Source organism: Brevibacterium sp. VCM10 (assembly GCF_000583215.1).
Lineage (GTDB): Bacteria > Actinomycetota > Actinomycetes > Actinomycetales > Brevibacteriaceae > Brevibacterium > Brevibacterium linens.
On sequence record NZ_JAJB01000042.1, the window covers coordinates 1 to 57,671 of the forward strand.

Annotated in this window: 48 protein-coding genes (1 of these 48 running past the window's edge); 16 read left to right on the forward strand and 32 right to left on the reverse strand. The window is 66.9% G+C overall.

The genetic code is table 11. The annotated features are described in order from the left end of the window. Positions 1 to 38: 38 nt before the first annotated feature. The 7 genes from deoC to AD89_RS0112765 form a co-directional block, all read right to left on the reverse strand. A complete protein-coding gene (gene deoC / locus AD89_RS0112735; RefSeq protein ID WP_025779458.1) occupies positions 39 to 686 on the reverse strand; it encodes a deoxyribose-phosphate aldolase in 648 nt (215 codons plus the stop codon). Between the two features lie 121 nt (positions 687 to 807). After that, complete coding sequence (locus tag AD89_RS0112740; RefSeq protein WP_025779461.1) at positions 808 to 2,097, reverse strand: thymidine phosphorylase; 1,290 nt, start codon at positions 2,095 to 2,097, stop codon at positions 808 to 810. A gap of 143 nt (positions 2,098 to 2,240) precedes the next feature. Then, positions 2,241 to 2,732: a cytidine deaminase gene (locus AD89_RS0112745; RefSeq protein ID WP_025779463.1), complete on the reverse strand. Its 492-nt coding sequence runs from the start codon at positions 2,730 to 2,732 to the stop codon at positions 2,241 to 2,243. A 99-nt stretch (positions 2,733 to 2,831) separates the two neighbouring features. Beyond that, on the reverse strand, positions 2,832 to 4,115 hold the full coding sequence (locus AD89_RS0112750) for an ABC transporter permease (protein ID WP_025779465.1): 1,284 nt from the start codon (positions 4,113 to 4,115) through the stop codon (positions 2,832 to 2,834). Position 4,116: 1 nt separating this feature from the next. Beyond that, positions 4,117 to 5,349, reverse strand: coding sequence for an ABC transporter permease (locus tag AD89_RS0112755; protein WP_025779468.1), 1,233 nt, complete (start codon positions 5,347 to 5,349; stop codon positions 4,117 to 4,119). After that, positions 5,346 to 7,001, reverse strand: coding sequence for an ABC transporter ATP-binding protein (locus AD89_RS0112760; RefSeq protein ID WP_025779470.1), 1,656 nt, complete (start codon positions 6,999 to 7,001; stop codon positions 5,346 to 5,348). The genes AD89_RS0112755 and AD89_RS0112760 overlap by 4 nt, the downstream gene beginning before the upstream one ends. A 74-nt stretch (positions 7,002 to 7,075) precedes the next feature. Then, a complete protein-coding gene (locus tag AD89_RS0112765) occupies positions 7,076 to 8,143 on the reverse strand; it encodes a BMP family lipoprotein (protein ID WP_025779472.1) in 1,068 nt (355 codons plus the stop codon). A 361-nt stretch (positions 8,144 to 8,504) separates the two neighbouring features. Between AD89_RS0112765 and AD89_RS0112770 the strand changes: the two genes are divergently transcribed. From AD89_RS0112770 to AD89_RS0112785, 4 genes are all read left to right on the forward strand, one after another. Further along, entirely contained in the window at positions 8,505 to 10,361 is a 1,857-nt protein-coding gene (locus AD89_RS0112770; RefSeq protein ID WP_025779474.1) for an ABC-F family ATP-binding cassette domain-containing protein, read from the forward strand. 95 nt (positions 10,362 to 10,456) lie between these two features. After that, complete coding sequence (locus AD89_RS0112775; RefSeq protein WP_025779475.1) at positions 10,457 to 10,807, forward strand: TraR/DksA family transcriptional regulator; 351 nt, start codon at positions 10,457 to 10,459, stop codon at positions 10,805 to 10,807. A 113-nt stretch (positions 10,808 to 10,920) separates the two neighbouring features. After that, complete coding sequence (locus AD89_RS18640; protein ID WP_025779476.1) at positions 10,921 to 12,300, forward strand: acyltransferase family protein; 1,380 nt, start codon at positions 10,921 to 10,923, stop codon at positions 12,298 to 12,300. A 223-nt stretch (positions 12,301 to 12,523) separates the two neighbouring features. Continuing rightward, positions 12,524 to 13,573: a homocysteine S-methyltransferase family protein gene (locus tag AD89_RS0112785; RefSeq protein ID WP_025779478.1), complete on the forward strand. Its 1,050-nt coding sequence runs from the start codon at positions 12,524 to 12,526 to the stop codon at positions 13,571 to 13,573. Positions 13,574 to 13,968: 395 nt separating this feature from the next. On the opposite strand, the gene AD89_RS0112790 is transcribed toward AD89_RS0112785, so the two are convergent. Together AD89_RS0112790 and gndA are read right to left on the reverse strand one after the other, a co-directional pair. Beyond that, positions 13,969 to 15,111 carry an aminotransferase class V-fold PLP-dependent enzyme gene (locus AD89_RS0112790; protein ID WP_025779480.1) on the reverse strand — a complete coding sequence of 381 codons (1,143 nt, stop codon included), beginning with the start codon at positions 15,109 to 15,111 and terminating at the stop codon, positions 13,969 to 13,971. A 169-nt stretch (positions 15,112 to 15,280) separates the two neighbouring features. Further along, positions 15,281 to 16,723, reverse strand: coding sequence for an NADP-dependent phosphogluconate dehydrogenase (gene gndA / locus AD89_RS0112795; RefSeq protein ID WP_025779482.1), 1,443 nt, complete (start codon positions 16,721 to 16,723; stop codon positions 15,281 to 15,283). A 124-nt stretch (positions 16,724 to 16,847) separates the two neighbouring features. Here gndA and AD89_RS0112800 point away from each other — a divergent pair, with 124 nt between their 5' ends. Together AD89_RS0112800 and AD89_RS0112805 are read left to right on the forward strand one after the other, a co-directional pair. Beyond that, positions 16,848 to 17,360, forward strand: coding sequence for a gluconokinase (locus AD89_RS0112800; protein ID WP_025779484.1), 513 nt, complete (start codon positions 16,848 to 16,850; stop codon positions 17,358 to 17,360). Between the two features lie 50 nt (positions 17,361 to 17,410). Further along, entirely contained in the window at positions 17,411 to 18,814 is a 1,404-nt protein-coding gene (locus AD89_RS0112805; protein ID WP_025779486.1) for a GntP family permease, read from the forward strand. 106 nt (positions 18,815 to 18,920) lie between these two features. On the opposite strand, the gene AD89_RS0112810 is transcribed toward AD89_RS0112805, so the two are convergent. From AD89_RS0112810 to rsmA, 3 genes are read right to left on the reverse strand one after another with little or no spacing between them, the layout of a single operon-like run. Then, complete coding sequence (locus tag AD89_RS0112810) at positions 18,921 to 19,694, reverse strand: FadR/GntR family transcriptional regulator (protein WP_025779487.1); 774 nt, start codon at positions 19,692 to 19,694, stop codon at positions 18,921 to 18,923. A gap of 2 nt (positions 19,695 to 19,696) precedes the next feature. Then, positions 19,697 to 20,644 carry a 4-(cytidine 5'-diphospho)-2-C-methyl-D-erythritol kinase gene (locus tag AD89_RS0112815; RefSeq protein ID WP_025779489.1) on the reverse strand — a complete coding sequence of 316 codons (948 nt, stop codon included), beginning with the start codon at positions 20,642 to 20,644 and terminating at the stop codon, positions 19,697 to 19,699. Then, positions 20,641 to 21,573, reverse strand: coding sequence for a 16S rRNA (adenine(1518)-N(6)/adenine(1519)-N(6))-dimethyltransferase RsmA (gene rsmA / locus AD89_RS0112820; RefSeq protein WP_025779491.1), 933 nt, complete (start codon positions 21,571 to 21,573; stop codon positions 20,641 to 20,643). Before rsmA ends, AD89_RS0112815 begins: the two co-directional genes overlap by 4 nt. Positions 21,574 to 21,688: 115 nt before the next feature. Between rsmA and AD89_RS0112825 the strand changes: the two genes are divergently transcribed. The 3 genes from AD89_RS0112825 (at position 21,689) to AD89_RS0112835 (ending at position 25,058) form a co-directional block, all read left to right on the forward strand. Beyond that, complete coding sequence (locus AD89_RS0112825) at positions 21,689 to 22,906, forward strand: class I SAM-dependent methyltransferase (protein ID WP_025779493.1); 1,218 nt, start codon at positions 21,689 to 21,691, stop codon at positions 22,904 to 22,906. 76 nt (positions 22,907 to 22,982) lie between these two features. Next, entirely contained in the window at positions 22,983 to 23,816 is an 834-nt protein-coding gene (locus tag AD89_RS0112830; protein WP_025779495.1) for a sulfurtransferase, read from the forward strand. Between the two features lie 330 nt (positions 23,817 to 24,146). After that, on the forward strand, positions 24,147 to 25,058 hold the full coding sequence (locus AD89_RS0112835; protein WP_025779497.1) for a C40 family peptidase: 912 nt from the start codon (positions 24,147 to 24,149) through the stop codon (positions 25,056 to 25,058). 269 nt (positions 25,059 to 25,327) lie between these two features. Here AD89_RS0112835 and AD89_RS0112840 read toward each other — a convergent pair whose 3' ends face one another. The 5 genes from AD89_RS0112840 to AD89_RS0112860 form a co-directional block, all read right to left on the reverse strand. Then, positions 25,328 to 26,965, reverse strand: a complete 1,638-nt coding sequence (locus tag AD89_RS0112840; protein ID WP_025779499.1) for a glycoside hydrolase family 3 N-terminal domain-containing protein — start codon at positions 26,963 to 26,965, stop codon at positions 25,328 to 25,330. 39 nt (positions 26,966 to 27,004) lie between these two features. Next, positions 27,005 to 28,549 carry a mannitol dehydrogenase family protein gene (locus AD89_RS0112845; protein ID WP_081770473.1) on the reverse strand — a complete coding sequence of 515 codons (1,545 nt, stop codon included), beginning with the start codon at positions 28,547 to 28,549 and terminating at the stop codon, positions 27,005 to 27,007. Further along, positions 28,546 to 29,505: a carbohydrate ABC transporter permease gene (locus tag AD89_RS0112850; RefSeq protein WP_025779503.1), complete on the reverse strand. Its 960-nt coding sequence runs from the start codon at positions 29,503 to 29,505 to the stop codon at positions 28,546 to 28,548. Before AD89_RS0112850 ends, AD89_RS0112845 begins: the two co-directional genes overlap by 4 nt. Next, positions 29,502 to 30,443 (reverse strand): carbohydrate ABC transporter permease, encoded by a 942-nt coding sequence (locus tag AD89_RS0112855; protein ID WP_051505252.1) that lies wholly within the window; start codon positions 30,441 to 30,443, stop codon positions 29,502 to 29,504. Before AD89_RS0112855 ends, AD89_RS0112850 begins: the two co-directional genes overlap by 4 nt. 105 nt (positions 30,444 to 30,548) lie before the next feature. Then, positions 30,549 to 31,907, reverse strand: a complete 1,359-nt coding sequence (locus AD89_RS0112860) for an ABC transporter substrate-binding protein (RefSeq protein ID WP_025779507.1) — start codon at positions 31,905 to 31,907, stop codon at positions 30,549 to 30,551. A gap of 130 nt (positions 31,908 to 32,037) precedes the next feature. Here AD89_RS0112860 and AD89_RS0112865 point away from each other — a divergent pair, with 130 nt between their 5' ends. The 4 genes from AD89_RS0112865 (at position 32,038) to AD89_RS0112880 (ending at position 37,160) form a co-directional block, all read left to right on the forward strand. Then, the gene (locus tag AD89_RS0112865; protein WP_025779509.1) at positions 32,038 to 33,108 is read left to right on the forward strand and encodes a sugar-binding domain-containing protein; all 1,071 of its coding nucleotides are present in this window, start codon (positions 32,038 to 32,040) and stop codon (positions 33,106 to 33,108) included. Beyond that, a complete protein-coding gene (locus AD89_RS0112870) occupies positions 33,105 to 34,757 on the forward strand; it encodes a xylulokinase (protein WP_025779511.1) in 1,653 nt (550 codons plus the stop codon). Before AD89_RS0112865 ends, AD89_RS0112870 begins: the two co-directional genes overlap by 4 nt. Positions 34,758 to 34,762: 5 nt before the next feature. After that, positions 34,763 to 35,860 carry an ABC transporter ATP-binding protein gene (locus AD89_RS0112875; RefSeq protein ID WP_025779514.1) on the forward strand — a complete coding sequence of 366 codons (1,098 nt, stop codon included), beginning with the start codon at positions 34,763 to 34,765 and terminating at the stop codon, positions 35,858 to 35,860. 172 nt (positions 35,861 to 36,032) lie between these two features. Next, on the forward strand, positions 36,033 to 37,160 hold the full coding sequence (locus AD89_RS0112880) for a glutamate--cysteine ligase (protein ID WP_025779516.1): 1,128 nt from the start codon (positions 36,033 to 36,035) through the stop codon (positions 37,158 to 37,160). A gap of 129 nt (positions 37,161 to 37,289) precedes the next feature. Here AD89_RS0112880 and AD89_RS18645 read toward each other — a convergent pair whose 3' ends face one another. The 12 genes from AD89_RS18645 to glmS form a co-directional block, all read right to left on the reverse strand. Beyond that, a complete protein-coding gene (locus tag AD89_RS18645; protein WP_081770477.1) occupies positions 37,290 to 37,892 on the reverse strand; it encodes an NUDIX domain-containing protein in 603 nt (200 codons plus the stop codon). Further along, positions 37,879 to 38,958: a tRNA (adenosine(37)-N6)-threonylcarbamoyltransferase complex transferase subunit TsaD gene (tsaD, locus tag AD89_RS0112890; RefSeq protein ID WP_025779520.1), complete on the reverse strand. Its 1,080-nt coding sequence runs from the start codon at positions 38,956 to 38,958 to the stop codon at positions 37,879 to 37,881. The genes AD89_RS18645 and tsaD overlap by 14 nt, the downstream gene beginning before the upstream one ends. Further along, positions 38,955 to 39,530, reverse strand: a complete 576-nt coding sequence (locus AD89_RS0112895) for a hypothetical protein (RefSeq protein WP_025779521.1) — start codon at positions 39,528 to 39,530, stop codon at positions 38,955 to 38,957. The genes tsaD and AD89_RS0112895 overlap by 4 nt, the downstream gene beginning before the upstream one ends. Beyond that, the gene (locus AD89_RS0112900; RefSeq protein WP_025779523.1) at positions 39,527 to 40,474 is read right to left on the reverse strand and encodes an aldo/keto reductase; all 948 of its coding nucleotides are present in this window, start codon (positions 40,472 to 40,474) and stop codon (positions 39,527 to 39,529) included. The genes AD89_RS0112895 and AD89_RS0112900 overlap by 4 nt, the downstream gene beginning before the upstream one ends. A 156-nt stretch (positions 40,475 to 40,630) precedes the next feature. Next, a complete protein-coding gene (locus tag AD89_RS0112905) occupies positions 40,631 to 41,137 on the reverse strand; it encodes a GNAT family N-acetyltransferase (RefSeq protein ID WP_025779525.1) in 507 nt (168 codons plus the stop codon). Continuing rightward, the gene (gene tsaB / locus AD89_RS0112910; protein ID WP_025779527.1) at positions 41,134 to 41,868 is read right to left on the reverse strand and encodes a tRNA (adenosine(37)-N6)-threonylcarbamoyltransferase complex dimerization subunit type 1 TsaB; all 735 of its coding nucleotides are present in this window, start codon (positions 41,866 to 41,868) and stop codon (positions 41,134 to 41,136) included. The genes AD89_RS0112905 and tsaB overlap by 4 nt, the downstream gene beginning before the upstream one ends. Continuing rightward, positions 41,865 to 42,494 (reverse strand): tRNA (adenosine(37)-N6)-threonylcarbamoyltransferase complex ATPase subunit type 1 TsaE, encoded by a 630-nt coding sequence (tsaE, locus tag AD89_RS19350; RefSeq protein ID WP_025779529.1) that lies wholly within the window; start codon positions 42,492 to 42,494, stop codon positions 41,865 to 41,867. The genes tsaB and tsaE overlap by 4 nt, the downstream gene beginning before the upstream one ends. Then, complete coding sequence (gene alr, locus AD89_RS0112920) at positions 42,494 to 43,705, reverse strand: alanine racemase (RefSeq protein WP_025779531.1); 1,212 nt, start codon at positions 43,703 to 43,705, stop codon at positions 42,494 to 42,496. The genes tsaE and alr overlap by 1 nt, the downstream gene beginning before the upstream one ends. A 29-nt stretch (positions 43,706 to 43,734) precedes the next feature. Next, positions 43,735 to 45,306, reverse strand: coding sequence for a bifunctional ADP-dependent NAD(P)H-hydrate dehydratase/NAD(P)H-hydrate epimerase (locus tag AD89_RS0112925; protein ID WP_025779533.1), 1,572 nt, complete (start codon positions 45,304 to 45,306; stop codon positions 43,735 to 43,737). Positions 45,307 to 45,411: 105 nt separating this feature from the next. After that, positions 45,412 to 46,665, reverse strand: a complete 1,254-nt coding sequence (locus AD89_RS0112930; RefSeq protein WP_081770474.1) for a M20 metallopeptidase family protein — start codon at positions 46,663 to 46,665, stop codon at positions 45,412 to 45,414. A 76-nt stretch (positions 46,666 to 46,741) separates the two neighbouring features. Beyond that, positions 46,742 to 47,212, reverse strand: coding sequence for a holo-ACP synthase (locus AD89_RS18655; protein ID WP_025779535.1), 471 nt, complete (start codon positions 47,210 to 47,212; stop codon positions 46,742 to 46,744). A gap of 73 nt (positions 47,213 to 47,285) precedes the next feature. Continuing rightward, the gene (glmS, locus tag AD89_RS0112940; RefSeq protein ID WP_025779537.1) at positions 47,286 to 49,160 is read right to left on the reverse strand and encodes a glutamine--fructose-6-phosphate transaminase (isomerizing); all 1,875 of its coding nucleotides are present in this window, start codon (positions 49,158 to 49,160) and stop codon (positions 47,286 to 47,288) included. Positions 49,161 to 49,396: 236 nt separating this feature from the next. On the opposite strand from glmS, the gene coaA reads away from it, so the two are divergent. Further along, positions 49,397 to 50,434, forward strand: coding sequence for a type I pantothenate kinase (gene coaA, locus AD89_RS0112945; protein WP_025779539.1), 1,038 nt, complete (start codon positions 49,397 to 49,399; stop codon positions 50,432 to 50,434). A gap of 238 nt (positions 50,435 to 50,672) precedes the next feature. Continuing rightward, on the forward strand, positions 50,673 to 52,535 hold the full coding sequence (locus tag AD89_RS0112950; RefSeq protein WP_025779541.1) for an ABC transporter ATP-binding protein: 1,863 nt from the start codon (positions 50,673 to 50,675) through the stop codon (positions 52,533 to 52,535). A gap of 43 nt (positions 52,536 to 52,578) precedes the next feature. Here AD89_RS0112950 and glmM read toward each other — a convergent pair whose 3' ends face one another. From glmM to rplM, 3 genes are all read right to left on the reverse strand, one after another. Then, positions 52,579 to 53,931 carry a phosphoglucosamine mutase gene (gene glmM / locus AD89_RS0112955; RefSeq protein ID WP_025779543.1) on the reverse strand — a complete coding sequence of 451 codons (1,353 nt, stop codon included), beginning with the start codon at positions 53,929 to 53,931 and terminating at the stop codon, positions 52,579 to 52,581. A gap of 249 nt (positions 53,932 to 54,180) precedes the next feature. Then, the gene (rpsI, locus tag AD89_RS0112965) at positions 54,181 to 54,690 is read right to left on the reverse strand and encodes a 30S ribosomal protein S9 (RefSeq protein WP_025779545.1); all 510 of its coding nucleotides are present in this window, start codon (positions 54,688 to 54,690) and stop codon (positions 54,181 to 54,183) included. 32 nt (positions 54,691 to 54,722) lie between these two features. Then, on the reverse strand, positions 54,723 to 55,166 hold the full coding sequence (gene rplM, locus AD89_RS0112970) for a 50S ribosomal protein L13 (protein ID WP_025779547.1): 444 nt from the start codon (positions 55,164 to 55,166) through the stop codon (positions 54,723 to 54,725). A 269-nt stretch (positions 55,167 to 55,435) separates the two neighbouring features. Here rplM and AD89_RS0112975 point away from each other — a divergent pair, with 269 nt between their 5' ends. Beyond that, positions 55,436 to 57,671, forward strand: the 5' portion of a protein-coding gene (locus AD89_RS0112975; RefSeq protein WP_155807442.1) for a hypothetical protein. It continues 233 nt past the right edge of the window; the window shows 2,236 of its 2,469 coding nt (coding positions 1-2,236); its start codon is at positions 55,436 to 55,438; its stop codon lies off the right edge, out of view.

The window sequence follows — 57,671 nt, forward strand, 5'->3', positions numbered from 1 at the left end:
ACCTCGCGCGAGGTTGCTGGGCCGCCGTCAGGTAGTAATTAGAGGGAGTTGAGGATGGTACGGCTGCCGGAGAGACCCAGGCGGGACGCGCCGGCGGCGATCATCTCTTCGGCCGCCTCGGCTGTGCGGATTCCGCCGGAGGCCTTCACTCCCAGGCGGTCGCCCACGGTCTCGCGCATCAGCGACACAGCGTGAGCGCTGGCTCCGCCTGCCGGGTGGAAACCGGTCGAGGTCTTGACGAATCCGGCACCGGCGGCCTCGGCGCGACGGCAGGCCTCGACGATCTGCTCATCGTTCAGCGCCGCCGACTCGATGATGACCTTGACGAGGGCATCCCCGCTGGCCTCGACGACACCCCGGATATCGGCCTCGAGCCCGTCGAAGTCCCCGGCGACGGCTTGTCCGATGTTGATGACCATGTCGACTTCGGCGGCACCGTCGGCGACGGCCTGAGCCGCCTCGGCGGCCTTGATCTTCGGCTTCACCTGGCCGGAGGGGAACCCGACGACGGTGGCCACGACGAGCTCACCCGGATCGGTGATCGGCAGCATGGACGGCGACACGCAGATCGCGAGCACGCCCAATTCCTTCGCCTCCGCCACGAGGGCATCGACGTCGGCGGGAGTCGCTTCGGGCTTGAGCAGGGTGTGGTCGATGATCGCGGCGACATCGGTGCGACTGGTCATGGGTTCCTCCAAGGTCAGTGGTGCAGTCAGTGGTGCAGTCAGTGGTGCAGTTTCTCAGGCTGTGGTTCCAGAGTAGTCAGGCCGGCGGCCGCGCAGTAGGCCCGCCGATGTGTGATCGAGCTCAGGTGATCGTGTCGAAGACGATCGATTCCGGCACCGAGGCGGCGTCCCCGCCGATCTCGACCGCGGACTCCAACGCCTCGATCGCCCGGTCGAACCGTTCCGGGGTGGCCGTGTGCAGTGTCATGAGCGGCTGTCCTGCCGTGACCGTGTCCCCGGGTTTGGCGTGGAGTTCGATTCCGGCCACATCCTGGACCGGGTCCTCCTTCCGCGCCCGTCCGGCACCCAACCTCCACGAGGCGACTCCCACCGAGAGCGCATCGAGCGAGGTGAGCACCCCGGAATCGGTCGCGGTGACGACCTCGGTGTGCTCGGCCACGGGCAGAGCGGCGTCCGGGTCGCCGTGCTGGGCGCGGATCATCTGCTTCCACTTGTCCATGGCCCGCCCGTCGGCCAAGGCGGCGCGGACGTCGATATCGGTCCTGCCCGCCAGGCGCAGCATCTCCTCGGCCAGGGCGACAGTGAGGTCGACGACGTCGGCGGGTCCGCCGCCGGCCAGGACCTCGACGGATTCGCGGACCTCGAGAGCATTGCCGACGGTCAGACCCAAGGGTGTGGACATATCGGTCAGCAGCGCCGAGGTGTTCACTCCGGCGGCCTTGCCGAGTTCGACCATCGTCTCGGCGAGCGTGCGGGCCTTCGTCAGGTCCTTCATGAACGCCCCGGAGCCGACCTTGACGTCGAGGACGAGCCCGGAGGTGCCCTCGGCGATCTTCTTCGACATGATCGAGGAGGCGATGAGCGGGATGCAGTCGACGGTCGAGGTGATGTCGCGCAGGGCGTAGAGCTTCTTGTCCGCCGGAGCCAGACCGGATCCGGCGGCGCAGATGACGGCGCCGACGTCCTCGAGCTGGTCGACGATCGCCTCATTGCTCAGTCCCGCCTGCCAGCCGGGAATCGATTCGAGTTTGTCCAAGGTGCCGCCGGTGTGGCCGAGACCGCGGCCGGAGAGCTGCGGGACGGCCACGTCGAAGACGGCGACGAGCGGGGCCAGGGGCAGGGTGATCTTGTCGCCGACTCCCCCGGTCGAATGCTTGTCCGACGTCGGTCGGGTCAGCGACGAGAAGTCCATCCGCTCACCGGAGTCGATCATCGCCTGCGTCCAGTGGGCGATCTCGTCGGGTGCCATATCGTTGATGAAGATCGCCATGGCCAGGGCCGCCATCTGCTCGTCGGCAACGGCGCCGCGGGTGTAGGCGTCGATGACCCAGTCGATCTGCTCCTTGCTCAGGGCTCGGCCATCGCGTTTGGCGGCGATGACGTCGACGGTGTCGAATGCTTCTACGCTCACGGTCTCAATCCTTCGTTGTCGTCGAAATCTTCGTTGTCGGCTCAGTCGTCGCCCTCAAGGCCCTGGTCCTCAACAGACTCTGTCCTCAGGGGCCCCAGCCGTCTCGTTCCGGCCACGTCCGCCTCGGCGCGGGAGTCGATCGGTCAGTGCTTGGCCGTATGGTCGCGGCGTGCGGCGGCCAGGTGATCGGGTCCGAATGCCTCGGGCAGGACCACGGACATCGGCTCACGTCCGCTGGGCATGTTGATGACGAGGTCGTTTCCGCCGTGTTCGAACAGCAGCTGCCGGCACCGTCCGCAGGGAACGAGGGTGTTGCCTTCCCCGTCCACACAGTCGAAGGCGACGAGGCGGCCGCCGCCGGTCATGAACATCTCGGAGACGAGCGAGCACTCCGCGCACAGAGTCACCCCGAACGAGGCGTTCTCGATATTGCAGCCGCCGACGATGCGCCCGTCGTCGACGAGACCGGCCGCCCCGACCGGATAGTTCGAATAGGGCACATAGGCCCGCGCCATTGCCCGCTTCGCTTCGGCCCGCAGCAGCTCCCACGTGCCCTCGCTGAGGTCCTCGGGGGCGACCGGGGTGGGTTCCTCGCTCCAAGCCGGGTCGGTCGGGTGAGGTTCGGGGACAGTCATGGGGAGACCTCTTCCTTCGGGTGGTGACTGTGGGGTGCTCGAGGGGTCGTGCCGGTTCGTCGGGGACGGTGGCTGACCGATCCGTCGCCGAGGCGGGACTCACTTCACGTAGGGCACACCTTCCGCGGCCGGCGGGCGGACCCTGCCGACGAATCCGGCGACAGCGAAGACGGTGACGATGTAGGGCAGCATGAGCAGCAGCTCGTTGGCCACCGGGGTGCCGATGGACTGCAGGGTGTTGCCGAGGCTCTTGGAGAAGCCGAACAGCAGAGCCGCCAGCAGCGCACCCTTCGGGTTCCATTTGCCCAGGATCATCGCGGCCAGGGCGATATAGCCCTGCCCGGCCGACATCTCCTTGCCGAAGGCCAGTCCGGAGCCGACGGTGAAGAAGGCACCGCCGAGACCGGCGATGGCACCGGCGAGCAGAGTGTTGCGCACGCGGGTGAAGTTGACCTTGATGCCCACGGTGTCCGCGGCCTTCGGGTGCTCACCGACGGCGCGCATCCGCAGTCCCCACTTCGATCGGAAGACGAAGATCTGCAGGGCGATGACGACGACGTACATGATGTAGACGAGGATGTTCTGGTCGAACAGCACCCGCCCGAGCACCGGAATGTCCGAGAGCAGCGGGATCGGCAGATTCGGCAGCTTCTGCCGGGAGTTCCACAGTCCTGGGTCCTGGGTGAGCACCGTCGAGTACAGGAAGCTCGTGATGCCGACGACGAGGACGTTGAGGACGACGCCGATGATGATCTGGTTGACCCAGTACTTCACCGCGAAGAAGGTGAGCACCACGGCGACCAGAGCACCGGCGATGGGGGCTGCGAGCAGACCCGCGTACGGGTTGTTCACCACCGAGGCGACGACCGCGGCGAGGAAGGCGCCGGCCAGCAGCTGGCCCTCGATGGCGATGTTGATGATGCCCGACCGTTCTCCCACGAGACCGCACATGGCGCCGAAGATCAGCGGCACGGACAGTGCCAGGGCACCGGCGAGCAGCGTGGTCAGCGGGATCACACCGCCGGATCCGCCGCCTGCCCAGGCGAGGAACGACAGGACGAAGATGACGCCGAAGAGCATCGGGAACCAGGAGCCGAAGTCGATGCGCTTGATCGCCGCATAGATCGACACGGCGGCCATGATGACGAGCAGGATGCCCAGCGTCAGCCCCGCCGCCGTCGAGGACACGGCGAAGTCGGGGATGGCGAAGAAGTCTCCGCCGCTGGCCACGCGGAAGGTCGTCTCTCCGTCACGGCCGATGAGGCCGAAGCAGATGAGCGAGATCAGCGCCAGGATCGTATAGACGATCGGGAATTTCCAGGCGATCGGCGAAAGCGCCTTGACCTGGGTCGAAGGTGTCTTGTCCACGGTCTGAGCGGTCATCTCAGTCCTCCTTCCGCTTGAGCACCGGCGTGGGCAACCGGAAGATCGACCTCACCAGTGGCGGGGCCGCGATGAGCAGCACGATGACGGACTGGACGACGAGGACGATGTCGATCGGCGTACCGGTCTGGGACTGCATGAGATAGCCGCCGGCTTTGAACGCGCCGAAGAGCAGCCCGGCGAGGAACGTCCCCAACGGCTTCGACCGTCCCAGCAGGGCGACGGTGATCGCGTCGAAGCCGATCGATCCGCTGATGCCGCCGGTGAGTTTGAATTCGGTGCCGAGCACCTGGGCGGCACCGCCGAGTCCGGCCAGGGCACCGGCGACGATCATGACCGTCACAGTCACCTTGGACACCGAGATGCCGGCGGTCCGAGCCGCATGCGGGTTCGCACCGACGGCCTTGAACTCGAAGCCGATCGTCGACCGCTCGAGCAGCCACCACACGAAGATCGTGGCGAGGATGGCGATGATGAAACCGAAGTGGAGGCGGAACGGCGCGGGCAGCAGCAGGAACATGTGCGCGGAGTCGTCGATGACGCGTGACTGCGGGTTGGCCGAACTCGTGTGCGTGAACCAGTTCTCCTTGAGCAGGTAGCCCAGTGCATAGCCGGCGATCGAGTTGAGCATGATCGTCACGATGACTTCGTTGGCGCCGGTGCGCGCCTTGAGCACACCGGCGATGCCGGCCCAGATCGCACCGCCGATGATGCCGCCGACGACGGCGACGAGCATGTGGACGACGGGAGGCAGCGGCAGCGCATAGCCGAGGAAACCGGCGATGGTCGCGCCTAGGATGACCTGGCCCTGACCGCCGATGTTGAACAGACCGCAGCGGAAGGCCAGGGCGATGCCGAGACCGGTGAGGATGAGCGGGGTGCCCGAGACCATCGACTCGGTCAGGGGCCGGATGGCGCGTTCTGTGGTGCGTGCTTCCCAGTCGAAGACCGCCCCGCGGAACAGCGCCGAATAGGCGTTGCCCACGGTCTGGAAGAGCGTGGCGAAGAATTCGCCGGGCGCGGCGAAGAAGTTCTCGGCCGCCGCGACGACCTCAGCGTTCGACACGGCGATGAGGACGCCGCCGAACAGGAGGGCGAGCACGATCGCCAGCAGCGAGACGAGCCAGGATCCCGACAGGATCTGCTGCAGCAGACTCTGTTCCCTGCCGTCGGCGGTCTCGGGCTTCGGCGGCGGTGCCGGCGAAGGAGCCGTCGGTGCGATATCAGTCGTCATTTGGTCTCCTCCGCCGAGGTGGTGGCTGAGTCGTCGTCCGCCGGGGTGGCGGTGGATGCGGAATCCGCCGAGGTGGCGGCCGGTTCCGCATCGTCTGCCGGGTTCGCGGCACCATCGGTGCTCGCGCTGCCGGCCGTGGCTTCGAGGGCTTCGTCGGCGGGAACGCCGGCCATCATCAGGCCCAGTGCCTCGCGGGAGGTCTCGGGTCCCACGATGCCGACGATGCGTCCGGCGTACATCACGGCGATGCGGTCGGCGAGTCCGTAGACCTCGTCGAGTTCGGTCGAGACGATGATGCAGGGAGTGCCGGCATCGCGTTCGGCGATGACGCGCTTGTGCACGAATTCGATCGATCCGACGTCGAGGCCGCGGGTGGGCTGGCTGGCGATGAACAGCCGCAGGTCACGACCGAGCTCGCGGGAGAGCACCACCTTCTGCTGGTTGCCTCCCGACAGGGTCGCGATCGGGTCGACCACGCTGCCGAGGCGGATGTCGAACTCGTCGACTTTCTTCTTCGCCTCCTCCGTGATGACCTTCGGTTTGAGGTTGAGGCCCTTGGCATAGGGTTCACGATCGTAGACGTCGAGGATCATGTTCTCGCGGATGGCGAACTCCGCGATGATGCCGTCGGTCGACCGATCCTCGGGAACGAATCCGATGCCGGCACCGAGGCGGCCCTTCACCGACTTCCCGATGAGGTCCCTGCCGTCGAGCGTGACCGAGCCCAGGCGGGGTTCGGTCAGGCCGATGATCGTCTCGGCCAGTTCGGTCTGCCCGTTGCCCTGGACACCGGCGACGGCGAGGATCTCGCCGCGACGGACGTCGAAGGACACATCGTCGACGACGACGTTCTCGGCTTTGTCGACGACGGTGAGCCCGCGGACCTGGAAGGTGGCATCGCCCGGATCGGCGGCGTCCTTCTCGGTCGTGAGGGACACAGCACGGCCGACCATCTGGCTGGCCAGTTCGGTCTCGGTCGAATCCGGGGAGGCCTCGCCGACGATCTTGCCGCGGCGGATGACGGTGATGGCGTCGGCGATCGCGCGGACTTCGCGGAGTTTGTGGGTGATGAACACGATCGAGGTGCCCTGCTCTTTGAGCTGGCGCATGATCGAGATGAGTTCGTCGGTCTCCTGCGGAGTCAGCACGGCCGTGGGCTCGTCGAGGATGAGGATCTCGGCGTCCCGGGACAGGGCCTTGATGATCTCCACGCGCTGCTGGGCGCCGACCGGCAGGTCCTCGATGAGGGCGTCGGGGTCGATATTGAAGTTGAAGCGCGACGAGATCTCTTTGACCTTCTTCCGCGCCTCGTTGATGTCGAGGAGTCCGAGGCTCTTCGTCGGTTCGTAGCCCAGCGCCACGGATTCGGCCACGGTGAACACGGGCACGAGCATGAAGTGCTGGTGGACCATGCCGATTCCCGCGGCCACGGCATCGCCCGGGCCGGAGAACTTCACCGGCTCGTCGTCGATGAGGATCTCTCCTCCATCGGCGTCGTAGAGTCCGTAGAGGACGTTCATCATGGTGGATTTGCCGGCGCCGTTCTCACCCAGCAGGGCGTGGATCTCGCCCGGCTGGATGGTGAGATCGATGTGGTCGTTGGCCACGAACGATCCGAACACCTTGGTCATCCCGCGAAGCTCGAGTTTCACTGCTTCCGGTTCTCCTCACAAACTTGAAAACTGCAGGGCCGAAAGAACTCGGCCCTGCAGTTTATCCGACGAGCTTACTTCGGTGTGCTCTCCGACTCGACGACGAGGCTACCGTCGATGATCTGCTTCTTCAGCTCTTCGACGTCCTTCTTCACGTCTTCGGGAACCTTGTCCTCGAAGTCGTGGTACGGAGCGATGCCCACACCTTCGTTCTCGAGCGTGCCGACGTAGGGCTCATTGGTGAAGTTGTCCTCGGTGCCTTCCTTGATGGTGTCTTCGACGGCCTGCGAGATCTGCTTGACCACCGAGGTGAGGATGATGTCGCCGTATTCGGTCGACTCGTAGCCATCGGAGTCGACCCACACGAGGTCGACGTCGCCGGCTTCCTTCGCCGCCGCTGCGGCACCGAGGCCGACGGGTCCGGCCACGGGCATGATGACGTCCGCGCCCTGCGAGATGAGCTGCTTGGTCAGTTCCTGGCCCTGTCCCTGGTTCTCGAAGTCACCGGAGAACGATCCGTCCTGCTTCTCCTTGTTCCAGCCGAGCAGCTTGACGTCCTTGTTGTTGTCCTCGTTGAATTTGTCCACGCCATCGGCGAAGCCGTCCATGAAGATCGTCACCGACGGAATCTGGATGCCGCCGAAGGTGCCGACCTTGCCCGACTCCGAGGTCGCGGCCGCAACATAGCCGGCCAGATACGCGGCCTCGGCGGTGTTGAAGACGACTGCCTTGGCGTTGTCGAGCGTCACCGGCTTGCCGTCGGCGTCGGAGAACGTGGAGTCGATGAGCGCGAAGTTGAGGTCCGGGTTCGCTTCGGCGGCTTCCTGGATCGTGTCCTCGAGGAGGAATCCGACGCCGAAGGTGAGGTTGCAGCCCTGCTGCACCATGTTGTCGACGTTCGGCCCGAAGTCCGCGTCGCCCTGCGATTCGGCGAGCTTCTCTTCGATTCCCAGGTTCTTCTTCGCGCTCTCCATACCTTCCCGACCGGACTGGTTGAAGGACTGGTCGTCCCAACCGCCGGAGTCGGAGACCATGCAGGCGAGGTAGTCGGAGCCGGATTCGCCTCCTTCACCTGAACCACAGGCCGAGAGGACGAGGGCGGATGCGGCGATCATCGACACCGCTGAAGCGAGCTTCTTCACGTTTTCTCTTTTCTGATACAGACAGTGCACACGGATGAGGGCGCTGTCTGCCCCTACCGAAGATGTGAAACCACTGGACGAACTGTCATATTTTGATGAGTTTCGGTCAGTCTAATGCACCGAAGTCGTTTCGGCGGCTCCGCTAGCACCTCAATCACGGACACCGATATGAAAAAGAAATATTCCGTCACGCACGGCCGTTCGCGGTCCGCAATGCGAACGCACAGACCCCCATCTTTGAGACAGTCGACCGTGGCGCGGAGACCGCCTGCCGACACAGAGCAGACACTCCGCTGGGGCACAGAGCAGAGCCCCAGCAGTGGCCGGGACCCGGTCATCGTGAACTAGGCTAGGGAGCGCTATGGCACATCTCCTCGGGGCAGAAGCCCTCCACCTCGAATATCCCACGCGCGTCGTCTTCGACTCCGTCACCCTCGGCGTCGAGTCCGGCGACATGATCGGCATCGTCGGCCGCAACGGCGACGGCAAGTCGAGTCTGCTCGGCATGCTCGCCGGCACCATCGAACCCGATTCCGGACGCGTGACCTATCGCGGCGGTCTGCGTCTGGGCATGCTCGGCCAAAGCGATGACCTCGATGACGAAGCGACCGTGGGCTTCTCCGTCGTCGGCGATGCCGCCGATCACGAATGGGCGGCCGATCCGCGGGCCCGTGACATCATCTCCGGACTCATCGCCGATCTCGATTGGGATGCGCAGATCTCCTCGCTCTCCGGCGGTCAGCGCCGCCGGGTGGCCCTGGCGGCGCTGCTCATCGGCGATTGGGACATGCTCATCCTCGACGAGCCGACGAACCATCTCGACGTCGACGGCATCGCATGGTTGGCCAAGCATGTGCGCGGCCGGTGGCCGAAGAACGCCGGAGCCCTGCTGCTGGTCACCCACGACCGGTGGTTCCTCGACGAGGTGTGCACGAAGACCTGGGAGGTCCACGACCGCATCGTCGAGCCCTTCGAAGGCGGTTATGCCGCCTACGTCCTCCAGCGCGTCGAACGCGACCGGATCGCTGCCGCCACCGAGGCGAAGCGACAGAATCTCATGCGCAAGGAACTCGCATGGCTGCGGCGCGGCGCACCCGCTCGGACGTCGAAGCCGAAGTTCCGCATCGAGGCGGCCAACCAGCTCATCGCCGACGTGCCCGAGGTCCGCAATCCGATCGAGTTGAAGAAGATGGCCACGGCCCGCCTGGGCAAGGACGTCGTCGATCTGCTCGACGTGTCCAAGCACTTCGGTGAGACTGCGATCCTCGACGATGTCACCTGGCGTATCGGTCCCGGCGAACGCACCGGAATCCTCGGCCCCAACGGCGCCGGGAAGTCGACCCTGCTGGGTCTGATCTCGGGAGAGATCGACCCCGATGCCGGACGGGTCAAGCGCGGCAAGACCGTGCAGATCGGCGTGCTCGATCAGCAGTTCAAGGATCTGGCCCGGATCGCCGACTCCCGTGTGCGCGAAGTCCTCGCCGAGTCGAAGACTTCGTTCACCATCGAAGGCAAGGACTTCACCCCGGCTCAGCTGCTCGAACGGCTCGGCTTCGCGAAGGAACATCTGTCCGCACGGGTCAAGGAGCTCTCCGGCGGACAGAAGCGCCGCCTCCAGCTTCTGCTGCTGCTCATGGCCGAACCCAATGTCATCATCCTCGATGAGCCGACCAACGACGTCGATTCGGACATGCTTGCGGCCATGGAGGATCTTCTCGATTCCTGGCCGGGCACCCTCATCGTCGTCTCCCACGACCGGTACCTGCTGGAGCGCGTGACCGATCAGCAGTACGCGATCCTCGATCACGGACTGCGCCATGTTCCCGGCGGCGTCGAAGAGTACCTGCGACTGCGAGCCGAACAGGAACGCCGGGGTGCCGCCGGTTCGAACAAGGCGTCCGGCAGTTCTAACGGGGCCGCGACGGGAACCGGCGGGGACGGTTCCGGTGGGGCCGCCTCGGCGAGCGAGGGAGCCACGTCGGCTCCGAAACTGTCCGGTGCGCAAGCCCGGGCGGCGAAGAAGGAAGTGTCCGCGATCGAACGGCGGATGGACAAGCTGGGCGCGCAGATCGCGCAGAAGCACGAGGAGATGGCCGCCCACGACCAGACCGACTTCGAAGGACTGGCCGAGCTCACGGCAGCGATCCGTGAGTCTCAGGACGAACTCGACGAGCTCGAGATGCGCTGGCTCGACGCCTCCGAGGCCCTGGAAGCCTGAACGTTCGACGCCGGAGTTTCGAGGCGACGAACGACGACAATGCCGAACGACGATAATGCCGGACGACGAAGCCGGACCACGCCGAGGAGACGACGATGATCGACGAAGCGCAGATGCGGGAGCGGCTCGAGGATGAGCGGGCGGAGACGCAGGCGCTCATCAACCGTCTGACCCAAGGTATCGACGAGGTCTCGGCCGCCCGCGACGGTGACAACAGCGACGACGAGCACGACCCGGAAGGCGCGACGCTGGCCTTCGAACGGTCGCAGGCCGCGACCCTGCTCGAACAGTCCGAAAATCGCCTCGATGAGATCGCCGAGGCGGTCGACCGCCTCGCCGCGGGCACGTTCGGGATCTGCATCGAATGCGGCAGACCCATTGCCGAGGCGCGGCTGGAGGCCCGCCCCTATGCGGCCAAATGCGTCAATTGCGCCGCCCGCGACTAGTCGTTTCCATCGCTGGTCGCACACGCGAGGCCAGCGTCCCACATGACCGGGCGACCACCTCGGCGATGGTGTGATCTTTCCCCAAAGCCTGCCGGGTGCGGTAGTGTATCGGCGTGTCAACACGGGACTATCGCATCGACCGCGCCAAGGGAATACTGATCTTCCTGGTGGTTTTGGGCCACCTTCTCGCTCGAACCTCTCCGTGGGAGTCGCCGATCCTGGGCGCACCGATGTACTTCATCTACATGTTCCACATGCCGGCGTTCGTCTTCCTCGCCGGAATCACGGCGAAGTCGAACAAGCTGGCCGAACGGGTGCTGACCTACTTCGTTCTCCTCGCCACGGTGCTGCCGCTCATGTGGGGGTGGATGTGGATCTTCGGGCTCAATCCCGACTACGACTTCCTCAGACCGTTCTGGTACACGTGGTTCCTGCTGTCGATGGCGTGGTGGATGATCACGGTCCCCTTCATCGAGCGCTTCCCCCGCACGATGCTCGTCGCCTCGCTCGTCGTCGGGCTCTTCGGCGGACTCCTGCCGATCCTCGACACCGAACTCTCCGCGGCTCGGACGATGGCGTTCTGGCCGTTCTTCGTCATCGGCAAGCTCTACGGCAAGCAGATCATCGGCTGGGCGGGCAGCCTTGCGATCTGGCAGAAACTCGGCCTCAGCGTCGCCGCACTCGCAGCAGTCGGATACTTCTACCTCGACCAGGTCGATCACAACTGGCTCTACGGCAGCCTCAACTTCGCCCACTTCGGCGTCAGCGTTCCCGAAGGCGTAGGCCTGCGCCTCATCGTCGACCTCGGAGCGGTGCTGCTGACATTGGCGCTCCTGACCTGGCTGTCGAACACGAAAGACACGCTCGCCACGATCGGCAAGCACAGCCTGGCGGTCTACATCCTCCACGGCTTCGTCGTCCGCGGCCTGCAGCCGGTCCTCGACGACAGCCGCACCGTACTCCACGACGCCGTCGTCCTCCTCATCTGCGCGGCCCTGGCCGTGGTGTGGACGGGCGTGCTGTCCTGGGGGCCCTTCGAACGCGCTCTGCGCTGGTGGTCGTCGACCGTCACGGGCCTGCTGCTCAAACCGTTCCCGTTCCTGCGACCGGAGGATTCCGACCGGCGCGGCGGACGTGGCGGCGGCAGCCGACGTAGCCGCCGTGGAGATGCCTACTACTCCGGCGACGCTCATCACCCCGGCAACGCCTACAGCGAGGGCGACGGACCGGACCGGCAGGGACTCGGCCTGCAGCCGCTGCCCGGAGTCGGCTACCAGCACTCCCCCGGCTTCGAACAGCAGCCGGGCCAGCAGCAGTCCTTCGCCTCGCCGGCACCGGTCGCGGGCGAGGCGTACCCGCTGCCGGGTTCGCACGAGGTTCCGCAGAACAACGCCACGTACGAAACCACGCAGGAGGTTCCCGCCGGAGCCGCCCAGCGGGCAATGCGCTACCGTCGCCTGCCGGTCTACCTCAGCGGCGACGAGGACAGCTGACCCTCGGTCCGCAACCGCCGGTGCCTGCCCCCGACCGGGCCACACCGGAGCCCAGCTGTGAGCGCTCTTCGGCGGGCCGCCTCGGCGAATGTCGTGTCCTTTCATGGCGATCGGCGACGATTTGTGTCGATGTGACGGACGTCGCTGCGGCGATCGATGGTGTGATACCCAGGTTCGGGCCGCTCGCCCGGGCTCGACCACATCATCGAATCGGAGAGCAACCATGACCGCGACCAACGCACTGACCCAACGCCTCGATGCCGGCCCCGTGATCTGCGCGGAAGGCTTCCTGTTCGAGCTCGAGAAACGCGGATACCTGTCGGCCGGCGAATTCGTCCCCGAGGTGGCCCTCGAATTCCCCGATGCCCTGCGGTCGCTGCACGTCGACTTTCAGCGGGCCGGCTCCGACATCGTCGAGGCCTTCACCTACAACGGACACCGCGAGAAGATGCGCGTGATCGGCAAGGAGGACCTGCTCGAGCCTCTCAACCGCGCCGCCCTGCAGATCGCCCGGTCCGTCGCCGATGCCGAGCCCGGGAACTTCATGGCCGGCAACATCTCGAACTCCAACATCTGGGACCCGGCCGATGAGTCCAAGCAGGCCGAGGTGCGGGCCATGTTCGCCGAGATGGTCGGCTGGGCGGTCGAGGAAGGTGCCGACCTCATCATCGGCGAGACCTTCTACTTCGCCGGTGAGGCCATCGCCGCCGCCGAGATCGCCAAGGCCAGCGGGCTGCCCGTCGTGCTCACACTGGCACCGATGGCCTTCCAGGAGATGGCCGACGGGGTCGGGATCGTCGAGACCGCGCAGCGCCTCGAGCAGCTCGGCGTCGATGTCGTCGGCCTCAACTGCTTCCGCGGGCCGATGACGATGCTGCCGTGGCTCAAGGAGATCCGGGCGGCCGTGTCCTGTCACGTCGGCGCCCTGCCGATCCCCTACCGCACCACGGAGGATGAGCCGACGTTCTTCAACCTCTCCGACCCCCGCGCCGAGGTGGCCTCTCCGCACGGGCGCACGTTCCCCACCGCTCTCGATCCCCTGCAGACCAACCGCTACGAGATCGGTGCGTTCGCGAAGGAGGCCTACGACCTGGGCGTCAACTACATCGGCGTTTGCTGCGGCGCCACCCCGATGCACATCCGCGAGGTCGCCGAGGCGGTCGGGCTGACCACAGAAGCCAGCCGGTTCTCCGAGAACATGGCCAACCACTTCATGTACGGCAGCAACGAACGGCTCGCCGACAACGTCGTCGCCCTCGGAGACACCGCCTGAGGCCGAGCGCAGAGCCGGACCCGCCCGGCGGCGGAGCGTGCCCGGCGGCGCAGCGTGCCCGGGACCGGAACGTGCCCGCGCAGGATTCTCCGGTAGGTAATTGTTGATTTCCCACGAAGATTTCTGCAATTACCTCCCGGAGAATCGGGCGGTCGCGTCGAGCGCTGCTGAACTCGGCTGCGCGTGGCTCAACCCATTGCGGCCGCGCGAGCCTCTCCGAGCATCCCTCACCGTTGATGGTGGCCTGCACCGTTAGCGTCACAACATACAGTCAGCGCCATAGCCTCTCGTTGCAGCGGGAGGTTATGGCGCTGACTGTGTAAGTTGCGACTGCCTGTGTAAGTTGCGACTGCCGGTGGGCGCGGGCGCTGCCGGTGCAGGTTCGTGCGCGCCGCTCAGGCTTCGGCGGTCACGCCGATCGAGTCGAGAGCGGCCTCGAGGCGAGCGATCGTGCCGTCGATGTCGCCGAGCTTGTCGAGACCGAACAGGCCGATGCGGAAACTCGAGAAATCCTCGGGCTCATCGCACTGCAGCGGCACGCCAGCGGCGATCTGCACGCCGACCTCCTTGAAGCCGGCGCCGGTGGCGAGCTGCGGGTTGTCGGTGTGGACGACGACCACGCTCGGCGAGGCGAACTCGTCCGACGCCACCGAGGGCAGTCCGCGTTCGGCGAAGACCGCGCGCACGCGCTGCCCGAGCTCGGCCTGCGCCGCGGCGAGCTTGTCGAAGCCGCGCTCCTCGCTCTCGGCCATGAGCTTGGCGTTGTGCGCCAGAGCGTCGGTGGGCATCGTCGCATGGTACGGCGCACGACCGGCTTCGTATTCGTCGGCGATGAACAGCCACTTCTTCAGATCCATCGCGAAGCTCGTCGACGTCGTCGCCTCCACGGCGGCGCGGCCGGCCTTGCTGAGCATGACGTATCCGGCGCACGGCGATCCGCTCCAGCCCTTCTGCGGGGCGGAGACGAGCACATCGACACCGAGGTCGGTCATCGATGCCCACACCGCACCCGAGGCGATGCAGTCGAGAACGAAGATTCCGCCGACCGAATGCACGGCCTCGGAAACCTGGCGGACGTAGTCATCGGGCAGGACCATTCCCGAGGCGGTTTCGACGTGGGGAGCGAACACGACAGCGGGCTTCTCGCGCTCGATGGCGGCGACCACCTCGGCGATGGGGGCCGGCGACCACGGCGACTGGTGCTCGGCGGACTCCGGGGAGGCCTTGAGCACGGTCGTCTCCGAGGCGATGGCTCCGGCGTCGAGGATCTGCGACCAGCGGAAGGAGAACAGACCGTTGCGCACGATCAGCGCCTTCTTGCCGGTGGCCACTTGGCGGGCCACGGATTCCATGGCGTAGCTGCCGCCGCCGGGGACGATGGCTGCGGAATCGGCATCGTAGGCCGAGCGCAGGATCCGGTTGATCTCCTGCATCACGGACACGAATCGCTGCGACATGTGGTTGAGCGATCGGTCGGTGAAGACCACCGAGTATTCGAGCAGGCCGTCTGGGTCAACATCTTCGTGTGGCAAAGTCATGGCTCTAACATATCGACAGTCCGACATCCGGGCCACCACAGTCGATGGGTGAGATCAGTTCGACCGTCACCGAGGCGCGGCCGACCGTCAGTTTCGCACCGCACCGAGGCGGCCCCGTCGTTCCGGTCGACTGTCACCGAGGCGGCCGACCGTTCGGAGCTCGATCGGCTCAGAGCTCGACTTCGCTGCGATCCCCCGACCACAGGGTGTGGAAGGTCCCGGGACGGTCGGTGCGCGCATAGGTGTGCGAACCGAAGCGGTCGCGCTGGGCCTGGATGAGAGCGGCGCTGCCCGCCTCGGTGCGCAGTCCGTCGAAGTAGGACAACGTCGAGGCCAGCGCGGGGACGGCGATGCCGCCACCGATAGCCTGGACGACACTCGAACGCAGGGATTCCTGGCAGCCCTCGGCAACCTCGCGGACGAACTCGGCAGCCAGCAGGTTCTCTGGAGGGGCCGGGGAATCGAAGGCCCCGACGATGCGATCGAGCAGTCGGGCCCGGATGATGCATCCGGCCCGCCAGATCCCAGCGAGGCGCCCGAGGTCGATGTCCCAGCCGTGTTCGGCGGCCCCGGCAGAGATCTCGTGGAAGCCCTGCACGTAGGCCATGACCTTGCCGAGCAGCAGCGCCCGACCGATTTCGTCGATGCGAGCCGTCCGCTCGTGGCCGGGCAGCGACGACGGTTCGGCGCCGGGACGGGGACCGGCCAGCCGGAGCCCCTGAGCGCGCAGATCGAGCGCGGATGACAGCGACCGGGAGAAGACCGCCTCGGCGATGGTGGGCACCGGAACCCCGAGATCCAGCCCGACCTGCGCTGTCCACGCACCCGTGCCCTTGGCCTTCGCCGCATCGGCGACGATATCGACGAACGGCCGGCCCGTCGCCTCGTCGACGTGGGCGAGGACGTCGGCGGTGATCTCGATGAGGTAGGACTCGAGCTCTCCGGTGTTCCAGTCGGCGAAGACCTCGGCGATCTCGGCCGGCGTCATCCCCAGGCCGTCGCGCAGGAGGGCGAAGGCCTCGCTGATGAGCTGCATATCGGCGTATTCGATGCCGTTGTGGACCATCTTGACGAAATGCCCGGCCCCGTCGGTGCCGATGTGGTCCACGCAGGCCTCATCTCCGGCCTGTGCTGCGATGGGTTCGAGCAGGGGGCGCAGACGCTGCCATGCGGTCTCCGATCCGCCGACCATGAGGGAAGGTCCGAGCAGAGCGCCGACCTCTCCCCCGGAGATGCCGACCCCGGCGAACTCGATGCCGGTGCCCTCGAGTCGGACCCCACGGTCGATCGTGTCCCGGAAGTGGGAATTGCCGCCGTCGACGATGATGTCACCTGGTGCGAACGCCTCGGCGAGGTCGCCGATCGCCGAATCCGTGGCTCTTCCGGCGTTGACCATGAGGATCGCCACCCGCGGTTCGGCGAGCTTCGCGGCCAGGTCGGTCGGGTCGGAGGCGACGATGAAATCGGCCTCGGGGAAGTCCTGAGCCAGGCTCTGGGCGCGTTCGACGTCCCTGTCGTAGACGGCCACACGGTGGTCGGACTGCCGGGCGAGATTGCGGGCGAGATTCGATCCCATCACACCGGTTCCGATCACTGCGACATCGGCCTTCATGAGCATTCCTCTTCCCTGGATCGGCAGTATTGACAGTCGCTTCCTGCCAGCACTACGGTGCAATAAATCTGTTTTAATAACTGATTGTAGATATTTCTTCATATTTTATCGAGAGGTTTCGGTTATGGGTCACAGCCCTTTCCTTCCACCGCTCGTCATCATGGGCGTCTCGGGAACCGGCAAAACCGTCCTCGGCGCACAGGTGGCGCACGCCCTCGACCGTCGATTCGTCGACGCCGACGATCTGCACTCCGCGGCGAACAAAGCGAAGATGGGCTCCGGGGTGCCGCTCACGGATGAGGATCGGGCCCCCTGGCTCGACAGTGTCGCACTCGAAGCCGCTCGCACCCCGGCTCCCGTCATCGCCTGCTCCGCACTCAAGCGCACCTACCGTGACCTGCTGCGCAGGTCCGCACCCGAGCTCGTCTTCATCCATCTCGACGGTCCTCGAGAGGTCATCGCCGACCATCTGGCCCGCCGCGACCATGAGTTCATGTCCCCCGACCTGCTCGACTCGCAGCTGGCCACCCTCGAACCGCTCGCTGCCGAGGAAGCTCACGCCACCGTCGACGTCGACCAGTCGATCCCCGATGTCCTGGGTGCGATCCTCGCATCCGTGAAGCGGATGAGCGCATGATCACCCCGTCCACCGTCCGTCCATCCACCTGACCTCAAGGAAGAGGAACAATGACCGAACTCGAACTGGCCTGGACTCTGTCGACCCCGGCTCTGCTGGGCATCGCAGCCGCGGCCATCGCCGTGCTGCTCCTGCTCATCATCAAGGCACGCGTACATGCCTTCATCGCCCTCGTCATCGTCTCAGTGATCACGGCGCTGGCCGCCGGAATCATGCCCGGCGACCTCATCGACGTCCTCTACGACGGTTTCGGGTCGACCCTGGCCAGCGTGGCCCTGCTCGTGGGCCTCGGTGCGATGCTCGGGCGGATGCTCGAACTCTCCGGCGGCGCCGAGGTGCTCACCGATGCCCTCATCCGCCTCTTCGGTGAGAAGCGGGCACCGTTCGCCCTCGGTGTGACTTCGCTGCTCTTCGGCTTCCCGATCTTCTTCGACGCCGGCCTCGTCGTCATGCTGCCGATCATCTTCACGATCGCGCGCCGCCTCGGCGGATCTCTGCTGCTCTACGCGATGCCCGCGGCCATGGCGTTCTCCGCCATGCACATCTTCGTGCCCCCGCACCCCGGCCCGGTCGCGGCCTCCGGACTGCTCGGCGCGAACGTCGGTCTCGTCCTCATCTGCGGACTCGTCGTCGCCATCCCGGCCTGGTACCTCACCGGGTACCTGTTCGGGCTCATCATCGGCCGACGCATCGACGTCGCGGTCCCGTCGGTCCTCTCGGCCGGGAAGGACGACACCTATGCCGACTTCGCCTCGCGCCCGAAGCTCGGCCACGTCATCTTCCTCCTCGTCCTGCCGCTCGTGCTCATCTTCCTCAACACCGGGCTGAACTTCGCCGGTGAAGCCGGGTGGGTCGATGTCGAATCGGTGTTCATCAGCTCCCTGCGACTGCTCGGAGAGACCCCGATCGCCCTGCTCATCACCGTCGTCATCGCCATGTGGCTGCTCGGCTGGAAGCAGAAGAAGGGCCAGTCGCTCATCGAGACCGTCGTCGACTCCGCGCTCGGCCCGGTGTGCTCGATCATCCTCATCACCGGCGCCGGCGGTATGTTCGGCGGAGTCCTGCGTGCCAGCGGCATCGGCGATTCGCTGGCCGAATCACTTGCCGCCCTCGGTCTGCCCGTCATCGTCGCCGGATTCGTCATCGCCGCGATCGTGCGCATCGCGCAGGGTTCGGCCACAGTGGCGCTGACGACCGCGGCGGCTCTCGTCCAGCCGATCGTCGTCGGCAACCCCGACTTCTCGAGCCTGCAGGTCGTCGCGATCGTGCTGTCGCTGGCGGCCGGTTCGGTCTTCGCCAGCCACGTCAACGACTCCGGCTTCTGGCTGGTCTCCCGCTTCTTCGGCATGGACACGAAGACGACGCTGAAGACCTGGACCGTTGCGGAGACGCTGCTGGGCACCGTCGGATTCCTGCTCAGCCTGGTCCTCTACGGAATCGTCAGCCTGTTCTAGGACAGGTTCTCGGCCGCACGGGCCCCTCGGACCATGCGCCGGGCCTCTCGGCCGCACGGGCCCCTCGGACCATGCGACTGGCTTCTCGGACCAGGCGTCGGTTTCGTCAGTGTCCGGTGTGCCGGGGTTCGTCGGCCCAGACGCTGCCCATCTCCGCATCGGCCTTGGCCACGATCTTCGCCATCGCGTCCTTCGCCCGGGCCGGGTCCTGCCCGCCGATGGCGTCGGCGACGTCGAAATGCCATTGCAGGGCATCCGGATGCGGGAACTTCGGCATCAGCCCCGCCCCGGTGCGCCCGGCGAGGATCTCACCGATGACGGTGTCGAAGGCGGCGAAGAGCTCGTTGCCGCCGGCGCCGAGCACCGTCCGGTGGAACGCCACATCGGCATCGAGGAACGCTTCGACATCGCCCTGTCTGCCCGTCGCCCTCATCCGGGCGGCCAGACCCATGATCTCCTCGGCGACGTCCGCCGGGGCATGCTGAGCGGCCAGTCCGGCCGCTTCGGGTTCGATGGCCACCCGCAGTTCGGTCAGCGATCGCAGCTGCCGCGCCGGAGTCTCGGTCATCCTCCAGCGGATGACGAGCGGGTCGAGCAGCATCCATTCGCTCATCGCGAGCACGACGAGACCGACCCGACGGATCGGCTGCAGCATGCCCAATGATTCGAGGACTCGCACGACTTCGCGCACCACCGACAGCGACACGTCGTAGCGGGCACGCAGATCCTCGGCCTTGATGATCGTCCCGGCGGCCAGCCGCCCGGCGACGATGTCCTGTCCGACCTGGTCGCGCAGCGTCTCATGGAGGTTGCTGCGGTTCTCCGGCCCCGATTTCGGACTGCCGCCCGCCTCGGCGGGGGTGCCGTTCCTCTCCCCCACGGTCAGCCGCCGTCCACGATGTGCGCTCCGGGGGCGGGCCCGGTGGTGCGCAGCGCTTCGTTGACGCCTCTCGTGGCCTGCAGGAGAACGGCCAGGTCGAGGGCATGGTGGGCGTCGCGGGCGAGGAAGCCGATCGTCGGGCCCGACCCGCTGAGCAGGGGCAGGAGCGCTCCGGCGTCCCGGCCGGCCTCCATCACCTCGGCGATTTCGGGCATGAAGGACACGGCCGCCTCGGTGAGGTCGTTCGCCGCAGATTCCGCGAGCGTGTCCGGTTCGCCGGCGGCGAGCGCCGTGAGCACCCGGTCGGGGACGGTCGCGGGTGCCGGGTCGGGGTTGAGCTCGTCGAAGCGGGCGTAGACGTCCGGGGTGAGCAGGGGCGACGCCGAGGTGGCCATCACCCAGTGGAAGGTTCCGCGAGTGAGCACGGGGCTCAGCTTCTCCCCGCGACCGTGGCCGATGGCCGTGCCCCCGCGCAGGAGGAACGCGACGTCGGCGCCGACGGCGACCGCGCATTCGTGGAGGATCGCCTCATCGACCCCGCCGACGAGGTGGGCGGCTCCGACGAGGGCGGCGGCAGCGTCGGCCGATCCCCCGCCCATGCCACCGGCCACGGGCACCTGCTTGTCGATGACGATGTCGAGGTCACGCAGCACGTCGACGTCACGATCATCGTCGAGTGCGGTGATGAGGAGGTCGACGGCGCGTCTGGCGAAGTTCGACTCATCGCGTGGGACCGCGGCATCCGCGTAGCGGCCCTGGACGATGATCGTTCGTGTTCCGCCGGGAATGAGGGTCAGGGTCTCGCCGAGGTTGAGCGCTTGGAACACGGTCGCGAGCTCGTGATATCCGTCGTCGACCGCGCCCACACCGAGGTGGATGTTGATCTTCGCCGGCGCCCACACTTTCACCGGGGCCGGGATCGTCATGCGCGGGTGCAGCGGGACGGTCATGGTGAGGGATCCTCGGTGGGCGGAGCTGTTGCGGAGGCGTCATCGTCGACGGCCACGGCGGCGAGGCGTTCGAAGTCGGCGACGGTGAGGGCCTCGCCGCGGGTCTTCGGGTCGATTCCGGCCGCGGTCAGCAGGTCTTCGGATTGTTGGGGGCTGCCGGCCCAGCCGGACAGGGCGGCGCGCAGGGTCTTGCGGCGCTGGGCGAAGGCTGAGTCGATGAGGGCGAAGAGGCGGCTGCGGGTCGCTGGGTCGCGGTCGGTGCGGGTGACGTCGATGCGCACGAGTCCGGAGTCGATGTTCGGGGCCGGCCAGAACACGTTCTTGCCGATCTTGCCCGCCAGCTGCACATCCCCGTACCACTGCGCCTTGACGCTGGGGACTCCGTAGGTGCGGGAGCCCGGTGCGGAAGCGAGCCGTTCGGCGACTTCGAGCTGGACCATGACGAGGACGGTCGTCAGACTCGGGAAGGTCTCGAGGAAGTGCAGCAGCACGGGCACGGCCACGTTGTAGGGCAGGTTCGCTACGAGGGCGTCGGGCTGGTTCTCACCGGCGTCGGGCGTGCCTGCCACGGCTTCGGTCGCGTGCTGCGGGGCGGGAAGCGTCGTGACGCGCAGGGCATCGGCGTGGACCAGCCGGAACGGAGCGTCACCGCCGGCGAACGTCTCCACTGTGCTCGGCAGCTTCTGTGCGAGGAGTTCGTCGATCTCGACGGCGGTGACGGTGTGGCCGGCTTCGAGGAGACCGAGGGTGAGCGAACCGAGACCCGGACCGATCTCGACGACGTCCGAGTTCTCCGCAAGTCCTGCGGCAGCGACGATCGAGCGCACAGTATTGGGGTCGATGACGAAGTTCTGGCCCTTCTGCTTCGTCGGGCGCAGACCGATGGCAGCGGCGAGTTCGCGGATATCGCGGGCGGTCAGTAACGTCACAGCCAACAACTTACCGCACAGCCCAGCCGTCACAATCACCTCGGCGGTCCGGCGGTTCGGCCGGGCCGCCACGGCGAGGGAAAGACCCCACCTCGCAGACGATAGGGTGAAGCCTATGGATCCGCAGACACTGACCGAACTGCTCGACGTCGCCGTCCTCGACCGGCTCGATCGCATCGACGACCTCGCAGGCGATGAGCTCGCCCGGTCGACGGCCTTGCGGAAGGAGGGCTACTCCGCCGAGGCGACCGCGGCCCTGCTCACTCAGGCGCGGCTGCGGCAGGAGGCGGCCGCGAAGCTCGGACCCTTCGCCGAGGACATGCTCTTCACCCGTGACGGGCTGGCCCAGGCCACGCGGCTGCCGGTCGCCGCTCATCATGCGCGTCGCCTCATCGGGGACACGGCCGAGGGTGAGTCCTTCCGCATCGCCGATCTCGGGTGCGGGATCGGCGCGGACTCGGTCGCCTTCGCCGGAATGGGTGCGCAGGTCTCGGCCGTCGACGCCGACGAGGTCACCGCCGCCATTGCCGCCTTCAACCTCCGCCATCTGCCCGATGCCGCCGTCGACCACGCGCGCGCCGAGGATGTCGACCTCGCCGGATTCGATGCCCTCTGGTTCGATCCGGCCCGGCGAACCGTCGGCAAGGCCGACAAACGCGGATCGACCGCCCGCATCACCGACCCCGAGGCGTTCTCCCCCTCACTGTCGTGGGTGATCGAGCAGGCGAACGCGGCGAAGTCGGCCGGAGTGAAGCTCGGCCCGGCACTCGACCACGACCTCGTGCCCGAGGACGCCGAAGCCCAGTGGGTCTCCCATAACGGCGAGGTCGTCGAGGTCTGCCTCTACTTCGGTGCTGCCCGGCAGCGACCGGGCCGCGGAGCCCTCGTCATGGGCGAGCGCACCCTCCTCGTCCACGAGGACAACCTGCCCGACGAGGACGAAGCGGGCATCGGGGAGCTCGGAAAGTACCTCCTCGAACCCGACGGGGCGATCGTGCGCGCCGGACTCGTCGCCGCCCTGTGCGCACCGCTGCAGGCCCGCCGACTCCACCCGAAGATCGCCTATCTGACCACCGATGTCGAACCGAACGGCCCAGCATCGGCAGGTGTCACCGCCTACGAGGTCGTCGACGTTCTGCCCGCGAAGGTCCCGAGCCTGCGCAAGGAGCTCGTCTCCCGCGGAATCGGCTCGGTCGTGATCAAGAAGCGCGGGGCCGACATCGTGCCCGACCAGGTCCGACGCCAACTCAAACTGCCCAAGGGCGACAAAGCCACACTCGTGTTCACCCGGCTCGGCGACAAGCACGTCGTCCTGCTCACCCAACCGGTGTGACCCCGTCCCACTACCGGTACGACTCTGCTCGCCCACCGGTGCAACCCTGCCCCACCTGCCCGTGAAGGAGATCGAAATGACCCGCTCCGACGTTCTCATCAGCGCCGATGACCTGCTCACCCGAATGGCCGACTCCCCCGCGCCGAGGCTGCTCGACGTCCGCTGGACCCTGCCCAAACCCGATGGCCGCGAGGACTTCGCCGCCGGGCACATCCCCGGCGCAATCTATGTCGACCTCGACACCGAACTCGCCGACCACGACACCACCGACCCGACGGCGGGCAGGCATCCGCTGCCGAGCGCCGAAGCCTTCCAGGAGACGGTGCGCTCCTGGGGCATCGACGAAGGCACCGAGGTCGTGGTCTATGACGACAATTCGTCCCTAGGCGCGGCCCGGGCCTGGTGGCTGCTGCGTTGGGCCGGGCTGAGCGCACGGGTCCTCGACGGCGGACTCGCCGCCTATCGTGATGCCGACGGGACGCTCGAGACCGGCGACTCCCCCGAGGTCGCCCCCAGTGCCGTGGAGATCAGCCCGGACTCGCTGCCCGTCATCGACGCCGAGGCGGCGGCCGGCTTCGACGGAGTCCTGCTCGATGCCCGCGCCGGTGAGCGCTTCCGTGGGGAGACCGAACCGCTCGATCCGCGGGCCGGTCATATTCCCGGGGCGAAGAGTGCCCCTGCCACGGACAACGTCCCCGCGGGGACGTTCCTGCCCGAGGCGCGGCTGCGCGAACGCTTCACTGAGCTGGGTGCCCTCGATGGTCCCGTCGGCGTGTACTGCGGTTCGGGAGTCACCGCCTGCCACAATGCTCTGGCGCTGGCGACCCTCGGAGTCGACGCCAGCCTCTACCCCGCGAGCTGGTCCGGTTGGTCGTCCGATCCCGACCGACCGGTCGAAACCGGAGCCTGAGACTCATTCACCACCGCCGCCGACGCCATCGGCATTCTTGAGTCGATCCACGATGGTCTGGGCGTGAAAAACGACGCGGATCGACCTGAGAATCACGCCGCCAATGTCACGAACCGTTATTCACGACTGCGACTGCGTGCCGAGTCACAGCCGCAAGCAGACGGAAACACAACCTCTCACCAGCCGCTCCTTCCAGCAATAAGCGTGTGACCTGGGATTATGTATCCGCCCCTGCCGCGCAATCCTTTTGTAACAAAAACGTGACAGAAGATCACGAATTAGTTACAGTGGAGCACATCGTCACAGACAGCCAGGCAACGAGAGGAAATCGTGGCATCTCAGCAGCACGGCCGCCGCGCCGCGAACGTCAAGGCCAAAACACCACTGACCGAGTTGAGCGAACTGCTCGCAGCGAACTCCGGCGCATTCGGCCGCCGCGCCGCAGTCGTCGCGGCCAGCGGCGGACTGCTCACCGCGGCGGTCCTCCCCGCCGCCGGACAGGGAACCGACGACGAGGCGAAGGTCGCGGCTGAGTCCGAGAAGCAGGCGCCCGTCGAGTTCAAGAACCAGACGCCGACCATCGATGCCGGCGGTTCATCGGAGAAGGGCGACCAGGAGGCTGAGGTCACCGTCGACACAGACCTCGTCACCGCCGAAGCCGCTCCCAAGCCGAAGCCCAAACCGAAGCCGAAACCCGAGCCGAAGGAGGAGCCGGAGACGACCGTCGCAGAGCCGACGCCTGCCGAGGAGCCGGAGGAGGAGCCGAGCGAGTCCTCGGACGATGGTTCGTCCGATTCCCCCGGCACCAGCGATGAGGGTCCAGCCGATTCGGGCGATGACAAGAGCAAGGACGACAGCGCGGACTCGGGTTCCGGGGGTGTCGAGGTCCCGGACGGCTCGAAGGCCGAGCAGGTCATCGCCATCGCAAAACAGTACGTCGGCACGCCATATGTGTCGGGCGGGACGTCGCCCAGCGGTTGGGACTGCTCGGGCTACACCTCATACGTCTACGGCAAGGTGGGGGTGAATCTTCCGCGGACGTCTTCGGCTCAGAAGGGTGCCGGGCAGATTGTCTCGGCATCCGAGGCGAAGGCCGGAGACATCATCTGGTCGCCGGGGCACGTCGGCATCTACGCGGGCGACGGAATGATGTACGACGCAGGGAACACGCGCGTGAACACCAGCTACCGCAGCGTCGATTGGATGACTCAGCAGGGCGCCCAGTTCGTCCGCGTCCTCTGATTCCCACAACAGCACTGAGTCCCGCAGCGGCTCTGAGCTGTCTTCTCAACTCAGAGGAGCCCTCTCAACTCCAGGGACACCCCTCGCCGGCTGGCGAGGGGTGTTCTCGTCTCCGAATCCTTGGCGCTGCTGTGCTCCTCGGCCCCGAGGGGTCACAGGAGCGAGTTCCGGACGATCCGTGCGGGATTCCAGGTGGTCTTCCAGCACGCATCGTCCGGAACTCGCACGGTCGACCCCGGTCAGCCCCGGCCGGTCCCGGTCGGCCGTGCTCACCCGCAGTCGGGGGCCTTGTCGCTGCCGTCGTATTCGGCAGGCAGCTGACCCGATGCTTCGAGGTCGCCTTTCAGCCACTTCGCCACGGCCCGCAGCGCATAGGGGTTCGAATCGTATGCGGTCACCGCAGACTTCGCCGGAGTGCTGCGCATCGTCCATGGAGCGGCGGTGCCGACGGCCACCTCGGCCGACGTCGACGGGCTCAGACTCACGGAGGTTCCACCGGATCCGACGGTGAGGTCTTCGGCCTCGGCCGCTTCCTTCAGTGCGGCCTTCTCCTTGTCGCTGCCGCCGACGATCGAGATCGAATCGGTGCCTGTGAAGGAGCATTCGCCTTTGAGCACGGTGAGGGACCCATCGGCCACCTTCGTCAGGACCTTCTTCGGATCCTTCGCATCCGAGTCCCCGGCCCGCACGCTCTTCTGCGCTTCGGCGGTGGCCAGCTGTGCGGCGACGACGCGTTCGGACTTCTCGACGAGGTCCTTCTTCTTCAGCGTCCCGTCCCCCATCGCCGTGACGATCGCCTTCTGCGCGGCCGCCGAATCCGGGGGCATGAGCGCGATATCGGCTCCGGCGGCGAGCGCCTTGACGGTCTCTCCGCCCTTGAGGTTCTGCGGCACGGCCTTCATGTTCAGCGCGTCCGTGGTGATGACACCGTCATAGTCGAGGGTCTCCCGCAGCGCAGAGTACGCCTTCTTGTTCAACGTCGCGGGCGTCGTCTTCGCATCGGGCAGACCGATATGCCCCATCATCACCATCGGCACCCCGGCCTTGACCGCGGACTTGAACGGCAGGAGATCCGAGTCCTCCATCTCCTCGATCGACGTCTCCGACACCGGCAGGCTCTCGTGCGAATCCACGCCGAGGCGGCCGTGTCCCGGGAAGTGCTTCGCCGAGCTCGACACCCCACCGGACCGGTAGCCCTCGACGGCGTCGGCGACGACCTCGGCGACACCCTCATGGTCGGTGCCGCCCGAACGGACGTTGATCGCCTTGTCCTTCGGCCCGACCGTCACGTCGGAGTCCGGAGCGAAGTCGATGGTGAAGCCCAGATCGGTGAGGTTCCGCCCCTGCACGGTCGTGGCGTCGGTGATGAGATCGGAATCATCGGTCGCGGCTAAGCCCATGAGCGGCGGGAACGGCAGAGCAGCGGTGCCCAGGCGCGACACCGGGCCGCCCTCCTGGTCGACGCCGATCGATACGGGCTGGCCCTTCGTCCGCGCCCCGGAGATCTGACCGGTCAGTTCCGTGACCTGGCCCTTCGTCGGGTTCTCCGACAGGTTGTAGCCCATGACGATGACCCCGCCGAGGTGGTTCTGCTTGACCATTTCCACCGGGGTCTGCGTATCCGTGCCTTCCCAGGTGCCGATGATGAGCGACCCGGCGAGCTCCTCGTCGGAGAAGTCTCCGACGATGTCCGCGGCCTCGTCCTCGAAATCGGCCGGATCCGCGTCGGCGGGGTCGTCGAGGGACGATTCGGTCTGGGCCTCAGATTGTGCTTGGGTCTGAGCACCCGAATCGGCGGAGGAATTCTGTCCGGCCGTGGAGGATTCGGGGGCTGACGCTCCGCCGGAACAGCCGACGAGCGCGAGAGTCGTGGTCAGGGCCAGAAAACTCAGGCGGGAACGCAACATGCCCCCATGCTAGACGTTCTCGCCTGCGTGCCGCCTGGGTCAGAGCTCGTCGTGAGCGGCCAGGCGGCGGGCGGTCTCCTTCGCTCCCCGTTCGTGCAGCGATGTCAGTGCCTTGAGATACGGTTCGGTGAACCTCGGCTCCTCGGCCAGCGGTCCGAAGAACTGTTCCTGCCGGACGAATGCCAGCGGGTCCTCTCCCTGTGTCGCCGCCACTGCCTGCAGTTCGTCGGCATAGCGGTCGACGATGGTGAACCGACCGCCGGTCTCATCATGCCCTTCGGCATAGCGGGCCCACGAGGCGCAGATCGCCGCGGCCACCTCGATCGGGTGGCCCGAGGCGAGGTTGTCCTTGACGACCGGCAGCAGCCATTTGGGGATCCGGTCAGACGACTCCGCGCCGAGGCGGGCGAGGGTGTCGCGGATCTCCGGGTTGCTGAACCGTTCGATGAGGGAGTCCTTGTAGGCGTCCAGGTCGATTCCGGGCAGCGGTGCCAGACTCGGTGTGCCTTCCTCATCCATGTATCGGCGCAGGTAGACGGGGATGTCCGGGTTCGCCATCGCCTCGTGGGCGAAGGTGTATCCGCCGAGGAGGCCGAAGTACGCGAGCCCCTGATGCCCGGAGTTGAGCAGGCGCAGCTTCATGTGCTCATAGGGCTGCACATCGTCGACGACCTGCACCCGTGCCTCCTCATAGGGCGGACGACCAGAGGTGAATTCGTCTTCGAGCACCCATTGGAAGAACGGTTCGGCGACGACCGGCCAGGCATCGGCCACGCCCGTGTCGGCCACCAGATCGGCGCGGTCACCGTCGGTGGTGGCCGGGGTGATGCGGTCGACCATCGAGTTCGGGAACGCCACGGACTCGGCGATCCAGTCGGCGAGTTCGGCATCGACGAGACGAGCGAAGGCCGAGAACATCTTCGCCGCCACATCGCCGTTCTCCGAGATGTTGTCACACGACTGCACGGTGAACGGATCGATACCGGCCGCGCGTCGCGCCCGCAGCGCGGAGACGACATACCCGAAGACCGTCGCCGGCAGTGCGCCCGCCCGCAGCGCCTCGACATCGGCCACGATCATCGGCTCTTGCGCGATGAACTCTCCGGTGACGGGGTTGACGTTGTATCCGCCTTCGGTGACGGTGAGCGAGACGATCCGGATCTGTTCGTCGGTGAGCAGATCGAGCAGTCCGGCCGGGTCGTCGGGTCCGAACCGGTAGTCGATGATCGACCCGATCACCCGCCGTTCCTTGGTTCCATCGGCATGTTTGAGGGTGAGCGTGTACAGGTGATCCTGGTCGGCGAGCGCATCGCGCATGGCCACATCGTGGGGCAGCACACCGGCTCCGACGATCCCCCAGTCGGCGGCGAGCCCAGCCCCGAGCAGGTCGTCGAGGACCATCGCCATATGGGCGCGGTGGAATCCGCCGACTCCGAAGTGGACGATGCCGGGGCTCACGGCCGAGCGATCATAGGTGGGAACGGCGATGCCGTGGTCGGCCACCTCGGCGAGGTTCTCCGTGGTCAGGGCCAAGGGGGTCGCGCCTCGGCGAGGATCGGACGGTGCGGTGTGTGGTGCGGTCATTTGACGGCTCCCATGGACAGGCCCTGGACGAGTTTGTCCTGGGCGGCGATTCCGGCCACGAGGACGGGCACGGAGATGATGAGCGAGGCAGCGCACACCTGCGACAGGAACAGACCCTGGGAGGTGACGAAGCTGGTGAGGAACACGGGTGCCGTCGACGCCGCCGTGGAGGTGAGCACGGTGGCGAAGAGGAGTTCGTTCCACGAGAAGATGAAGCAGATCAGGGCGGTCGCGGCCAGTCCGGGGGCGGTCAGCGGCAGCAGGATCTGGACGAACACGCGCGGCAGTCGGGCACCGTCGAGTTCGGCGGCTTCGAGGACTTCGACGGGCACCTCGGCGAGGAAGGAGCGCATCATCCACACCGCGATCGGCATGTTCATCGCAGAATAGATGATGATGAGCAGCAGCCAGGTGTCGAGGATGCCGAAGGACTTCGCGACGAGGTAGACGGGCAGGAGACCCGCGACCATCGGCAGCATCTTCGTCGACAGGAGGAAGAACAGCACGTCCGACCAGCGTTCGATGCGGCGGATCGCCAGCGAGTATGCGGCCATCGTGGACAGGACGAGGACGATGAGCGTCGAGACGATCGCGGCGACCGCGGAGTTGATGAGGAACGGCCACGGGTTCGCGCCGTTGCCGCCGCCGAAGAAGTTGACGAAGGACTCCAGCGTCAGTGGGGCGAAGTAGCTCGGCGGGTTCGTCGAGGCGTCGGTTTCGGCGTGCAGGCTGGTCAGCAGCATCCACAGCAGGGGTGAGACGAACAGGAGTCCGACGAACCAGGCCAACAGGCCGAGCAGGATCTTGCCGGCCCGCCCTTGGCCGGGCCGCCTCGGTGCGTTCGCCTTTCGCCGAGGCGGCTCGACCGATCCGGGTGAGCCGGGGTCGGTCGCGGCGGGGGTGACGCCGGGGGCAGTGCGCGTGTTCAGCGGCGCCCGGGTCTCGGGGGTGCTCATGAGTTCTCCTCCTTGAGCAGGGTCGATGCGGTGCGCAGGGCGAAGGTCGCGATGATGAGCGAGGCGATGACGACGATGACGCCGACGGCGGAGGCGACTCCGTAGTCCTGGGCGACGAAGAACTCCTGGTAGATGACGTACGGCAGGGTGGCGGTGCCGAGCCCGCCGGAGGTCATGGTGAAGACCATGTCGAAGTTCTGGACGATGTAGATCGTGCCCAGCAGTGCGGCGAGTTCGATGTATCGGCGCAGGTGGGGCAGCGTGATGAAGCGGAAGGTCTGCCAGTGTCCGGCCCCGTCGACCAGGGCAGCCTCGTAGACGTCCATGGGTCGTGACTGCAGTCCGGCGAGCATGATGAGCATCATGAACGGCGTCCACTGCCAGACGAGGACGATCCCGATGCCCAGCAGGGGGTTCGAGGTCATGAGGTCCGGCTGCGGGGCGTTGTCACCGAACACGGTCGTCAGCAGCCCGTTGATCAGTCCGTACGAGGGGTTGAAGATCGCGTGCTTGAACAGCAGTGCCGCGGCGACGGGGACGACGAGGAACGGGGTGATCATCAGGGTGCGGACGAAGCCGCGGCCGATGAACTTCCGATCGAGCAGCAGGGCGATGCCCAGGCCCAGCAGTGCCGAGGCCAGCACGACGCCGACGGTGAGCCCGACGGTGACCATGACGGCCTTGAGCAGGTCTGCATCGGTGAAGACGGTGACATAGTTGGCCACGGTGCCGAAGCTGATGTCATCGGGGTAGGCGGCGTTCCAGTTCATGAACGAGATGATGATCGTGATCGCGAACGGAATCTGGGTGACGAGGATGACGAAGATCAGCGCCGGCAGCATGGGCGCACGTTTGAGCCATCGGTCCTTGGCACGGGGTTTCGGCGGCGTGATCGGCTGCGATGCACGCTCGGCGGCGGAAGCTGACACTTCGAACATCCTTCGTCGGGTGAGTGGTTCGGCAGGGCCGGGGCCGGTCCGGTGTCACGGACCGACCGGGGCCGCCTCGGGGAGGGCAATCGTCACCCGCCCCGAGGCGATCGGTCACTTCTTGTACTTGTCTCCGACCTTCTCGGCTTCCTTCTGTCCCTTCTCCAGTGCCTTGTCGACGGTCGTGCGTCCGGCGATGGCGGAGCTGACGTCCTCGGAGATGCCCGTGGCGAGGTCCGCGAATTCGGGGATCGTCACGAACTGGACGCCCAGCGTCGGGCGCGGCTGCACGCCCGGGTTCTCGGGATCGGCCGAGTTGATGGCGTCCTCCGTCTGCTGATAGAAGGGTTCGGCGGCCTTCTGGTACTCGGGGTTCTCGTACGTCGAGGTGCGCTTGCCGGCCGGCACGTGCTGCCAGCCGAGCTCCTCGGCGACGGTCTCCTCGTAGTCCTTCGACGAGGCCCAGGCGACGAACTGCTTCGCCGCGTCCTGGTTCTTGCCCGCTGCCTGGATTCCCCATGCCCAGGTGTAGAGCCAGGAGCTCGAATCCGTCTCCTTCACCGGGGCGGCGACGTAGCCGATCTTGCCCTTGACGGGAGAGTCATCGGCTTCGAGGGTGCCGGTGGCGGCCGTCGAGTCGTACCACATGGCGACCTTGCCCTGCTGCAGGTTCGTCAGGCATTCGGTGTAGCCGGCCTGCGGGGCGCCGGATTCGCCGTGGTCCTTGATGAGGTCGACGTAGAAGTTCGTCGCTTCCTTGAATTCCTTGGAGTCGACCTGGGCATTCCAGTCCTCGTCGAACCAGGTTCCGCCGAAGGTGTTGACCACGGTCGTCAGCGGCGCGAACATCTCACCCCAGCCGGGCAGCCCGCGCAGGCAGATGCCCTTCGTGCCCTTCTCCGCACCGTCGACCTTCGCCGCGAGCTTCGCGACTTCGTCCCAGGTCGGCTTCTCCGGCATCTCCACACCGGCCTTGTCGAAGATGTCCGTGCGGTACATGAGGAACGAGCCCTCACCATAGAACGGCTCACCGTAGATCTGGTCGTCGACCGTCATCGATTCGGCCATGGGGGCGAGGATGTCGTCCTGGTCGAAGCCTTCGGCATCGGCGACGCCCTCGTCCATGGGTGTGAGCCACTTGTTGTTCGCATAGGTCGGGATCTCGTAGTTCGACAGCGAGGCGACGTCGTAGTTGCCGGCCTGAGCGGCGAACTCCTGGCCGATCTTCGCCCGCACCTCGTTCTCGGGCAGCACGGTGTAGTTGACCTTGATGCCGGTGTCCTTGGTGAAATGGTCGGCCGTGAGCTTCTGCAGATCCTGCATCTGCGGATTGTTGACCATGAGGACGTTGACTTCATCGCCGCCGCCTCCGGCCGAGCTGCCGCCGGCGCCGCCGCAGCCGGACAATGCCAGCGCTCCGACCATGCCGATGGCCGCCCATGTGACTCTCCGGCCTGTGATCAGGTGTTTCATCGTTGTGCCTTCCCTCGTCCTTGCGGGATTGCAGCCCGCCATCGGTTCGCTGCGAGAAAATCATATGAGCATCTGTGCTCATATGTGCAATACTGTGTCACGAACCAATCAGATGTGCAACACTTCACATATGAGCGAACACAGAGACGTCGACGCCGAAGGGAGGACCATGTCCACGGTGCCCACCGCCCGCCACCGCCGCTTTCTCGCGCAGCTGGCCCGCGATCACTACCTCGAGGGCCGTTCCAAGGTCGAGATCGGCAAGGCGCACGGACTCAGCCGGTTCCAGGTCGCCCGACTCCTCCAAGAGGCCGTCGACGCCGGCGTCGTGACCATCACCATCGAAGCCGATGCCGGTGAGGGGGACGGCGTGGCCGAGCGGGTCGCCGCGACCTTGAGTCTCGACTCGGTCGTCATCGTCGACATCCCCGATGCCTCCCAGGCTTCCCAGCAGATGGGCCGGGCCGCCCTGTCACTGGTCGGCCGGCAGGCTCGCGCCGGGATGCGCATCGGTCTGTCCTGGTCACGCACCCTCGATTCGGCGGCCGCGTTCGCCCCGGCTCTGCCCCGGTGCACGATCGTCCAGCTCGCCGGTGCCCTCCGTTTGGAATCGCATCGTTCCAGCTCGGAGATCTTCACCCGGTTAGGACAGGATCCGGCCGTGAGCATGGTTCGGCTCCCCGCCCCGCTGCTCGTCACCGAGGCCGGTACCGCCGATGACCTGCGTGCCCTGCCCGAGATCTCCGGGACCCTGGCCGCCGCCGATGACCTCGACCTCGCCGTGGTCTCCGTGGCCTCCTGGGCCGAGGGCCTGTCCTCGGTGTGGGAGAAGTGCTCCCCCGCCCAGCGGCAGGCGGGCATCGATGACGGTGCCATCGCCGAGGTGTCCGGACGTCTGTTCGCCGCCGACGGATCCGATGTCACCACGATCGACGACCGCGTCATCGCCGTCACCCTCGATCAGCTCCGCCGCGCCACGACGACCGTCGGAGTCGCTCGCGGAGCCGAACGCGCCCGCGCGGTCCGCGCGGCCTGTGCTGCCGGGATCCTCGATATCGCGATCATCGACCGAGCGCTGGCCGATGAGATCCTCGCCGAGGCGGCCGGCCCCGGTGCGCCCGCCGCCGAACCGTCCGAGGTCGCCCCGTCCTCTGCCGAACCGTCCGAGGTCGCCTCGGCCGCCGCCGAGGAGTCCCGATGAGCATCCGTCGTTTCGTCGCCGGTGTCGACTCCTCGACGCAGAGCTGCAAGGTCGTCATCGCCGACCCGGACTCCGGGGACATCATCCGCACCGGTTCGGCCCCGCACCCTCCCGGCACCGAGGTCGCCCCCGAGGCATGGTGGACTGCCTTCCGGGAGGCGATCGCGGCCGCCGGCGGACTCGACGACGTCGCAGGATTGAGCATCAGCGGTCAGCAGCATGGACTCGTCGCCCTCGACGCCGAGGGCCGGGTCATCCGCGATGCCCTGCTGTGGAACGATCTGCGCAGCAAGGCCGCGGCCAGAGACCTCATCGCCGAGGTCGGAGCCGCCGACTATGTCGCACGCACCGGGATCCTGCCCGTCGCCTCCTTCACCGCCGCCAAGCTGCGATGGCTCAAGGTCGCCGAACCGGACAATGCCGCCCGGGTCGCCGCCGTCGCCCTGCCCCATGACTGGCTGAGCTGGCGTTTCCTCGGATACGGCCCGGCCGAATCCTCCGCGCGCGGTCCCGTGCTCGATGCTCTGGTCACCGACGCATCCGATGCCAGCGGCACCGCCTACTTCGACCCCTCCACTTCGCGCTACGATCTCGATCTCTTCCGCATCGCCTTCGGTGCGGCCGCTCGTGAGGCCGCAGGTCTGCCGTGCGCCGCGGATACCGACGTCGAGGCGGATTCGCCGGACGTGGACGAAAAGGGCGATGCCGCCTCGGCGATCATCCTTCCCCGCGTCCTCACCCCCAACGAGGCGGCCGGGCACAGCCCGGACGGAATCGTCGTGGGGCCCGGGACCGGCGACAATGCGGCCGCAGCGCTGGGACTCGGGGTCACCTCGGGGGATCTCGTCATCTCGATCGGAACCTCGGGCACCGTCTTCGGGACCACCGACCTGCCCATCGCCGATTCGTCCGGAGCGGTGGCCGGATTCGCCTCCGCCGACGGCGGGCGCCTGCCGCTGGTTGCCACACTCAACGCCGCCCGGGTCCTCGATTCGGCGGCGACGCTGCTGCGGGTCAGCCACGACGAACTCGCGGCCCTGGCGCTGGCGTCCCGGCCGGGAGCGGACGGGCTCACGCTCGTACCGTACTTCGAGGGCGAGCGCACCCCGAACCTGCCCGATGCCACGGCCCGCCTCGAGGGGATGACTCTGGGCAACTCCTCGGCGGAGAACGTCGCTCGTGCCTTCGTCGAAGGCATGCTGTGCGGTCTGGCCGACGGACTCGATGCCGTGCAGGCGCAGGGTCTGGAGGCCGGACGGCTGCTGCTCATCGGCGGGGCGGCGCGCAATCCTGCTGTCCGGGAGGTCGCCCGCGATATCTTCACCGTACCCATCGACGTTCCCGAACAGGCCGAATACGTCGCCATCGGGGCGGCTCGGCAGGCGGCGTGGACACTGTCGGGAGCCCTGCCCGACTGGACCGTCGAGCTCGTCGCCACGCTGCATCCGCGGCCATCCCAGGTGCGACAGCAGTACCGGTCCTTTGCAGCGCAGACGGCTGCTCAGCAGACGGCGGGTCTCGTCTCGCCCGACCGCACAACGCAGGAACGGTCTTCGTCAGAGTCCTCTACGTCCGAACGCTCATCGTCCGATCAATCACTGCCCGATCACCGTGGATCTTCGGGTGCGCACGCATCCGTGAAAGGTTGAGAACAATGGCCACTGTCACCTTCGACAACGCACTGCGTCAGTATCCCGAAGCGCTCAAACCCTCCGTCGACGAGGTCAGCCTCGATATCGCCGACGGGGAGTTCCTCGTCCTCGTCGGCCCCTCGGGCTGCGGGAAGTCGACGACCCTGCGCATGCTCGCCGGGCTCGAACCCGTCGACTCCGGGCACATCCGCATCGGCGACCACGATGTCACGGACCTCTCCCCGAGGGAACGGGACATTGCGATGGTGTTCCAGAACTATGCGCTCTACCCGCATATGAGCGTGCGCGAGAACATGGCGTTTGCGCTCAAGATCGCGGGAGTCGCCAAGCAGGAACGCGATCAGCGCGTCGCCGAAGCCGCGCGGCTGCTCGACCTGGAGCCGTACCTCGACCGCAAACCCAAGGCACTGTCCGGCGGTCAGCGACAGCGGGTGGCGATGGGACGCGCCATCGTCCGCTCCCCGCAGGTCTTCCTCATGGACGAGCCGCTGTCGAACCTCGATGCGAAGCTGCGTGTGCAGACCCGCGCGCAGATCGCCTCCCTGACTCGCCGCCTCGGTGTCACCACGGTCTACGTCACCCACGATCAGGTGGAGGCGATGACGATGGGCGACCGGGTCGCGGTCCTCGCCGATGGCCGGCTGCAGCAGGTGGACACTCCAGCGAATCTCTACGATCGTCCGGCGAATCTCTTCGTCGCGGGCTTCATGGGCTCGCCGGCGATGAACCTCATCGACGTGCCTGTCGAGGGAACGTCGCTGCGCCTCGGCGATGTCGAACTGTCCCTGACGGCGGAGCAGCGTGACCAGGTCACGGGTGAGACCGTCACCGTCGGCATCCGACCGGAGGACCTGCAGGTCACCGAGACTCAAGGCCTCGAGGTCACCGTCGATCTCGTCGAGGAGCTCGGCGCCGATGCCTTCGTCCACGGTCGCGCGGAACTTGCCTCGGGCGAGAAGACGGTCGTGGCACGTGTCGCCGGTCGGTCGACCATTCGCCGCGGCGACACCGTGCGCGTGGCTCCCGATGCCGCACGCCTGCACCTCTTCGACACCGCTTCGGGCAGCCGCCTGGCCGAGGACGCGCGCCGCGCTGCGTGATCGGCGGGCCGGGGCCATGCTTGGCTGGTCGGGCGCCGTGATCGGCGGGGCAAGGGAAGCGAGCGCATCGCGGGACGGCAGAGCCGCCTCGGGGAGGGAATGCGGGACATCACACAGGCCGAATCTTGCCGCTGAGTCAGGCGAATCGAGCGTGCGCGATTATGATCGGATCATGGTCGATTTCGCACGCTCTGCCCGCTCCACCCTCGGTGTCGAGTGGGAACTGGCTCTGCTGGATTCTCGCAGCCTGGACCTGACTCCGGCTGCCGAGACTCTGTTGGCGGATGTGGCCGAGCATGCGCCCGAGTTCGAGAAGCACATCGTCGGTGAGATGCTCACGAACACCATCGAGCTCATCACCGGCGTGCACACCCAGGTGTCGACCGTTGCGGATGACCTGGCCACGTCGATCGGAGCGCTGCGGACGCTGACCGAGGCGCGCGGCGTCGAACTGATGTCGGCGGGCACCCACCCGTTCGCCCAGTGGCAGTCGCAGGAGGTCAGGGCGAAGGACCGTTACCTCGAACTCGTCGATCGCACCCAGTGGTGGGGGCGGAACATGCTGATCTTCGGAGTCCACGTCCACGTCGGCATCGACTCGCGCGACAAGGTGCTGCCGATCGTCAACGCGCTGCTCGCTTATGTCCCGCATCTGCAGGCACTGTCCGCATCGTCTCCGTTCTGGGGCGGGACTGACACCGGCTATGCCTCGAACCGGGCGATGATGTTCCAGCAGCTGCCCACGGCGGGTCTGCCGTTCCAGTTCGATGCGTGGGCGGACTACGAGAAGTACGTCGACGATATGCTCACCACCGGCATCATCGACAACATCAACGAGATCCGCTGGGACATCCGCCCCGCCCCGCACTGGGGCACCGTCGAGGTCCGCGTCTGCGACGGACTGCCGACGCTCGAGGAGATCCTCGCGGTCACCGCGTTCATCCAATGCCTCGTCGATGACATGTCTGCCCGCCTCGACGCCGGTGAGACCCTGCCGACGATGCCCGATTGGTTCCACAACGAGAACAAGTGGCGCGCCGCCCGCTACGGCATGGACGCGATCATCATCGAAAACGCCGCGGCCGACGAGCGTCTCGTCACCGAATGCCTCGCCGACGAGATCGAGCGGCTCTCCCCCGTCGCCGAACGGCTGGGCTGCAGCAGCGAGCTGCACTCGATCACGTCGATCGTCGAACGCGGCGTGCCCTACCAGCGACTGCAGAAGGTCTTCGGGACCACGGGCTCTCTCACCGAGGTGACCCGCTCCCTCATCGGCGACCTGCGCAACTCGTACAGCTGAGGGGCTGGGCGAGCAGCCGTCCGTCGAGACACGGGTGGAGTGTCGAGAAACGCACGTGCGCACCCGTTTTTCGACACGCTACCCGTTTCTCGGCAGCAAGCAGGCGGCAGCAGGCAGGCGGGCGCCCACTCACAGGTGCGGGCGGAGCAGCTCCCACAGCGTCGGCAGTGCGGAGGCGACTCCCGGGTGCAGTTCAAAATCCTCGAGCTCGTCCACCGGCACCCACGACAGCTGGATGCTCTCGGGGTCGTTGATGACGGCGTCGAAGCGGCGCAGGGTTTTCGCGATCACCGTGGTGTAGCTCCAGGTGCCGAGGTCGAGGACATGCGTCTCGAGGATCTCGATACCCGATCCGTCCTGGTCGGGCACCCCGGCTTCTTCCCACGACTCCCGGACCGCGGCGTCGATGGCCGACTCGCCCATATCGCGGGCGCCGCCGGGGAAGCCCCAGGTCCCGCCCTCGACCGACCACAGCGCCCGGTGCTGCATGAGCACCCCGCGCTCGGGATCGACGAGCATGAGCCCCGCGGCCCCGTTGAGCCCCCAATGCTTCTTCCCATCGGACCCGTACGTCCACCCATCACCGGATCGCCGAGGCGGCCGACCGTCAGGCAGATGTGTGGACTTCGCCGCCTGTGCGTTGCGTTCGGCGGCGTCGGTCGCTGTATCGTGCGCAGCGCTGCTGGCAGCCTCGTTGCCGGCTCGAGTCTCTTCGTTCTCAGACGAGGACATGATCGACATCCAAAGAGGAGACTGCGGCGAAGGACAGGTCGCTCGGCCCGATTCCGCGGGAGACGAGCTCCGCGCCGAGGGCTGCGACCATGGCTCCATTGTCCGTGCACAGTGTCAAGGGCGGCACCCGCAGAGTCACGCCCGCCTCGGCGCAGCGAGCCGCGAGCACCTCACGCAGGTGCGAGTTCGCGGCCACTCCTCCCCCGAGCACGACATGGTTGATGCCGGTGTCGGCCGCCGCCAGCAGAGTCTTGGTCACGAGCACGTCGACGACAGCATCTTCGAACCCGGCGGCGATATCGGCCACCCGCAGGTCCGCGCCCAGAGTCTCGGCCTTCGTCACCTCACGCAGGGCCGCGGTCTTGAGCCCGGAGAACGAGAAGTTATACCGACGCTCGGGGTCCCGAAGGTCCTGTTTCTTCGCCAGTCCGCGCGGGAACTTCACTGCCTTCCGGTCGCCGGGGACTCCGGTGCCGTCGAGCAGACCGAGGGCCGCCTTCGAGATGTTCGGGCCGCCGGGATAGTTCAGCCCCAGCAGACGCGCGGTCTTGTCGAAGGCCTCGCCTGCGGCATCGTCGATCGTGGCGCCGAGGAGTTCGATGTCGTCGACGACGTCTCCGATGCGCAGAATCTCGGTGTGACCGCCCGAGACGAGCAGGGCGATGGTCGGCGTGGTCAGCCCGCCGACATCCTCGGCGACGAGATCGACGGCCACGTGCGCGGCCAGATGGTTCACGCCGTAGAGAGGTCTGCCCAGAGCGGCGGCAAGGCCTTTGGCCGCGCCGACCCCGACCATGAGTGCACCGGAGAGACCCGGCCCGGCGGTGACGGCGATGGCGTCGATGTCGGACAGCTCCACCTCGGCGGCCTCACATGCCGAGGCGATGGCCGGGCCGATGGCCTGCACATGGGCGCGGGAGGCGACTTCGGGCACGACTCCGCCGAAGCGGACATGTTCGTCCATCGACGAGGACACGGTGTTCGTCAGCAGTGTGCGGCCGCGGACGATGCCGACCCCGGTCTCGTCGCAGGAGGATTCGATGCCGAGGACGAGTGGTTCGCTCATGCTTCGTCCTCGTCAGCGCCGGCCGAATCCGTGCCGTCCCCGGTATCCGCAGCCTCGAGCGAGAGATCGGAATAGGCGGCGACGAGTTCGGGTTCGGTCGCCTCGGCGATGTCGATGCCGAGGGTGCGGGCGAACAGGCGCAGGTGCGTGTCCCACATGGGGCCGAAATCGGCTGCCTGGCCTCGGGCAGATTCGACATCGGCGGCGGAGTGGGTGAACACCAGCAGGCTCTCGTCACCCGAATCTCCTTCGACCGGCAGGAGCCGGATGCCGAGGACCCCGAAGGCTTCGAGTTCAAGCAGGACGTGGTCGTAGTCGTCGCAGCTGAGGACGAAGCCGTCCAGGTCGGCGTCGTCGAGCTCGAAGGTCAGCGGCCGGGAAGCTGGCCCATCGCCATCGTCGCCCGTATCTGCCGTCTCCTCGCCGAGGCGGAACGGCGCGAACCATGTTCCTGCGGTCTCGGCATCGGTCAGTGCGTTCCACACCGTTTCGACGTCGCGGGCCAGGAGCAGCTCGATGACGAGGTCGGTGCCGTTTTCCCAGGTGACCAGGCGGGGGCTGGGCTCGCTCATGCTTCGACCCAGGCTCCGTCGAGGGTGGCTTTCTCATCCGCACTCAGCTGCATCTCCGTGCCGGCGAGCAGCTCGGTGAGCTGTTCGGGCACGCGTGCCGAGGCGATCGTCGAGGGGATGAAATCGTGAGTGAGCTGCCAGGCGATGGCCGTGGCCGTCATCGACGCTCCGTGGTCGGCGGCGACATCATGAAGTGCTTCGAGGGCGCCGAGGGCTTTCTGGTCGTCGACGAAATCGGCCACACGGTCACCGCGGACGCTGCCGGTGGCGTCTCCGCCGGTGTGTTTGCCGGTGAGGAACCCCGACGCCAGCGAGTGGAACGGCAGTTCAGCGATGCCCTCAGCGCGCAGGTACGCCTGCTTCTGCGGATCGACGGCGGCACGGGAGACGAGGTTGAACCGGTCCTGGACGACCCGATAGCAGGCAAGCGAGAACTTCGTCGAGATCTTCCGGGCCTTCTGCAGACGTTCGAGGCTGAAGTTCGATGCTCCGAGGTAGCTGACCTTGCCGGAACGGACGAGCGCGTCGAAGGTCTCGGCGACGGCGACCTGGTCGACGTCGTCATCGTCCCTGTGTGCGTAGTAGACGTCGATGTGGTCGGTGCCGAGTCGGCGCAGCGAGTCGTCGACGCAGTTGCGGATGTTCGCCGGGTCGAGGCCCCGGCCCTTCGGGTGCATGCCGACCTTGGTGGCGATGACCATGTCGTCGCGGTTCCCGCGCGCCTTCATCCATTCGCCGATGATGGTCTCGGACTCTCCGCCCGAGTTCCCCTCGACCCAGGCCGAATACGCATCCGCGGTGTCGATGAAATTTCCACCGGCCTCGGCATAGGCATCGAGGACAGCGAAGCTCTGATCCCGATCCGCACCCCAGCCGAAGGGGTTGCCGCCCAACTGAAGAGGGTGGACGAAGAGATCGGTATCTGCCAATTGCACACGTGTCATACCCTCCAGACTACCCGTTCGACCTCCACGACTTCGGGACCGGATCATCACCCAGGACTCGGGTCAGGCCACGGCATCGCTGTGCATTGATGCCGAGCACACCGTGTTCATGGTCGGCCTCACCGAGGCGACCGGCCACCGCGCGGCTGCGGTGGCCTAGGTTCGGATCCGCAGACGCATGAGGATTCCCGCGGCTCCCGGATAGTAGTCCGGGCGCCGTCCCCATTCCTCGAATCCGAAGGCTGCGTACATCTCCAGCGCCGCGGTGTTGCGTTCGTCGACTTCGAGGTGGACGACCTCGGCCCCGCGGTCCTTCGCCCAGTCGATTCCTGCCTGCAGCAGGGCTCGGCCGATGCCCTGGCCGCGTGCCGCCTCGGTAGTCGCGATCGTCATCACATCGGCTTCCGCACCGGCCCCTGACATGACGATCCATCCGGCCAGCTCCCCCGCCGAGGCGGTGGCGTCCTCGCCTGAGGCTGTGGAGTCCGCATCCGAATCGTCCGCCGAGGCGGTTCTGGCGGCGAGCATGATCGTGCCGTTCTGTGCCTTCACCGACCAGTAGTAGCCGAGCGTCCACGCGGTCGGGCCGAAGATCGCCGCATCGTGGTCGGCCACCTCGGCGAGGTCCCACCAGGGAAGCTCAGCGATGGTCGTGGACGTCATCTCAGTGAGCTCTCCCGCACCGGGGTTGCCTTCGCATCGGCTTCGCGCAGGTATTCGGGAATCGGTTCGCGCAGTTCTCGGCCGGCGGTGAGTTCCCGTGCCGCGGCGAGGGCAAGATATTCGGCACGGGGATCGGTGATCGACTCGACGCTCGGCTCTCCGAGAATGTCGGGATAGAGGAGGAACCCACGGCCGAGCCTCTCCTCGATCGTCTCGAGCCGAACGCCGTCGTCGGCGAGGACCGAGGCGACCTCGGCCGGTTTCGCCACAAAAGGTCCGGCGCTCAGCGTGGCATCGGTGGAGTCGTAGACGCTGAAATAGACCTCTTTGCGGCGGGCGTCGGAGGCGATGAGGACGGGACGGCCGGATTCGTTCGCCGCGGGCGATGCGACCTGAGATGCAGGCGTCGCCCGGTCAGCGGCGCTGCGCACGAACTCTTCAGCGATCGCGGCTTGGGACAGCAGTCCCTTGACGGGGATCCCGCGTGCCTGACCGACGGCGATTCCGGCGGCGATGCCGACCCGCAGACCGGTGAAGGGACCAGGACCGATGCCGACGACGACGAGTTCGGGTCGGGAATCCTCGGCGAGCACACTGGCGAGCGCGGGACCGATGAACTCGACATGCCGCCGCTGGTCATCGGCGTGTTCGGCAGCGATGATCGAACCGGTGTCCGTGTCCACCAGCGCCACGGAGGCCGACTGCGAGGTGTCGATGGCCAGAATGATCATGATTCGTCTCCCTCATTCGCGAAGTCCTCGGCAGGCAGATCTGCAGGGCTCAGGTCGTCGACTCTCACGCCTGCCAGCGCTGAGACAGCGGCCTCAACCGCGGGCATCCGCTCGGCCCAGGCAGCTCCGCGACCGGTGAGGTCGACGGTGCGCCGTTCGTCCTCGGGCTCATCCTCGGGTTCGTCCACGTCATTCGCGCCGACCGGCTCACCGTCGGCATTCCCGCCCTCGGCGATCTCGTCCCATACCGGGGTGATGGTGATGTCGAGATGATCGCTGCTGAGCTGCTCGGCCATCCCGGCACCCCATTCGACGACCGTGATCGACTCGTCCAGCTCGGAGTCGAGGTCGAGGTCCTCGAGCTCCTCCCCGTCGGCCAACCGGTACGCGTCGACGTGGACGAGGGCGGGGCCGCCCGTCCGCGACGGATGTTCGCGTGCGATGACGAACGTCGGCGAGGTGATCCGCCCGGCCACATCGAGGGTCTTGCCCAGCGACTGCGTGAACGTCGTCTTCCCCGCACCGAGGTTGCCCGTGAGGATGAGCAGGTCACCGGCGCGCAGGTGCTCGGCCAGGGCCGCAGCGAACGTACGCATCTGCTCCAGGGATTCGAGATGGACCCTCATCATCCGTCTCCCTTCCGGGCGACCCGGTCGACGCGGGCGCTGAGCTGGGTGACGATCTCGTAGTTGATCGTGTTCGCCCAGGTCCCCCATTCGGCCGCGCTCGGCCCACCGGGACCGAAGATGACGACCTCGTCGCCGATGGCCACCTCATCGTTGCCGGCGCCGATGTCGATGATCATCTGATCCATGGCGATGCGCCCGACGACGGGATAGCGGCGACCCCGGATGGCCACCTCGGCGCGGTTGGATGCCGCCCGCGGCAGTCCGTCCCCGTACCCACCGGGCACGAGCGCGAACCGGGTGTCGGTCGCAGCGGTGAACGTCAGCCCGTAGGAAGCACCGTGACCCGCGGGAATGTCCTTGAGATTGATGACGGTGGAGACCAGCCGCATGACCGGTCGCAGTCCGAGAACCGTCGGATCGCCGTCGTCGAGCGGGGACAGACCGTAGAGGGCGAGCCCCACCCGCGCCGAGGTGCCCGGGCACGGTCCCAGGGTGAGCGCACCCGGTGAGTTCGCGATGTGCACATCCAGGTCGTCCGATTCGCCGAGGCGGCCGTCCGCGGCGTCGAGCACTGCCCGCAGCTGCCCGTGGGCGGAGGAGAAGACCGCGCTCTGCGCTGCGGTCTCGGGGCGTTCGGGTTCGTCGGCGACCGCGAAGTGGCTCATGATCCCGACGACGCGGATATCGGCAGCGGCGGCGCGGGCTTCGGCGTCATCAGTGCGGCTGTCGTCGGCGTGGCGGCGCAGCCAGTCGAAGGCGCGGACGAGGGCCTCCGGGGACAGACCGTTGCGGCCGAGACCGGTGTCGATCTTCAGATGGGCTCGGGCGGTGACGCCGGTGCGGCGAGCCGCCTCGGCGAGTCGATCGAGAGCCCCGACCGTCGAAATGCCCAGTTCGATGTCGGCGCGCACCGCTTCGTCGAGGTCGGTGGTGGGTCCGTAGAGCCAGGCGAGGATCTGCGCTTCGGGGCCGAGCAGGCTGCGCAGACGAAGGGCTTCGGGGATCGTGGCCACGCAGAACTCGCACCATCCGGCCGAGAAGAGGGCGGGTGCGATGAGGTCGATGCCGTGGCCGTAGGCGTTTGCCTTGACGACGCATTTGAGGCGGGCCGGTGAGAGGCGATCGGCAAGGACGGCGGCGTTGTCGCGCAGGGCCGCCTCGTCGATCTCGGCCCGCACGAGAGCCTCGGGGATGTCGAAAGATGTCACTGGATAAGACTACCGCCGACCCTCGCCCGTCAGCAGTATCGGGATCTGCTGCCGGGGCCGGACGAGGCCGATCCCACAGCGTCGGTGCCGTGGATGAGTTCGCCGACCACCTCGGCGAGGGCATCGGCGAACCCGGACGCGGTCACCGCGCGCCGGCCGGCCTCGTTGTGCAAAAGCACTGCGAGTCCGGCCAGGCGAGCCCACTCCCGGGGCGGATGCATCCGGTCGTCGCTGTCGTAGCGACTGTGGGCGGCGGTGATCGCGGCGAGCGTGCCGAGGATCCCGGCGAGCACGTCCCCGGAGCCCGCCGTGGCCAGGCTGCCCGGCCCGGGCGCCGGCAGGACGAGGTGTCCGTCGGGAGCGGCGATGACCGTGTGATGGCCCTTGAGCAGGACGATCGCACCCGTCAGCTCCGCGGCCCGCTGTGCCCACCACATTGGGTTCGCCCCGATCCGACCCGCGGTGATGATCTCGCCGAGGAGGCGGCTGAGCAGCCGCGCCAGCTCGGCGGCGTGCGGGGTGATGATGAGCGGTCGGTCGGCCAGCCAGGTGCCGGCCATCGATTCGGCCCGGGCGATCATGTCGAGGCCGCCGGCGTCGACGATGACCGGGGTGCGGTTGCCGGTCAGTGCCTCGGCGACGTTGTCGACGAATTCGGTCTCGGGGTCGCCCGGGCCGAGGACCACGGCGTCGATGCGGCCGGAGGCGCTGACGACCTCGGGGTGGAGTCCGAGGACGTATTCGGCCACGAGCGGCGAGCCGAGATAGCGGACCATGCCCGCTCCGGTGTTCACCGCCGAGGTGGTGGTGAGCACTCCAGCACCCGGGTAGTCCTCGGATCCGGCGAGGACCCCGGTGACACCGCGGGAGTATTTGTGCCCGGTAGCATCGGGACGAGGGAATCCGGTGATGAGATCGTCGGAATCGAGCAGCTCCGCGGTGGCCCGTCCGGGGTCGAGGCCGAGTCCGATGTCGATGACGTCGATGGTGCCGGTGAACTCGTCTACGCGCGGATCGATGAGTTCGGTCTTGAGTCCGCCGAAGGTCACAGTGCGGTCGGCGTGGAGTCGTTTCTCGGCCCCGGTGTGGTTCGGGTCGAGGTCGGAGGGGATGTCGACGGCGATGAGGCGGCCGGTGCGGTGCGGGGCCCAGTCGGCGATGAGTGAGCCGATATGGTCGGGCAGTCCGCGTCGCCCGCCGGTGCCGAGGATGCCGTCGAGGACGAGATCGGCGCGGGAGAGTTCGCGCAGAGCATCGGCGCGGGCGGCCTCGGCCGATGTGAACGCGATGACCTGAGCCCCGGCACGGCGCGCGGCAGTGAGCCCCTCTCCGTGAGTGCGATCGAAGAGAGTGATGATGGTGACGGCGGCACCGCGCCTGCCCAGAGTCGCCGCGGCGAAGAGCGCGTCCCCGGCGTTGTTGCCCGGCCCGGCCAGCACGCACACCCTGGTGCCGGCGACCTGCCCATGGTCGGCCTTCAGCATGGCGGCCGCACTGTTCGCCAGCGCCCGGGCGGCTCGGGCCATGAGCGGGACACCAGCTTCGAGGAGAGGCACCTCGGCCTCCCTGATGGTCTCGCTCGGGTAGGCGAACACACTCATCGACTGCTCCTCTTCACGACGCGGGTCCTGCTTCGTTGTCGCCCTGCACAGGGCTCATCCCTGCACCGTATGCCTTCTCACGCACCGGTGCCAGGGTCGATCGCTTCAGCTCTCGGCCAACTGCGCCAACCGGCGCCCGGCCAGATGCGCGAGGAACAGTGCCTGATCGGCCAGTCCGTCGTCGCTGTGTCGGGCGCGCGGGGAATGATTGGCTTCGCGTTCTTCGACCGGCAGGTTCGGCAGCGCGACTCCCAAGTGCCCATAGGCTCCGGGCACGGCGTCGAGCACCCGGGAGAGGTCCTCGGACCCGGGCAGCGGATTCGCCTTGCGCACGGTCCTCTCCTCACCGAAGAGGTCGGTGAAGGTCGCCAGGAAGAATTCGGCTTCGGCATCGTCGTTGATCGTCGGCGGCAGGATCTGCTCGTACTCGACGTCGGCCGACTGGCCGTGGGCGGCGACGAGGTCACGGACGAGCTGAGGCAGCTCCGCCTCGGCGCGGGACGTCACTGACTCGGAGAAGGTGCGCACACTGACGACCAAGGTCGCGAAGTCGGGGACCACGTTGGGGGCGGTGCCGCCGTTGAACTGGCCGACGGTGATCACGAGCGGGTCGAAGATGTCGAAGCGGCGGGTGACGTATTCCTGCAGCTGGCCCACGAGCATCGCGCCGACCTGGATGGGGTCCTTGCCGGTGGCCGGGCGGGAGGCGTGCGTGCCCTTGCCGTTCACGGTGATCGTCATCTTCGAAAACGCCGCCATATACGAACCCGGACGGGAGCTGGCGACCCCGAGGTCGGCGTCGGCGGAGACGTGGATGCCGAAGGCGGCCTTGACGCGGGGACCCGCGGCGTCGAGGACTCCTTCGTCGATCATCTTTCCGGCACCGTCGAAGCCCTCTTCACCAGGCTGGAACATGAACACGACGTCGCCGGGCAGGCAGTCGCGGTCGCGGTGGAGGAGTTTGAGCGCACCGACGAGCCCGGCGGTGTGCAGATCGTGGCCGCAGGCGTGCATCCTCCCCGAGGTGGCCGCGAAGTCGAATCCGGTCGCCTCGGTGACGGGCAGTCCGTCCATGTCCCCGCGCAGGAGGACGGCGGGCACAACCCCGGACGAGTCCTCCTTGCGGGCACCGCCGCGCAGAACGACAACGATCGACGACAGCCCCTCCCCCGTTGTGACCTCGACGTCGAGACCTTCGATGGCGTCGAGGACGAGCTTCTGCGTCACCGGCAGGTCGAGTCCGACCTCGACGTTCTCGTGCAGCGCCCGGCGCAGGGTGACCAGGCCGGGCGCGATGTCATTCGCGTCATCGGCGGTGGGCAGGTGGACGGAGGTGGCGGCGTTGGGAAGTGAGCTCATGCCTTGAGTCTATTACCACCGGCTGCCACCGCAGCCGGGATGTCGACCCTGCTCACTGACTTGCGCCCCGAAACAACTACTGCTCCGGCCGCTCCCCCAGGCGCGATCCCTTCCCGTACATCGAGTGGGTGAAGTGCTCGGCGATCCCCTCGATGTCGGGACTCAGCGACGGCCCGTCGCCCTCGGCGATGACGAACGTCATCGTCAGGTGCGCATCGTGGGTGATCGACAGGTGGATGTTCGTGCCCCCGATGGCACGAAAATGCTCGAGGACGAGCCCGCGCAGACGGAAACTCGGCGCACCGGATCTGGCGGGGACCACCTCGGCGGACTGCCACGGCAGCCATCCAGGGAAGCCGATCGCCTTCTTCAGCGCCTCCTTGGCGGAGAACCGCGCAGCCAGGGAGGCATCGGTCCGACGTTTGCCGTTGCGTTTGAGCTGTTCACCGGGGGTGAGCAGGCGATCAAGAAGTTCGGGCACGCGTTCGATGTGCTCGGCGAAACGCGGCACGTCGGCGATGTCCGTGCCGATGCCCAGAATCGCCATACTCGAACCTCCTCAGATACCCCACCGACTCAGATGCCGGACCGACCCTTGTCGTGCCCGGCACCGAGGCGGATCATTCGACCGTGACCGACTTCGCGAGGTTGCGCGGCTGGTCGACGTCGAGGCCCTTGGCCGTGGCCAGCTCCATCGCGAAGATCTGCAGCGGAACGGTCGTCAGCAGCGGAGCCATGAGCGTCGTCGTCTCGGGCACGAAGATGACCTCGGAGGCGAACTGATCGACCTCTTCGTCGCCCTCCTCGGCGATGACGACGGTGTTCGCACCGCGGGCGCGGACTTCCTGGATGTTCGAGATGACCTTCGCATGCAGCGAATCGCGGCCCCGCTTGGAGGGGACGACGATGATGACGAGCTGACCGTCGTCGATGAGTGCGATCGGTCCGTGCTTGAGCTCGCCGGCGGCGAAGCCCTCCGCGTGGATGTACGCGAGCTCCTTGAGTTTGAGCGCGCCCTCCATCGCCACCGGGTAGCCGACGTGACGACCGAGGAACAGCACGGAATCGACGTCCTGATTGCGGTCGGCCAGCGCCAGGACCTGCGACTTCGTCTCGTCGAGGATGTGCTGGATCTTCTCCGGGATGGACTGCAGCTCGGCGAGGATGGATGCGATCTCATCGCGGAACTTATTGCCCCGCAGCTGGGCGAGGTAGAGGCCGAGCAGATAGCAGGCGACGACCTGCGACAGGAAGGCCTTCGTCGAAGCCACGGCGATCTCCGGGCCGGCGTGGGTGTAGAGCGCGGCATCGGATTCGCGCGGAATCGTCGAGCCGAAGGTATTGCAGATCGCGATGACCTTCGCGCCCTGCTGACGGGCGTGGCGGACGGCCATGATCGTGTCCATGGTCTCCCCGGACTGCGAGATCGCCACGACGAGCGTCTTCTCCGTGACCACCGGATCCCGGTAGCGGAATTCGTGGGCGAGCTCCACCTCGGTGGGGATGCGGCACCAGTGCTCGATCGCGTACTTCGCGACCTGACCGGCGTACGCGGCGGTGCCGCAGGCGATGACGACGATCTTGTCGACGGACTTGAGCACGTTCTCGTCGATGTGCATCTCGTCGAGCGTCAGGCGACCCTCGGTGTCGAGGCGGCCGAGCAGGGTGTCGGCCACGGCCTGCGGCTGATCGTGGATCTCCTTGTCCATGAACGACGCGAAGCCGCCCTTCTCCGCCGAGGCGGTGTCCCAGTCGACCTCGAACTGCTCACCTTCGACGGGGTTGCCGTCGGTGTCCGTGATCGTGACCGTCTCCGGGGTGATGGTGACGACTTCGTCCTGGCCGATCTCAACGGCTGTGCGGGTGTAGTCGATGAACGCGGCGACGTCGGAGCCGAGGAAGTTCTCCCCCTCGCCGAGGCCGATGACCAGCGGCGAGTTCCGGCGGGCGGCGACGACCCGGCCGGGAGCGTCGGCGTGGACGGCGAGCAGGGTGAACGCGCCCTCGAGTTCGGTCGCGGTCCTGCGCATCGCGGCGGTGAGGTCGCCGGTCTCCCGGTAGTTCTTCGCCAACTGGGCGGCGGCCACCTCGGTGTCGGTCTCGGAGAGGAATTCGACGCCCTCGGCGACGAGGTCCTTCTTCAGGTGGGCGAAGTTCTCGATGATCCCGTTGTGGATGAGCGCGAGCTTCCCGCCGTCGGCCAGGTGCGGGTGGGCGTTGACGTCGGTGGGCCCACCGTGGGTGGCCCAGCGGGTGTGGCCGATTCCGGTCTGCGCCGCAGGCAGCGGGTTGGCCTCGATCTCCTCGGTCAGGGCGGAGAACTTTCCGGCCTTCTTCGCCGAGGCGAGCTGACCGTCTTCGGTCACGAGCGCGACACCGGCCGAGTCGTAGCCGCGGTATTCGAGCCTCTTCAGGCCGCCGAGCACGACATCGAGCGCCGTGTGATCGGCATTGTCAACGGGGGCCTTGGATACATAGCCAACGATTCCACACATGAGGGAGATTTTACGCACTCCCGCCCGTTCTCGTATATTTCGGCGAGTCACGATCGGGTCAACGTGACCAACCGCACGCGCACACGGGTGCGATTCGCGGCGCGCGCGGGCACGGTGCACGCGCACATGGGCCCGATCCGGGGTGCACGCGGGCACGGTGGGACCGTCTCGGTGAGGGTGAGGGCATCGCCCGACCCGGCGCGGGGGCAGAACATGACGCGTGACACAATGGGGGAATGAGCCATGTCGACCCTCAATTGGACCGTGCGCGCAAGCTCGCCGGACTCAATACCGCCCGGCGCAGCGAACCGGACACGACGTCCCCGTTCTGGGAATTCGACCGGGAGGTGTGGGGCACGCTCGCCCAGGCCACTCCCCTGCCGCTGAAGCAGCGCGACATCGAACGGCTGCGCGGGCTCGGCGATCGGATCAACCTCGACGAGGTGGCTCAGGTCTACCTGCCCCTGTCCCGTCTGCTCAATCTCTACGTCTCCGCACGTCGAGCGAAACACGACCTGACCAGGGAGTTCTTCTCTCCGCTGCACGAACGCGGGCTGGAACCGCAGGACGCCAAACGCACGCCCTTCGTCATCGGCGTCGCCGGCTCCGTGGCCGTGGGCAAGTCGACGACGGCACGTGTGCTGCGCGAACTGCTCGCCCGCTGGCCCGACACTCCGCGCGTCGAGCTCATCACCACCGACGGATTCCTCTACCCCAATGCCGAACTCGACCGTCGCCGCCTCAACGGGCGGAAGGGATTCCCCGAATCGTACGACCGGCGCAAGCTGCTCAAGTTCATCTCCGCCGTAAAGTCCGGGGCCCCCGAGGTCCGCGCTCCCGTGTACTCGCACCACACCTACGACATCGTTCCCGGCGCCGAGGTGGTCGTGCGCTCCCCCGATGTCCTCATCGTCGAAGGCCTCAACGTCCTCCAACCCGCCCGCCCCCGTCAGGACGGAACCGTGGGCTTGGCCATCAGCGACTACTTCGACTTCTCCGTCTACGTCGATGCGCGCTCCCGCGATATCCGGCAGTGGTACATCTCGCGGTTCCTCAAACTCAAGCACGGCGCGTTCCAGGACGAGGACTCCTACTTCCACCGCTACTCGCAGCTCGACGATGACGAAGCGATCACCCTGGCCACGGAGATCTGGGACTCCATCAACTTCCCGAACCTGCGCGAGAACGTCCAACCCAGCCGCGGCCGCGCCGATCTCGTGCTCCACAAGTCCTCGGACCACACCATCCGGAAGGTGCAGCTGCGGAAGCTGTGAGCAGGGCTGCCGGGCGGGGCTCTTTGACTGGAGTCGTTGCTGGACGGAGCTCTGTGACTGGAGTCGCCGGGCGGTGAGGAAATAGTTTCACCCCTCCGGCGGTTGCACCAGGTGCACTGAACTACTCACCGTCAGCAGGCCACCTGCCTGCGGCGGCGACCGGAGGCGGGCGATCCCCGCGCCGTCACGGGAGTCCCCGTGCATGCTCGGTCGTTTCGGCAGCAGAAAGGGACCCACTATGAGTGTGCCGTCCGCACATCACCTCATGTACTCCTCGGTCAAGAGCAAGAAGACCCCCGAGACGCGCATCCAACCGGGCATCTACAAGCGGATCGGCGGGTATGCGACTCGCCACAAGCGCAAACTCATCGTCTTTCTGTTGCTGTCCGTGCTCACCGCCGGCATCGGCGTCCTCAATCCGGTGCTCGCCGGTGACGTCGTCAACGCCATCACCGGCGGCGGTCCCGTGTCCACGGTCGTGTGGCTGGCCGTGGCCATCGGCGGGTTGGCTATCGCCGATGCGGCCATCTCGATCACGAACCGGTACCTGTCCTCACGGATCGGCGAGGGACTCATCTTCGATCTGCGCACGGCCGTCTACGATCACGTCCAGTCGATGCCGATCGCGTTCTTCAATCGCACCCGCACCGGAGCCCTGGTCTCCCGACTCAACACGGATGTCATCGGTGCGCAGCGGGCATTTTCGAACACCCTGTCTGGCATCGTGTCGAACTTCGTCTCCCTGGCGTTGACGGTCGGAGTCATGGTCACGATCTCCTGGCAGGTGACCGTGCTGTCGATCCTGCTGCTGCCGCTGTTCATCATCCCCACCCGCATGCTCAGCGGAAAGCTCGCGCACCTGCAGTTCGAAGCGGCGAACAACTCCGCCGATATGTCGACGCGCATGACCGAACGGTTCTCCGCCGCCGGGGCCACCCTGGTCAAGCTCTTCGGCAATCCCCGGCAGGAGAACGAGGAGTTCGCCGACCGCGCCGGTCAGGTCCGCGATATCGGCGTCAAGGTCGCAATGCTGCAGTCGACGTTCGTCTCGTCCCTGACTCTCGTCTCTGCACTGGCGCTGGCCCTCGTCTACGGTGTCGGCGGTGTGCAGGCGGTCGTCGGCAACCTCAACGCCGGTCAGGTCGTGACCCTGGCACTGCTGCTCACCCGGCTCTACACACCGCTGACGATGCTCGCCAACGCACGTCTGGACATCCAGAGCGCAGTCGTGTCCTTCCAACGCGTATTCGAGATCCTCGATCTCGTGCCCTATTTCAAGGAACCCTCGCAGCCGAAGGCTCTGCCCGCCGGTGGACTGGATGTGACATTCGATCACGTCGACTTCGCCTACCCCAGCGCCTCGCAGGTCAGCTTGGCCAGCCTCGAGGACGTCTCCGTGCTCGACACCCGCGGCGGCGATGAGGTTCTCCACGACCTGAGCTTCACCATTCCCGCCGGGCACACCGTCGCTCTCGTCGGATCCTCAGGTGCGGGCAAGTCGACGATCGCTTCGCTGCTGCCGCGGCTCTACGACGTCACGGGCGGGACGATCACCATCGGCGAAGTCGATGTCCGCGACCTGTCGTTCGCCGACCTGCGCGAGGCCGTCGGCGTCGTCACCCAGGACGGTCATGTCTTCCACGAATCGATCCGGGCCAATCTGGCGCTGGTCAATCCCGACGCCACCGAGGAGCAGATGCTCGATGCCATCGACCGGGCGCAGCTGCGTGGTGTCATCGATGCTCTGCCCGATGGACTGGACACGGTCGTCGGTGAGCGCGGGTACCGGCTCTCCGGGGGCGAACGTCAGCGGCTGACGATCGCCCGGATGCTGTTGGCCTCCCCGGAGATCGTCGTGCTCGACGAGGCCACCTCGGCGTTGGACTCGACGAATGAGGCCGCGATCCAACGGGCCCTGGCCCAGGCGATGCACGGGCGGACTGCTCTGGTCATCGCCCACCGCCTCTCGACGATCCGGCAGGCCGACACGATCCTCGTCGTCGAGGCCGGTCGCATCGTCGAATCCGGCACCCACGAGCAGCTGGTCGGCCGCGGCGGTCGCTACGCCGAGCTCTACGCCACCCAGTTCGCCTCGAGCTGAGGACGCCCCGCAAGGCACTGCCGCAGCCGGCGGCACGACCGCTCTACAGCGCGAGGTGCTCCTTGACCGATGCGGCCAGGCGCTCGGCCTGGGCGGCGGCGGCATCCTCGGTGGCAGCTTCGACCATGACGCGGATGAGCGGCTCGGTGCCCGAGGCACGCAGCAGCACGCGACCGGTATCGGCGAGTTCGGCTTCGACGGCGGCCACCGCGGCGGCGACCTGCGGGTGATCGACGTTGTTCTTGTCCACGCCCTTGACGTTGACGAGCGCCTGCGGCAGCTGCGGGATCTCCGCGGCGAGGTCGGCCAGGGTGCGCTTGGCATCGGCCATCCGCTTCATCAGGTGCAGTGCCGTCTGCACACCGTCGCCGGTGGTGCCGTGATCGAGCATGAGCACGTGTCCGGACTGTTCCCCGCCGAGTGCATACCCGTCGGCGAGCATCCGTTCGAGCACGTAGCGATCGCCGACAGCCGTCTGCACGGTGCTGATGCCGTACTTGTCCATCGCCTGCGTCAGGCCCAGGTTCGACATGACGGTGGTGACCAGGGTGTTGCCGCGCAGCTCACCGAGCTCCTTGAGCCCGATCGCGAGGATGCCCATGACCTGGTCGCCGTTGACGACTCGGCCCAGCGAGTCCACGGCCAGGCAGCGGTCGGCGTCACCGTCGAAGGCCACGCCCAGATCGGACTGGGTCTCGACGACGAGGCGCTGCAGCGGTTCGAGGTGGGTCGAACCGACACCGTCGTTGATGTTGAAGCCGTCGGGTTCGGCGGCGGAGACGATGACTTCGGCGCCGGCCTGACGCAGTGCGGCGGGTCCGACGATGGAGGCCGCACCGTGAGCGCAGTCGACGACGACCTTGAGTCCCGACAGCGGGCGCACATTGTCGGCGTCGACACAGCGCACAAGGTGTTCGGTGTACTCGTCGGCAGCGGCCGGGTAGCGGGCGATCCGACCGACGTCCGCGCCGGTCGGACGATCCCAGTCCTGGTCGAAGATGGCGAGGATCTCGTCTTCGACGGCGTCGTCGAGCTTCGTTCCTCCTGCGGCGAAGAATTTGATGCCGTTGTCGGGCATGGGGTTGTGGGAGGCGGAGATGACGACGCCGAAGGCGGCACCGGTGTCCTTGACGACCTGGGCGATGCCCGGCGTCGGCAGCATGCCCGCGTCGAGGACGTCGACTCCCGTCGAGGCGATGCCGGCGCTCAGTGCGGCGGAGAGGAATTCGCCGGACACGCGAGTGTCACGTCCGACCACGGCGAAGGGGCGCTTCTCGCCCGTCCAGCCGCGGCTGAGCACGCGCGAACCTGCGACCGAGAGCTGGAGCGCGAGTTTGGCCGAGATGTCGCGATTGGCCAGTCCGCGCACTCCATCGGTGCCGAAGAGTCGAGACATGGTGGGGATCCTTTCGTCAATGTCGGAGTCGATCTTAGTCGATCCGCGGGGTGTCGGCCGTGATATCGGCACCTTCGCCGAGGCGGCCGAGTGCACCTGCGGCCACGTCAGTGACCGTGTGAGATGAGTCCGGATATGAGAAATGCGGCCCCGAACCAGGTTCGGGACCGCATTCTCATGTTCATGATGCTGAACTGTCGATGACTGCGACTCAGTGGCAGACCAGCCGCAGTCGGTTCGCCAGCGAGATCAGCGCTTCGAGAACTGAGGTGCCTTGCGGGCCTTCTTGAGACCGGCCTTCTTGCGCTCAGGAACGCGAGCATCGCGGCTGAGGTATCCGGCCTTCTTCAGCTCGGCGCGGTTGGACTCCGCGTCGATCTGGTTGAGCGAACGGGCCACGCCGAGGCGGACGGCGCCGGCCTGGCCGGAGGGTCCACCGCCGGAGATCCGGACGATGACGTCGAAGCGTCCGCCCAGGTCGAGCAGGGTGAAGGGCTCGTTGACGAGCTGCTGGTGCAGCTTGTTCGGGAAGTACTCTTCGAGAGTACGTCCGTTGATGGTCCACTCACCGGTGCCGGGGACGAGGCGCACGCGAGCAATTGCCTGCTTGCGGCGGCCGACTCCGTTGCCGGGAGCGGTCAGGGACTGTCCACGTCCACCGGCGGTGCTTTCGCCCAGGCCAGCGGATGCGGGAGTCTCGGAAGTGTATTCGGTGATCTCTTCTTCGACAGTTTCTGTCGCGTTGGTGGTATCAGCCACGGTTCTCCTCGGGATGTCTAGAGCTCAGGCGCTTACTGCGCGACCTGGCTGAGTTCGTACGGCTGCGGATTCTGAGCGGCGTGCGGGTGCTCGGCACCTGCATAGACCTTCAGCTTCTGCATCTGGGCACGTCCGAGACGAGTCTTCGGGACCATACCGGCGACAGCCTTCTCGACTGCACGCTCGGGGTGGGTGGCGAGGAGCTCGGCATAGTTCACGCTCTTGAGACCGCCCGGGTAACCGGAGTGGCGGTAAGCGCGCTTCTTCTCGAGCTTCGCACCTGTCAGCGCGACCTTGTCGGCGTTGATGATGATGACGAAGTCACCGGTGTCCGAGTTCGGAGTGAACGTGGTCTTGTGCTTGCCGCGCAGGAGCCGTGCAACCTGCGAAGCAAGGCGACCGAGCACCTGGTCAGTGGCGTCAATGACGTGCCACTGGTGCTCAACGTCACCGGGCTTAGCTGTATACGTACGCAAAAGTAGCCTTCTTTTCGTATCTGTGTTCAGTGCAGCGCCGGGTCCTCATCGGGTCGTGAGTCCAATGGGTCTCAAGCGCTGGTTGTCTTCAATCGGGTGAACCTATCGACGCATTCCCCTCACCTACGGGCCTGCAACGCATGAGGCTATGTAAGGGAGTGCGACAAGCACACACAACGACAATCAAATATACATGGCCGCAGGCCCGGGGAGCAAACGCCCAGAGCGGTCTCAGGGCTGCTCGAAACCTGAGCCGATAGTATTGATCTGTGCCGACTCATTCCAGCCTGCTCTTCCGACTTCCCGCATTGAGAATCCTGATGCTGGGTCTGCTGTTCGGGCTCCTGACGGCAGGCCTCGGACTCGGCTCCGCCTCCGCGTCGGCATCAACCGACGGCTCGGCATCAACGGACAGCACGGCATCGACCGAGGATTCGGCTGCCAACGTCAGCGCATCCTCCGCGCAGTCCACCGACACCAGCAGACCCCCGGCCGGGCAGACGGTCGTCTTCGGCATTCCGGGTCTGACCATCGATGATATCGATCGCGAGCGCACCCCGAACCTCTACCGCCTCCTCTCCGAGGGTGCGGCCGCGAATCTCAACGTGCGCACGATCGGCGCGGCCACCTGCCCGGCATCGGGTTGGCTGTCCTTCGGCGCGGGCGCCCGCGCGCAGGCCGGCCCCTCCCCCGCCGCCGAGGATGCCGACGCCGATGACTCGGCCAGATGCCCGACGATGATCGCCCCCACCACGGACAGTTCCGTGGACGCCGAGGACGGGGCCGCCTCGGCGAAGGACGCCGACGACAGTGATGAAGCTCATGCCGACGAATCCGCTGCGGGAGCGACGACCGCGCGGATCGAGGGCTTCGACGCGGTCACGGAGCCCAACATCGGTTCCGGCTACACCGTCGACTACGGGATGCTCGCGCGCACCGTCATCGACGCCGGTGAAGCCGTGCCCGCCGGCACCACCGCAACCGATGCGCACTCCCTGCTCGAACCCTGCGTCGCCGCCGAAGGTCCCGGCGCAGCCTATGCCACCGCGGACGACGACGGGGTGGTGACGAACTTCACGGAGGATGCGACCGCCACGGACTGCCGCCTCGGCGTCGTCGACCTCGGTGCGATCGGCATCCGCTCCTGGCTGTTCGACCCGATCCCGAACTACTCCTATACGGTTCCGCCGGATTTCGATCGGGAGGCCCGCGTCGCCGAAGCCGACCGCCGCCTCGGCGTGCGTCTGCAGGAAATGCGGGAGAACGCGAAGGACGGGGCCGCGGATCCGACGATCATCGTCGCCGGCCTCGGTGACAGTTCCGGTCTGCCGCAGCTGCGGGCGTTCATCGCCGCGGGCCCGGGCTTCGAACCCGGGTCCCTGTCCTCGGCGACGACCCGCACCCCGGGGCTGCTGCAGATCACGGATCTGGCACCCGGCATCCTCGATGTCCTCGACGTCGATTCCCCGCGCGCCGTCGGCTTCGATTCCACCCCCACCGATGATGATCCGCAGCAGCGCATCGACGATCTCGTCGCCGAGGCGCAGAAGTCGACGACGATCCACCAGAATCTCTCGACGTTCTCCATCACCCTCGACATCATCTTCTACGTCCTCTTCATCGCGTGTGCGATTCTGCTCAACCGCTCCATCCTCGGTCGCCGAGGCGGCGCCACCCGAGCTGCCCACGTCCACCGCTTCCTCGGCTGGGTGTCCCTGGCCGTCGCGTCGCTGCCGATGGGGGCGTTCCTCGCCGGGCTCGTACCCTGGTCGCGGACGGCCGATCCCGGACTCGGCCTGTTCCTCTCGGTCGTCGGCACGGCTGCCGTCCTGTTCGTCCTCGCCCTCATCCCACCGTGGGGGCGGACCTGGCGGGGACGGGTCGGCGCTCTGGCCGGGGCGAACCTGCTCATCCTCGCTGCCGACCTGGCCACCGGGTCCCATCTGCAGGCGAACTCGCTGCTCGGCTACAACCCGATCGTCGGCGGCCGCTACTACGGGCTCGGCAATCAGGGTGCGGCGATCTTCATCGTCAGCCTCTTCATCTTCTTAGGTGTCGTGGTGTCGTGGCTGCGGGCGCGCGGCCGGCGAAAAGCCGTGATCGTCGTGCCGATCGTCATCGGTCTGGCAGCCGTGTTCGTCTCCGGGAACCCGTCCTGGGGTGCGAAGTTCGGCGGCACGATCGCCATCCTCGCCGGCCTCATGGTCCTGGTGGCGCTGCTGACGAAGATCCGACTGACTCTGCTGCGCCTCGCCCTCATCGGTCTGTCTTCGCTGGCGATCCTCATCGGCATCGCCTTCCTCGACTGGCTGCGCCCGGCCGGGGCACGCTCACACTTCGGCACGTTCTTCGACCAGATCGTCACCGGTGAGGCCCTGCAGGTGATCGGCCGCAAGCTCGGCGCGAACCTCCACATCATCCAGATCAACCCGGCCCTGGCGATTGTCACCCCGCTCGCGGTCATCGCGATCCTCATCTTCCTCCGCTACCTCCTCCACTTCCCCC

Coding starts and splice junctions, on each gene's coding strand:
- AD89_RS0112860 (WP_025779507.1), bottom strand. CDS start 31,907: ATGAAACACCTGATCACAGGCCGGAGAGTCACATGGGCGGCCATCGGC.
- tsaE (WP_025779529.1), bottom strand. CDS start 42,494: ATGAGGGTCCATCTCGAATCCCTGGAGCAGATGCGTACGTTCGCTGCG.
- AD89_RS0112785 (WP_025779478.1), top strand. CDS start 12,524: ATGACCGCGACCAACGCACTGACCCAACGCCTCGATGCCGGCCCCGTG.
- AD89_RS0112870 (WP_025779511.1), top strand. CDS start 33,105: ATGAGCATCCGTCGTTTCGTCGCCGGTGTCGACTCCTCGACGCAGAGC.
- AD89_RS0112895 (WP_025779521.1), bottom strand. CDS start 39,530: ATGAGCGAGCCCAGCCCCCGCCTGGTCACCTGGGAAAACGGCACCGAC.
- AD89_RS0112840 (WP_025779499.1), bottom strand. CDS start 26,965: ATGTTGCGTTCCCGCCTGAGTTTTCTGGCCCTGACCACGACTCTCGCG.
- AD89_RS0112950 (WP_025779541.1), top strand. CDS start 50,673: ATGAGTGTGCCGTCCGCACATCACCTCATGTACTCCTCGGTCAAGAGC.
- AD89_RS0112770 (WP_025779474.1), top strand. CDS start 8,505: ATGGCACATCTCCTCGGGGCAGAAGCCCTCCACCTCGAATATCCCACG.
- AD89_RS0112900 (WP_025779523.1), bottom strand. CDS start 40,474: ATGACACGTGTGCAATTGGCAGATACCGATCTCTTCGTCCACCCTCTT.
- AD89_RS0112905 (WP_025779525.1), bottom strand. CDS start 41,137: ATGACGTCCACGACCATCGCTGAGCTTCCCTGGTGGGACCTCGCCGAG.
- AD89_RS0112755 (WP_025779468.1), bottom strand. CDS start 5,349: ATGACGACTGATATCGCACCGACGGCTCCTTCGCCGGCACCGCCGCCG.
- AD89_RS0112875 (WP_025779514.1), top strand. CDS start 34,763: ATGGCCACTGTCACCTTCGACAACGCACTGCGTCAGTATCCCGAAGCG.
- gndA (WP_025779482.1), bottom strand. CDS start 16,723: ATGAAGGCCGATGTCGCAGTGATCGGAACCGGTGTGATGGGATCGAAT.
- AD89_RS0112865 (WP_025779509.1), top strand. CDS start 32,038: ATGAGCGAACACAGAGACGTCGACGCCGAAGGGAGGACCATGTCCACG.
- AD89_RS0112815 (WP_025779489.1), bottom strand. CDS start 20,644: ATGACCGTCCCGCTGCACCCGCGCATGACGATCCCGGCCCCGGTGAAA.
- AD89_RS0112930 (WP_081770474.1), bottom strand. CDS start 46,665: ATGAGCTCACTTCCCAACGCCGCCACCTCCGTCCACCTGCCCACCGCC.
- coaA (WP_025779539.1), top strand. CDS start 49,397: ATGAGCCATGTCGACCCTCAATTGGACCGTGCGCGCAAGCTCGCCGGA.
- AD89_RS0112745 (WP_025779463.1), bottom strand. CDS start 2,732: ATGACTGTCCCCGAACCTCACCCGACCGACCCGGCTTGGAGCGAGGAA.
- AD89_RS0112750 (WP_025779465.1), bottom strand. CDS start 4,115: ATGACCGCTCAGACCGTGGACAAGACACCTTCGACCCAGGTCAAGGCG.
- AD89_RS0112775 (WP_025779475.1), top strand. CDS start 10,457: ATGATCGACGAAGCGCAGATGCGGGAGCGGCTCGAGGATGAGCGGGCG.
- AD89_RS0112790 (WP_025779480.1), bottom strand. CDS start 15,111: ATGACTTTGCCACACGAAGATGTTGACCCAGACGGCCTGCTCGAATAC.
- AD89_RS0112845 (WP_081770473.1), bottom strand. CDS start 28,549: ATGACCGCACCACACACCGCACCGTCCGATCCTCGCCGAGGCGCGACC.
- AD89_RS0112850 (WP_025779503.1), bottom strand. CDS start 29,505: ATGAGCACCCCCGAGACCCGGGCGCCGCTGAACACGCGCACTGCCCCC.
- AD89_RS0112805 (WP_025779486.1), top strand. CDS start 17,411: ATGACCGAACTCGAACTGGCCTGGACTCTGTCGACCCCGGCTCTGCTG.
- tsaB (WP_025779527.1), bottom strand. CDS start 41,868: ATGATCATTCTGGCCATCGACACCTCGCAGTCGGCCTCCGTGGCGCTG.
- AD89_RS0112830 (WP_025779495.1), top strand. CDS start 22,983: ATGACCCGCTCCGACGTTCTCATCAGCGCCGATGACCTGCTCACCCGA.
- AD89_RS0112800 (WP_025779484.1), top strand. CDS start 16,848: ATGGGTCACAGCCCTTTCCTTCCACCGCTCGTCATCATGGGCGTCTCG.
- AD89_RS0112855 (WP_051505252.1), bottom strand. CDS start 30,443: ATGTTCGAAGTGTCAGCTTCCGCCGCCGAGCGTGCATCGCAGCCGATC.
- deoC (WP_025779458.1), bottom strand. CDS start 686: ATGACCAGTCGCACCGATGTCGCCGCGATCATCGACCACACCCTGCTC.
- AD89_RS0112925 (WP_025779533.1), bottom strand. CDS start 45,306: ATGAGTGTGTTCGCCTACCCGAGCGAGACCATCAGGGAGGCCGAGGTG.
- tsaD (WP_025779520.1), bottom strand. CDS start 38,958: ATGAGCGAACCACTCGTCCTCGGCATCGAATCCTCCTGCGACGAGACC.
- glmS (WP_025779537.1), bottom strand. CDS start 49,160: ATGTGTGGAATCGTTGGCTATGTATCCAAGGCCCCCGTTGACAATGCC.
- AD89_RS18655 (WP_025779535.1), bottom strand. CDS start 47,212: ATGGCGATTCTGGGCATCGGCACGGACATCGCCGACGTGCCGCGTTTC.
- AD89_RS0112880 (WP_025779516.1), top strand. CDS start 36,033: ATGGTCGATTTCGCACGCTCTGCCCGCTCCACCCTCGGTGTCGAGTGG.
- glmM (WP_025779543.1), bottom strand. CDS start 53,931: ATGTCTCGACTCTTCGGCACCGATGGAGTGCGCGGACTGGCCAATCGC.
- AD89_RS18645 (WP_081770477.1), bottom strand. CDS start 37,892: ATGTCCTCGTCTGAGAACGAAGAGACTCGAGCCGGCAACGAGGCTGCC.
- AD89_RS0112825 (WP_025779493.1), top strand. CDS start 21,689: ATGGATCCGCAGACACTGACCGAACTGCTCGACGTCGCCGTCCTCGAC.